The following is a 55,642-nucleotide window of genomic DNA, read 5'->3' as shown; positions in this document are numbered from 1 at the left end:
TCGCAGACAATATCGACCTGACCTTTCTCGCGCAGGAATTCAGATCTCTGGAAGCCTTGCGGCAGGCTTTCGCGGATCGTCTGCTCAATAACGCGCGGGCCAGAGAACGCAATCATGGCGCCCGGCTCAGCAATATGAACGTCGCCCAGCATCGCATAGGAGGCAGATACACCGCCGGAGGTCGGATCTGTCAGGACGACAACATAAGGAAGCTTTGCCTCGGCCAATTCATTGATGGCCAGGGTTGTGCGCGGCATCTGCATAAGGCTGAGCGTGCCTTCCTGCATGCGCGCGCCGCCGGATGCGGTACAGACGACAAAAGCGGCCTTGCGCGCCAGCGCCATCTGCGCGGCTGCGATAAAGCCTTCCCCGGCGGCCATGCCAAGAGACCCGCCCATGAAGGCGAAGTCCTGAACCAGGACGACTGTCGGCACACCGCCAACTTTGCCATAGGCCGCGACCATGCAGTCATCCTGCAACAGCGGAGATCCGCCCTGATCAGTTTCTTTCTTCTCACGCGCGGCAATCTTGGCCTTCGCCGCTTTCAGGCGCGATGGATAAGGCTTGTCGTCCTTGAATTTCAGTGGGTCATGCGGAACGGAAGGCAGCTCGATCGGCTCCCAGCGTTCATCATCAAAAAGGATGCGGAACCGTGTACGCGGGCTGATGCGCAGATGTGCGCCAGCAGGCGTGACATACCAGTTTTCCTCCAGATCGGTCTTGTAGACCAGCTCTCCGGAAATAGGACACTTCACCCACAGATCGTCGGGCGTATCCTTCTTCGCGAGCATGGTCTTCAGGCCCGGCGGGGTGACCTTGGTAATCCAGTTCATGCCTCAACCTCCTCGGCGGCATTCATTATTAGGGCTTGGCAACCTCTTTGATTGCCGAGCTTAACTCTTGCGCCAGAACGCCCATTCCCCGCGGCGCACTGGAAAAATCCCCTGATTCATGGGCCTTTTCAGCATGGTCCACGAAAGCGGAGCCTACGACAACCCCATCAGCGATTTTAGCCATTTCTGCAGCCTGTGCGCCAGATTTGACACCAAAGCCTACACAAACGGGCAATCCTGAAACGCGTTTGGCCATCTCAATGTTCCCAGAAATCGCTTTTGGATCAGCGCTTCCAGCCCCTGTAACTCCCGTCACAGCAACAAAATAGAGGAAACCACTCGCCCCTTCGGCAACTTTTGCCATGCGGGCTTCGTGGGTGGTCGGCGTCGCAAGACGGATGACCGACAGATCATGTTTTGCGTATTCTTCCCGCAGTTCGCCATCCTCTTCGGGCGGCAAATCGACCAGGATCGTGCCATCGATGCCCGCCTCGGCAGCCGCGCTGGCAAATTCGCCATAGCCCATGCGGAAAACAGGATTGGCATATCCCATCAGGATCAGCGGGGTGGTCTGATCTTCCTCACGGAAGCGCGCGGCCAGTTTCAGCGTGTCGCGTAATGTCGTGCCCTTGGCCAGCGAACGCAGGCCGGCTTTCTGGATGGACGCACCATCGGCCATGGGGTCTGTGAACGGGGCGCCAAGCTCAATGATGTCGGCGCCATTGTCGCGCAGAGCCTTCATCGCCTCAAAACTGGTTTCCAGGTCAGGGTCGCCTGCCATGATGTATGTCACCAAAGCGGCGCGGTTCTCGCCCTTGGCACGGGCGAAGGCATCAGAAATTCGGGAAGTAGGCATCAGGTGTCCGTATTCTCGTGAACCCACGCCTCATAAGGCGCATTCGCCTGAATGCAAGGCAAAGCCACCATTGCAGGCACATCATAAGGATGGTGTGTCAGGACCAGAGCTTCAACACGGTCCCAGTTCGCTTTGGGCGCTTTCAGCCAGAGAATGAACTCGAACGCCTGCTCCACCACACCTTTCCAGCGATAGGTGGAAGACACCGGCCCTTCCAGATTTGCGCAGGCTGCCAGCCGATGCTCAATCGCAGCATCGCCGATCTCTTCGGCCACACGGCGCGAGGGACAGGTAATGCGAATGAGAAGAAGGTCTGTCACATCAATCCCCCAGAGACTTCATTCAGGTGAAACACAGTGAGCATCTTACACCGTCTCAGTCCACCGCGTCATGGCAGACGATACAAATCTTGTTGCCGTCCGGATCACGGAAATACGCGCCGTAATAATTTGGATGATACAGCGGGCGCAAACCCGGCGCGCCTTCATCCTGTCCGCCCGCCTCCATGGCCAGGGCATGCACCGCATCTACTGTCGGCCGGTCCGGAGCCACAAAGGCAACCATCTGGCCGTTTCCAGGCTCATGTGGCGCGCCATTGACCGGGCGGGTCAGGGCAATCAATGGCCGGTCCATCGACGGGTCCTTCCACATGATGAAGGGGTCCGACCGCTCAAATGGCACACGAACATGACCCAGCGACTGCATGATCGGGTCATAAAACGCGACCGCACGGTCCAGGTCATTCGTTCCAAGCGTAATGTGGGAGATCATCTGCCCCTCCCCTTTTTCTGTTCGCGCAAGGGCGGCTGAGGGGCCACCCCCACAGCTTCTACATGTCTACACCGAGCGCCTTGGCGACAGAAAACACGTCCTTGTCGCCCCGGCCGCACATATTCAAAACGATCAAGCCATCAGGCCCCAACTCCTTGGCCACCTCGCCAACGCGCGCAATGGCGTGCGAGGGCTCAAGCGCCGGAATGATGCCTTCCAGACGGGTACAGAGCTGGAAGGCTTCAAGCGCCTCTTTGTCGGTGCAGGAGAGATATTCCGCCCGGCCTGAGTCACGCAGGAAGGCATGTTCCGGCCCGATGCCCGGATAGTCGAGCCCGGCAGAGATCGAATGCGCATCCACGATCTGCCCGTCATCCGTCTGCAGAAGATAAGTCTTGTTACCATGCAGGATACCCGGCTTGCCGCCATTCAGGGCGGCCGCATGTTCGCCGGTTTCAATGCCATGGCCCGCAGCCTCGACACCCAGCATACGCACCCCTTCATCTTCCAGGAAGGGATGGAACAGTCCGATTGCATTGGACCCGCCGCCGATACACGCCATCACGACGTCTGGCAGGCGGCCTTCGCGCTCAAGAATCTGAGCGCGCGCTTCCTTGCCGATGATGCTCTGGAAATCACGCACCAGCTCCGGATACGGATGAGGCCCCGCTGCCGTGCCAATGCAGTAGAAAGTGTCTTCCACATTCGTCACCCAGTCACGCAGGGCTTCGTTCATCGCATCCTTCAGCGTGCCGGTTCCGGAAGAGACAGGAACAATCTCGGCGCCCAGCAGGCGCATGCGGAAAACGTTCGGCTTTTGGCGTTCGACATCCGTCTCGCCCATGAACACGACGCATTTCAGGCCAAAGCGCGCGCAGATCGTTGCCGTTGCAACGCCGTGCTGGCCCGCGCCGGTCTCTGCAATAATGCGGGTCTTGCCCATACGCATGGCCAACAGAACCTGACCCAGGCAGTTATTGATCTTGTGCGCGCCGGTATGGTTCAGCTCGTCGCGCTTGAAGTAGATCTTCGCGCCGCCGAAATGTTCGGTCATGCGCTCGGCAAAATAAAGCGGGGATGGACGGCCGACATAATGGGTCCATAAATCGTCCATCTGCTCCTTGAAGGCTGGATCTTCCTTGGCCTTGCGGTACTCGGCCTCAAGCTCAAGGATGAGCGGCATCAGCGTTTCGGCCACATACCGACCGCCAAACTCTCCGAAACGGCCATTCACGTCCGGCCATTGGTCCCATGTATTCCGCAAATCCATTTGTCCTGCTTTCCTTGCAATCACGCGTGTGTACTTAGACCGAAGGGCTGGCCAAGGAAAGCGTAGCGGTGACACATGGCTGCGACACGTAAGATTTCTGCTACGCCTTGGCCGCCTCAATGAAGGCCTGCACCAGGGCGCGGTCCTTGAGCCCCTTCAGCCGCTCGACGCCTGAAGAAACATCAACAGCCGGCGCGCCTGTCAGCCGGATGGCTTCAGCCACGTTTTCGGCCGTCAGCCCGCCAGCCAGCAGCCAGGGCTTCGGCGCACTCCAGCCCTCCAGAAGCGTCCAGTCAAAAGCGAGGCCATGACCACCCGTGCGATCAGCGCCGTGTGGAGGTTTTGCATCAATGAGCAGGCGGTCTGCAGCCGTATACAGCGCGGCCCGCTCCAGATCCTCAGGCGCGGCAACTCCCAAGGCCTTCCACACCTCTACTCCCGTCGCTGCCTTGATCGCCGTCACACGCTCAGGCGTTTCAGACCCATGCAACTGCAAGGTGCGAATACCCAGAGCGACGATCCGCTGGATTTGAGCATCATCGGGGTCGACCAGAAGCGCGACGGGCACGGCGCGCCCTGCCTGCATCAGCAATGTCGCGGCCGCCGCCTCTGTCACGTGACGGGGACTTGCCTCAACGAAGACAAAGCCAATCCAGTCTGCCCCCTTCTGCGCAGCGAAGCGCACGAGGTCCGGATCGGTCAAGCCGCAAATCTTTACCTGGGTCATGGCAAGGGCGTTACGTCAGGCAGGGCCTGCCGGTCAATCGCCTATGGTTAAAGCCGGAGCCTATTTAAGGATGGCCGCAAAGAAAATCCGGCCGGAATCCTTTGGTGCGATTTCCTGGCTAAAGGTCCAGCGCATGTGCGTAATCTCTTCAGGAATTTCCAGGTGCGCCGGGGTGGCACTGTCAGACACAAGGCGCGCGCCCGAAATGTAGGTCTTGCCGCCATCGATCGAGAAATCCACAAAGGCCTCGTCATATTCCGCAACAGCGGAGTCTTCCAGAAGGCTGACATCTTCCGGGACTGGCAGCGTCAGAACGACATCTGTCGCAGGCTCTTCGCTGTCATTGATATAGGTCACCGAGTAGAAAAGCTGTTCGCCAGGTTTCACTTCGTCCGCAGGCAGCAATTCCATTTCGACGCCGCCTTCCTCGTCTTCGATGACGATGGCGCGTTCGAAGGTCTGCTCAACAACCAGATCCTGAGCGAGGGCCGGAAGTCCGATCATGAGGGTTCCGGCAAGAGAGGCGGCGACACGCTTCAGCATGGCAAAATCCTTGGCAAGGGCTTGATAGGTAGATGCCTAGAATTCACCTCATTCGTTAATATTAACTCAAAATCCGTAAAGTAATTGCACCGCTGAAATTGATTAATGACAGCCAAGAGCGCCCCCTAAGAGTCCTGACACCAACATCCGTCTGAACGTCAGATACGGCACAACAAATCCTTATACGGACTTACCACCTTCGGGCTGGAATACCGCCGCAAAAAAATACTGCCCAGAAGGCTGACAAGCCGCCCAAATGATATACCATACTTGCGACTTGTCAGTATGAGGTTTGCAATGTCCCTGAAAATCGCCGTTCTGGGAACGGGAGACTCCAATGTTCAAGAAACCAGCATTCCCGATGCCATACGAGACGTTGCGTCCTCAGACATAGAGCCGGTTCTGCTGCCGGTGCCAGGATCCGTGTTCCCTTCGACCCCGGCAGCGCGTGAAAAAGCCGTGCAAGCCTACCTTGCCGCCGGTATCGCCGCAGAAAAAGCGGGATATGATGCTGTGTATGTAAACACCGTCGGTGACTATGGGTTGGAAGAGTTGCGACAGAGCATCAAAATTCCGGTCGCAGGGTCGGGTAGCGCCGCCATTCGTGCCGCCACCTTGATAAGCCCGAAATATTCCATCGTCACACTCTGGCCCCCTGCGATGAAATTCATCTATGAGCACGTTCTCGGTGCCGCTGATGTCGAGAGAACCCCCAGGAAGATACACTTCATGTCGGAAGACAATGATCTGGCGACAATGGGTCAGGATGATAATCTCATAACCGGCATGCAGGCATGTCAGTATGTACCCATGCAAACTGTCAAAAAGGTTTGCCACGATGCGCTGAAAGATGACGGAGTGGACACAATCATGCTCGGCTGCACCTGCATGGCAGACATGAAGCCAATCCTTGAAAAGGATGGCCTGCCCGTGATCGAACCCATGCGCGAAGGGTACAAGATGGCCGAGGAACTGCTCAGGCTGTCCCTCTGAAAAGCGGGCGCTACAGCATAGTCCCGGTTTCCACATAACGCTGATGCCAGGACAGCGCTTCATTCAGCAAGGTCGGGGCGTGCTTGCCGAAGGAAGTCTGCCGGGCCCGCCGGTAATAATCCCGGATCGCATCCCGATAGGACGGGTGCACACAATTTTCGATGATCACATCAGCGCGCTGTTTCGGGCTGAGGCCGCGCAAATCCGCCAGCCCCTGCTCGGTCACGATTACCTGCACATCCTGGTTGATATGATCGACATGGGAGACTTTCGGCACAATGGCCGAAATCTTGCCCTGCTTTGCCGTGGAGGGTGTCATGAAGATTGAGACATAAGCGTTGCGCGCAAAATCTCCCGAGCCGCCGATACCGTTCTGGATGCGCGAGCCCATGATGTGAGTGGAGTTCACATTACCGAAAATGTCGGCTTCGATCATGCCGTTCATTGCAATACAGCCAAGCCGCCGGACAAGCTCCGGATGATTGGAAATCTCCTGCGGGCGCAGGATCAGCTTGTCGTGAAATTTCCTGGCATCACGGTTGAAGCGCAGGGCCGCCTCAGGGGAAAGCGAGAATGCCGTCGCAGACGCCATACGCAGCTTGCCCGCTTCCAAAAGGTCCAGCATGCCATCCTGAATAACTTCCGTGTACGCCGTCATGTCTCCGTAGGGCGCGTGCATCAGTCCGGTCAGGACCGCATTGGTAACGTTGCCCACGCCTGATTGCAGCGGCAGCAGGGAAGCTGGCAGGCGCCCGCTCTTCACCTCATGGGCAAAAAAGTCCAGCAAGTGCTTGGCAATGGCCGTCGCGACATCATCCGGTTCGGCAAAGGGCAAGTTGCGGTCAGGCGCCTCGGTTTCGACGATCGCGGCAATCTTGTCGGGATTTACGCGGAAATACTTCTCCCCGATCCGGTCATCCGGGCGCACAAGGGGAATGGGCTTTCGATTCGGCGGCAGGGCCGTGCCATAATAGATATCGTGCATCCCGTTGAGGGCTTCGCTCTGCCAGCGATTTACCTCAAGAATGATGGTCTCGGCCTGATCGAGCCATGTCTTGTTATTGCCAATCGAGGAGGACGGGATCAGCGCGCCGTCCTCGGCAATGCCGGACACTTCAACCACAGCGGTATCCAGCTTTCCCAAAAAGCCCTGCCAGGCCATCGGCGCGACCTGACTGAGATGCAGGTCAAAATAATTCATCTCGCCCGCATTGATCTTTTCGCGCGCAATAGGGTCTGAATTGTAGGGAAGGCGAAACTCAATACCATCTGCCTTGGCCAGGGCGCCGTCCAATTCAGGGCCTGTGGATGCGCCGCTCCAGATTTTCACCTTGAAGGGATTGCCGGCGGCATGCTCCGCTTCAATGCGCGCCGCGAGCGCCAGCGGAACGGATTTCGGATAGCCGGAACCGGTAAAACCACTCATCCCGATCGTGGTGCCATTGGTGATAAGGCTCGCCGCATCCTCGGCGCTCATGATGCGATCACGCAAGGCGAGATGCTGGATTCGGCTATTCGTCATGTTCAATTCCCTTGAAGCAGAGCATCAGGCCATACCGGCCAGCACACTATACCCCGTGTTATGCTAGAATTTTGAACCAAGCCTGAGAGCATGCCGGATGCACTTTGTCATGTGTTGGCAGATATGCGGGATTGCAGATCAGGCCAGCGCCCTCATGCGAGAGCGCGCCAAAATACCATGTCTGAAAGATCTGCTGGCGGTGAGACAGGGATTCGAACCCTGGAGACTATTGCTAGCCTACACACTTTCCAGGCGTGCGCCTTCGACCACTCGGCCACCTCACCGCGCTCAGCAGAATGGAGGCCAATAGCGGATGACCATGCAGATCGCAAGACCGTGATTGCCGTTCTGGGCAGCCAAACCCATATCAGCTGCAGAAAGGGAAACTGATATGCTGTTTTCAAAGAAACCCGCGCCCCTGCCGGATGCCCAGAGTGCCCTGCCCGGGCGCCCTTCCGCGATCCCTACGGCGAGCACTCATTATGTCTTCGGACGTGACCTTCAGGGCCCTGTGCCAGATGGTTATGAAGCCGCCGTCTTCGGGCTGGGCTGCTTCTGGGGCGCCGAGCGGAAGTTCTGGCAACAGGATGGCGTCTGGCTGACCCGTGTCGGCTATGCTGGCGGTATCACGCCCAACCCGACCTATGACGAAGTCTGCTCAGGCGGAACGGGCCATACGGAAATCGTGGAAGTCATCTTCAATCCGGAAGAGGTCAGCTTTGCAGAGCTGATGAAGCTGTTCCTGGAAAACCATGACCCGACCCAGGGCATGCGTCAAGGCAATGACATCGGCACCCAATACCGTTCTGCCATTTACACAACGTCTGACGCGCAATCCGAAACGGCCCGCGAGATGATTGCTGCCTATGAAAAGGCGCTCGCCTCATCCGGCCGTGCCGCAAAGATCACGACGGAAGTGAGGCCGGTGGACAAGGTGTATCTCGCCGAAGACTATCACCAGCAATATCTGGCGAAGAACCCGAATGGCTATTGCGGTATGGGCGGCACAGGCGTGTCCTGCCCGATCGGTCTGGGCGTCTCGTCCTGACGACTGTCTAGGCTCCGAAATTCACGGCAAAGCGCTTGCGCGTCTCCAGCATGTTCTTGGCCTTGGCCATCGTGTCGGAGACCGTTTGCGCGCGCTGAATCGTCGGATCCGCCTGCAGGGCCTCAATCACTTTTGACAGGTGGGAGATCGCATCTTCCACCTGTTTGCGGTCGAATTGCACCATGGACCGGGCAATGAGTGCACGGCCGATGTCCATATGAGACTGAACCACACGCCAGGAATCTCTATCGGTCTGCGGAGCCTGAAGATGGCCCTGGCGCAGGCGCAGCACCCTGTCGAGCGCGTCCAGGTCTCCGGCCTGCTCTGCCACGTGTACCCCCGTTGCGCAGAAATCCGCCTCCAGCCTGCGCAGCAAGACAGGCGACAGCGATGCGCAATCATCCAGCATTTCGCCGAGGGCTTCAGCGAGAAGCTTCATTTTCTCCGGCCGGAAGGATTGCGGATTTGCGAGGGCAGGCTGCAATTCCCGCGCGAGGAAATAGGCCGCGATCCGCGGCAACTGACCATCCAGATTCTTAATCCGTCCCGGCAGCGCCAGCGTGAAAGGCCGCGCTTCTTCTGCTCGCAAGCCGCCACCGCGACTTAGACCGTGGATCAGAAACCCTTCATCCCCGCGCCCGGTGCGCTCTGTCCAGAGGAACATGTCGGCCTGGGAGACAATCATGCGTCGACGGGCCCTGGCCAGCGCCCGCCCTTCCAGGCCGCCGGGTATGTGCGAGGTACGAAACAGCTTGAACGGAGCACCGAAATTGAATGCGCCCAAATGGTCCTGCAGTGCCGACATCAGCCACTTGCCCGCCTTGGCACCAGACAGTCCGCCTGGCGGCGCAAGCAGGATACGATAACCGGGGGATTTGTCCTTCGCGGCCCGGCGCAGGCCTGACTCCATCAGGGCCCGTCGCACGGTCTTGGCCAGCAATACAAACAGGATGACGACCACTGCAGCGATGATGAGCAACATCATCACAAAGCCGAACGCAGCCATCTCTCCTCCGGGCAGGACATGCTCCTGAACCCAGGTTTCTGCTGTATCAAACCATGCAAGCACAGGCATTCAGGGCGGACCTCCTGTCTATCCGTGCGATACGGTTCTTGCTTGATGCATGCAACTGATAAACGCTGTTCAGCTCGCCCCTCAGATGATTACACTCGCCTTTCAGGCAACAGTTCGGACAAGAAGGGCAGGAATGCCACAGGGCGAATTCATCACACGGTTTGCGCCCTCACCCACCGGGCATCTGCATCTCGGCCATGCGGCCTCGGCCTTTTGCGTGTGGGGCTTTGCACACGCTGCCGGGGGGCGCGTTCTGCTCCGTATGGAAGACATCGACCAGACGCGCTGCAAACCGGAATATGAAGCCTCAATACTGGAAGACCTGACCTGGCTGGGCCTGGAATGGAGCGGTCCCATCCGCCGCCAGTCAGAGCATTTTGAGGACTATGAAGCCTGTCTGGAAACCCTGCGGGAACGAGGCCTGATCTATCGCTGCTTCAAAACGCGCCGTGAGATCGCGGAAATTCTGGACGCAGAACCCGAATCTGAGATGACGGCCTATATAGGTGCTCAGCTCCCCGCCTCAGAAGAGGCCGAACGGCTTGAGCGCGGAGACGCCTTTGCGTGGCGGTTATCCCTGTCTGCCGCACGGGACACGCTCGGCTCTGCTTATGATGATCTCTCCTATACCGAGTTCGGCCCGGATGGCTTGCATGGCGTGAAAGCAGATCCTGCCCCGTTTGGGGATGTCGTGCTGGGTCGCAAGGAAACGCCGACCAGCTATCACCTCGCCTGCTGCCATGATGACGCCCTCCAGGGCATCACCCATATCATACGCGGCGAAGACATACGGGAGATGACATCCGTTCATACCCTGTTGCAGGCCCTGATGGAGTGGCCACAGCCCCTTTATCATTTTCATCCGCTCATCATGGGGCCGGACGGGAAGAAACTGTCAAAGCGGTTTGGAGACAGGGGATTGCGTGCATGGCGCGAAGACGGCAAGACGCCGACAGACATTCGCGCAATGACAGGCCTTTCATGACAAGCGTAGATATTTCACCACCCGCCCAGCGGGAATGGCTCGGTGTGCTCATGCTGATGGGCGGCGCCGTCGCGGTGGGCTTTGCGCCTATCGCGCTAAGGCTCGGCCTGGAAGATATGGGTCCGCAGGCGATTGCCTTCTGGCGTTATGTTTTTGCCCTGCCTGTCTTGTTGATCCTTGTTGTGGTGTTCGAGCGCAGAGCACCGGGCAAGCCCAATATATTTGCCATTCTGGCCGGTATCTGCTTCGCTCTCGACATCGGCTTCTGGCACTGGTCCCTCACCCTGACCAGCGTATCCAATGCAACCTTCATCGTGAATATTGGCAGCGTGTGCGTGGGCTTTCTGGCCTGGCTGTTCCTGAAGGAACGCCCCGCGCCGATCTGGTTCCTGGCCGTTGTCCTGGCAGTCGCCGGCGCTGCCGCGCTTTCGCTTGGCGGACAAGCAGACAAGGGCGCCTCCTTTGCGGGGGACCGTATCGCCATTATCGCAGCACTATGTGTCTCTGGCTATTTCCTGTGCTCAAAGCTCGCCCGGCGCAGCATGAACGGCCTGGAAACCCTGTTCTGGCTGACCCTTGTCGAGGCGCTCGTAGCCGCTGGCATGGTGATAGCCTTTGGCGAAAGCTTCATGCCGGAAGACCTTTCGGGCTTCAGAGTGCCGATGGTCCTCGGCATCTTCATTCACGTCATCGGCCAGGGCCTGATCATCACCGGGCTGGGCCGTGCGCCCACATCCGTCGCAGGCGTCATCATTCTGTTGCAGCCTGTCGTCGCGGCGGCCGTCTCATGGAAAATGTTCGGAGAAACACTGACGTCACTGCAGGCATCTGGCGGCCTGCTGATCCTGTTCGCCGTCTGGCTGGCCCAGCGCGGCCGTAAGCCACAAGCGGTGGACTGAACACCGGACGCAGCATTACTGTCACGAAATACGTCTATGCCCGCCGCAAAGCCATATTACTGGAGATATCCCATGCGCCGCATTGCCCTTTCCCTTGTATCATTGACCGCCCTGACCGTAGCTGGTTGCGTCGCCCCAGCGGAAACGGTGTCGGTCACAGAGACGCCGCAACCTGCCCCAACACTGCACCGCACTGGCGCGACGCCCGTTCAGGCCGAAGACGCCTATTTCCAGTCCGCCGCAGCCGCCGTTCAGAATAGAATCGCTACACGCGGCGTGAAGCCCGCCAAGAATGTCATCCTGTTTGTGGGCGATGGCATGAGCATTCCCACCATCACGGCCGCGCGCATCTATGCTGGCCAGAAACGTGGGCTCGACGGTGAATCCTACAGCCTGACCATGGAAACCCTGCCCTACATGGCGCTGTCCAAAACCTACAGCAACGATTATCAGGTCGCAGATTCCGCCTCCACTGCCACGGCCATGACCTCTGGCGTCAAGGTCAATTCCGGCACACTGGGCGTGCTGAAGGAAGCCACGCGCAGTAATTGCGCTAGCTCGATAGGCAACGGCACAGATTCCATTTTCGACCTCGCCGAGCGCGAAGGCCTGGCCACCGGTATCGTCTCCACAGCTCGCATCACGCATGCAACACCCGGTGCCACCTATTCGGAAACCCCGAACCGCGACTGGGAATCCGACGCAGACCTCAGAGGCGGCGATGCAGGTGACTGCAAGGACATTGCCCGCCAGCTAATCGAATGGCCCGAAGGCGATGGGTTCGAAGTCGCTATGGGCGGCGGGCGCTCAGCCTTCCTGACCGAGGCCGAAGCTGACCCGGAAAACGAAGGCAAGATGGGCAGCCGCAAGGATGGCCGCGACCTGACCGCCGAATGGGTCGCCAAGGGCCCTGACCATGTCTACATCACCGATGAGGCCGGTTTCGCCGCCACAGATTTCACCTCGGATGTGAAAGTCCTCGGTCTGTTCGAACGCTCGCACATGCAGTTCGAGATGGACCGCGCCAAAGATACGGCCGGAGAGCCTTCCCTGGTTGATCTTACCAAGGCGGCCATCACACGCCTGTCGCAGAATCCGGACGGCTTTGTTCTGTTGGTTGAAGGCGGCCGCATCGACCATGCCCACCATGGCGTGAATGCCGCCCGTGCCCTCGACGAGACCGATGAGTTTGACCAGGCCATCAAGACGGCGATGGACATGACCAACAATGACGACACGCTGATCATTGTCACCGCCGACCACAGCCACACGATGACCATTTCCGGCTACCCCCAGCGGGGCAACCCGATCCTCGGCAAGGTCAATACCGGCCTCGACGACGACCATATGATGGCGCAGGACGGCAAGCCCTACACAACCCTGTCTTATGCCAGCGGAATGACCGCCTGCCGTATGGTCGAAGGTGAGCCGGACTGTACCCGTGAAGATCTCACCGATGTCGATACGACAGCCCCGAACTTCCAACAGCCTTCACTCGTGTTCATGGGCTCAGAAACCCATGGCGGCGACGATGTCGCCATCTTCGCGACCGGCCCCGGCTCAGAACTTGTTTCCGGTGTGATGGAGCAAAACGAGATCTTCCACGTTATGGGAAGAGCCTCCGGACTTGTTGCGGGCCCGGAACCTGAGGCGGAATAAGGACACGGCAAGGTTTGGTAAAATTTACCTACAGGGAAGATGGACCGGTCACCGGCTTTGTTTATGTGGCCAACAGCAAGCGGGATGACCGGTTCCGCACTGCCCGCCCGGGTGACATTATCCGCAATCCCGAACCTGAACCGCCCTATATCGTCGTCAGCCACAATACGGATGATATCATCCTGTCAGACTGGCCGGGAACCTTGTGGACCGCAGAAGTTATAGACGCCAACGCACCGCAGGAAGATGAAGGTGACTTTACCCGCGCGACCGCTGTCAGGCTTGTCGAACGGCTTCCGGCGCACACTCTGTTCGGTCCGAATGGTGAAGCGGTCGCCTGGGTGGCCGACCGGGCCAGCGGCCTCACCTATCAGGAGGCTGACCTTCTGGCCGAACACCGCGCTCCCGGCGCAGCTAGCGCCTATGCCAAGGCCTGGCTGAACTGGGAAGGGCTGACCCCCTCCAGCCGGGAGTATACCGAGTGGGAAGGCATCATTTCGATTGGCAGCGAAGGCCCCTTCTCTCCTGTCGGCCGAGGGTTGCGAACAGTCTTCGGCGCTGTTGTTGCGCAGGCTTGGCGCATTCAAGGCGATGATGCGATGTATGCCGAGGGTGGCCCCGAAGAAGACCCGGACCTTCACCTTGTGGAGCCCTGGGCAAGCGCGGCCCTCTGCCTGGTCGAGATCACCATGGCCCTTGGAGCGCCGGGCCTGCTCAATGCGGAAGATCGAAAGCTTCTGACAGACCCTTGGCGCACCCTGACAAGCCCCAGCCTCTCGTAGCGAGAGGACTCGCCAATCGCACCATTCTCGGCAATGCTTCCGGCATAAAATATAAAACCGGAGGAACCCCATGAAAGCTGCCGTGATGCGCGCGCCCAATGCGCCCCTGTCGATCGAAGACGTCACCATTTCCAAACCAGGACCTAGAGAAGTGCTGGTCCGCCTGAAGGCTGTCGGCGTCTGCCACTCCGATGTTCACTTCTGGGATGGAAACTTTCCCGCCGAATTGCCAGTCATCCTGGGCCATGAAAGCGCTGGGATCGTGGAAGAGGTCGGCTCCATGGTTTCAGCCGTGAAGCCGGGTGACCACGTCATCTCAATCCTCTCGCCCTTTTGCGGCACATGCGAATATTGCCTGTCCGGCCACATGTCTGTCTGTCACACCGTGAACGGAGAGAAATTCCAGCGTCCGCCGACAGAAGCCCCAAGGCTTTCCATCAAGGGAGAGAAAGTCGGCCAGTTCCTGAACCTTTCCTCCTTTGCCGAACAGATCCTGGTACACGAGAACGCCTTGTGCGCGATCGACAAGGACATGCCTATGGACCGCGCCTGCCTGATCGGCTGCGGCGTGGTGACGGGCGTCGGCTCGGTTTTCCATTCAGCAAAAGTGGAGCCCGGCTCAACCGTGGCCGTCCTTGGGTGCGGCGGCGTGGGACTGGCGGCCATCAACGGCGCCGCCATTGCCGGGGCGAGCCGGATCATTGCCGTGGATCTGTCAGACGAGAAACTGCAAATGGCCGTCCGCTTCGGCGCGACCGATACAGTGAACCCGGGCAAGGTTGATGCGATTGAAGCGGTGAAAGAGCTCACCAAGGGCGGCGTTCATTATGCCTTTGAGTGTGTCGGCCTAAAGCAGACCGCCGAACAGGCCTACCACATGCTCCGTCCACGGGGCGTTGCGACAATCGTCGGCATGATCACACCCGGCGTGAACATCGAAGTACCGGGTATCGAACTTCTGGTGACAGAGAAACGTCTTCAAGGCGCTGTGATGGGATCGAACCGTTTCCGCATAGACTTCCCGCGCTTCATCGAACTCTACAAGCAGGGCAAGCTGCACCTGGATGATTTGATCTCCGACCGGATCGGGCTCGATGGCATTACCGGCGCACTGCAGAACCTGAAAGACAATAAAGGCACAGTCGCCCGCCAGGTTGTGGTGTTTGACTAGACACAAGAACCGGTCCTTTCTGCAATGTCAGACAAGGACCGGACCTTATGGCAGGCAAACGCGACAAGAAGAAAAGAGAAGTCTTTGACGCCCTCTATCAGTCTGCCCTGAATCTATTCGACAACAAGGGATACGATGCGGTCACAGTATATGAAATTACTCAAGAAGCCGGCGTTGCGAAGGGCACCTTCTTTAACCACTTCCCCGCCAAGGCAGATATCCTGGCCGAATGGTACAGACGCCTAATAGCCGATGTCATGGCCGCATCGCCCGCAGATGATAAACGCCCCCTGGCAGAAGCGACACTTGAATTAGCGCGCCGAACAATCGGCCTGACTTCGTCGTCACCACAGCTTTGGCAAGCCACGACGCAACTTTCCCCCGTGACATTATCCATTCAGGCTGTAGAGGCCGAGAATGACCGAGCCGTACGCGATCATTATATTTCTCTTGCAAAACAGGCTGTCTCCAGAGGAGACCTGCCGCCCGATACTGACGTGAATGCACTCGGAGATCTCTACCTGACTTTGTTTACGGGTACGGTCCGCCAATGCGTTGTCACGGGCCGGCAGAATGAAATTATGTCTGACCTGAAAACGCGATTTGTGGCCCTTGCCGACATGGCTGCCCGCAGGGGATTGCCCTGAAGAAGAAACCGCAATAAAAATGACCATGGTCATTTTTGGAAATCCCATGCGCACATCTCTTGTCTTCTCAAGTCTCTTCTTTGCCCTTACTGCCTGCACACAGGTCTCGCTTGCGCCGCCAGAGCCTGAGAGACATCTGATCATGCATAATGAGACCGTGCTGCCAGCAGCGCTCGGTATATGGCGTTCGCAGGAATCCGGCTGGATACTTCAGATTACACCTGACGGCATCACGCGCTGGCAGGATACTCCGGCAGCCTGCTATCCCACCCGGCAGGACGGCCCAACCATGATGGGACAGATTGAATACAAATACTTCACCCCTCTGGATGCCGACACAGCCAAGTTTGAATATCTACCCTCGGATGGACACGCCCTATTCAGCAGACTGGAGCGCATGCCGGATCGCTGTACTGATGCACAGATCACAGACCCAGCCGCCCTGTTCGAAATTTTCGCCTCAGCCTTCCAGCAGCACTACGCCTTCTTTGATGTACGCGGGGTCGACTGGTCGGAAATAACATCCAAATCGCGCAAACAGATCACCCCTGACATGAGTGAAGAGGATCTCCTCAATCTCTTCGCAAACATGCTGAAGCCACTTCAGGATTCCCACACAAAACTGATCGCAACAATTGATGGCACGCCGCACCGAATTCAATTCGGGCTGGGCGAAACCCTGCCAAAAGTGCGCAAAAGCATAGGAGAATCTCCTTGGCTGGTTGGTATACTGGATAATCTTATGGCCTGGCTGGACAAAGGCGCCGTTCAGACCGGCAACGAGCGGTTCATCCACGGCACAATCAATGGACATATTGGATACATCCAAATCTTCACCATGGGTGGCTTTACGACCGGGCATGAGGCTGGAACACCAGAATGGGAAAATGACGAGATCATTGCTTTGCACAATCTGTTTGATGAGGCCTTCGCCAATTTTGGCGACACGGATGCCCTGATCCTGGATTTATCCAACAATCGAGGCGGCTATGATGCAATCACACGCGCAATTGCCAGCCGCTTCCTGGATGCCCCCCTTGAGGCCTATTCCGTGCGTACGGACTGGAACGAAGATCCTCTTATCACCTATACAATTGCTCCTTACAGTGATGGCCTGGTTTATACAAAGCCGGTCTATGTCATCACCAGTGATGTCACGGTATCCGGTGGCGAGATTACCACAATGATGTTGCAACAATTACCTCATGTAACGCTTGCAGGTCAGAGGACCCGCGGGGCCTTCTCCACTCCACTTGCCAAGCCGCTGCCAAATGGCTGGTACCTTGAACTATCGAACGAGATTTTTTCGTCTAACGACGGCACAGTTTATGAGGGTCGGGGCATCGAACCCGAGATAACCCTACCCCTGTTTGCCGAGAATCCGCCTATTGAGAGCCACCTTACATCACTGAAACAACTCGTCTCGTGCATAGAGGACGAGACTTGCTGAAGGACCGGGAGCAAGCAAGCGTTGCTCCCGAATAAAAATGCTCAGAACCAGGTGCGGATGCCTACGACCCAGTAGGCTTGGCCTGTTTCATCGCCTGAGGCCTCTATATAATCCGCCGTTTGCCCCAGGGCGCTGTGATATTCCCAGCCGACATAGGGGGCAAATTCCCGTCTGATCTCATAGCGAAGGCGTAGGCCTGCCTGCACATTTGTAAAGCCCGCCCCGGTTTCAAGCTCCGGAATATCCTGAGCGGACATGGCCAGCTCGACACGCGGCTGCAGGATCAGGCGCTGGGTCAAGAGAAGCTCATATTCCGCCTCAAAGTCCGCCGTCAAATCACCTTCGTCGCTGAGATAGAGGGCGCCGTCCACTTCGAACCAGTAAGGCGCAAGCCCCTGAAAGCCGAGCACGGCATGCGCACGGCCTTCAGGCTCAAAATCGTACCGTGCGCCCGCTTGCAGATCAAAATAGGGCGAGACCGCATGCGACCAGAGCAATTGGGCCTCCGCCTCTTCAAAGGCACCCTCCTCGAAGGCATACTCCCCTTCCGTCTTCAAATAGAGCCTGTTGATGTCATCGCCATACCAGGCTGAACCATCCCACACACCGATCTCTTCATCGTCAGACATCTGCACTTCGGCGCGGTTGAGCATCACCCTACCAAAGGCCTGATCACCATTGTGATGCAGGACATGCGCTCGAGCAGCCGCCATTTCTGCCGGATCGAAATAGGCATCTGCCTGAGACCAAGGCGCGCTCTCGGAATGATCTTCATGTCCGGAATGCTCCTGTGCGTATACGGAGGACACGCCTAGCGCCATGATCCAGAGGGCAAGAATAACCGGCCTCATTGGTCGCCCTCCATCTTCATGTCATGTCCCATGCCGGAATGGTTCATTTTGGAATGATCCATAGTCTTATGATCCTGCATTGAAGCGGCATCATCCGATGGCAAAACGGAAACCACCTGCATCATGCCTGCATGCATGTGATAAAGAAGGTGGCAGTGGAAGGCCCAATCTCCGACATGATCTGCCGACACATCAAAGGAGACTTTCTCGGCCGGCTTTACGATCACCGTATGCTTGCGCGGAGAGTAATCTCCGCCGCCATTGACGAGATCAAAGAACATGCCGTGCAGATGGATTGGATGTGGCATCATCGTGGAATTGACAAGGCTGACCCTTAGACGTTCGCCCTCATGAAAGATGATAGGCTCTTTCACTTCAGAAAACTTCACCCCATCGAACGACCACATGTAACGTTCCATGTTCGAGGTCAGATGAATCTCAATCTCCCGTTCGGGTGCACGCAGGTCCGGGTTCCGATCCAGACTGCGCAACTGGGAGTACCGCATCACCCGGTGCCCGACATTTTCCAGACCGAGACCTGGCTCATCCAGACGGCTGATCGGCATCATATTGACCTTTGTCACACCAGGCCCTCGCTTCACAGGGCGAGCCTCTATAGGCCAGCCGTCTGACGCCGCCATATCTCCCATGTCATGCCCCGGCATGCCGTGTGCAGAATGGTTCATTTTGGAGTGATCTGCTTTTTCCCTCGTCAGGGCACTTTCTGTTCTCACCTCATGAGTGATATCGCTATGCCCCATGGCCGAATGATCCATGCCCATATCCTTCATGGTTAGTGTCGGCACAGGCCTGAGAGCCGGGGCTTCAGCACGCATCCCGGCTTGCGGCCCAAATGTCGCCACGGCCTGACCGGATCGATCAATACTCTCGGCCACGAAAGCATAGGCCCGGTCTTCCGGCGGAGAGATGATCACATCATATGTCTCAGCAACGCCCATCTGGAATTCATCCACTTCCAGCGGCTGCACATTCAGGCCATCTGCGGCCACAATCGTCATCGGCAGATCCGGCAAGCGCACATTGAAGATGGTCATGGCCGAGGCGTTGATAATCCGCAAGCGGACGCGCTCTCCCTTGCGGAAGACACCGTTCCAATTGTCCTTGGTCGAATGGCCGTTGATCAGGAAGTGGTAGGTTGATCCGGTCACGTCCGCTATGTCACGCGGAGACATACGCATCGCGCCCCACATCGCCCGGTCAGACCATGCCGCACCAAATCCGCTCTCCCTGGCATCAGCCAGAAAGTCAGGCAGGGTCCGCTGCTGGAAATTGTACGTGTCGCTAGACTTTTTCAGCTTGGCGAAGATCCGCTCTGCCCGCTCAAAGCTCCAGTCCGACAACACCAAAACATATTCCCGTTCATACGCAACCGGATCTACGCCGTTCGGGTCGATGATGATCGGCCCATAATGGCCTTCCTGTTCCTGCAGACCGGAATGAGAGTGATACCAATAGGTGCCGGACTGCGGCACGGCATATTTATAAGTGAAGGTTTCCCCTGGGCGGATGCCGGGAAACGTCACGCCCGGCACGCCATCCATCTGGAACGGCACGAGCAGGCCATGCCAGTGGATGGATGTATCGACATCCAGCGTGTTCTTGACGTTCAGGGTAATCTCGTCGCCTTCGCGAAAGCGGATCAGTGGCGCGGGCAGCGTACCGTTCACGCCGGTCGCTTCACCTACCCTGCCATCAATGCGCACGGGAAACGTCCCGACCGTCAGGTCGAACTCCGTCTCCGTATGAGGATGAAGACCATGATTCCCATCACTGGCACTTCGGGCCCAGGCTGGCAGCAACGTCCCCAGGCCACTGAGCAGGCCGGACGCGGCCGACGCGTACATGAATTGTCGTCTGTTCAACATGTTTGAAAATCCAGAGAATTAAGTGTGCTGCACAAGGCAGCTTTCCAGCAGGCAAAGCCTCACCGGATGCGCACAAACCAGCGCATCTCACTCAATTCAGAAGACGGATTTTCAAGCTGACGGGGGTAATGTTTGGCGGGTCAGGCATCTGCCTGGGCGGTCCGCGCGCCTCAAGACGATAGGCTTTCTGGGATACCAGGCCTGGGGGCACCGGCATCACGACCCTTGTGGTTGGCCCCTGCACGCCCTTGGTACTGAAATCCGCGGCCTTTGCCAGAAAGGGCGTATCCGGATGGCACTCCGCCTTTGGCATATCCGAAGGCGCAGACGCCATGTCGTCACAATGGCCCGCAGACGCCGCCGGCACGTCCATGGCGGCATGCGCAGCGCTGGTGCCGTGGCGCGAGTGGTCGGTACAGGCACACATCGCCTGCTGCGATCCCAGGAAAATGGCCACCATGACCAGAAACAGATTACGCAGTGCCAACACCATTCCCTAGCCTTTCCTTGGGATGATACCTAGGACAGCCAAAGGCCATGGGCAATATACCGAGGGTGCGCGCTGTGCCTCTAAGGCTGCTCGTCCTCGAGCGTGCCATCAAAGAATGACCTGAAATCAGAGGTCAGCGCTTCCAGCGACGGCTCATGAAGATACATCATGTGACCGCCTTGATAATATGTCATGGCCACATTGTCGGCCGGAATACCGTGACGGGCGAAAGTCATCTCCGCATCAAAGAAGGGAGTCACAAGATCATAGACACCATTCGCCACCCAGACTTTCAGGTCTGAATTGCGGCGCATGGCCGTCGCCAGCTTGCGGGCCACATTATAATACTCCGGCTCCAAACCTGCGTTATCTTCAGTGCCGGTAAAATTCCAGCCCTCGGCCACCTCCCCGCTGGAAACGATATAGGGCCGGTCCATCTCCACATTCAGTGCGTCAGTCAGATATTGATTGAACAGAGCCGAATAGGCCGAACTGACACTGTAGCTTGCCGCGTCACCTGACGGACGGTCAGCTGCATCGTCTGCTTCATCGCCTGTATATCTCGCATCAAGCCGCCCGAGTGCCACGCCCTCATCGCGCAAGAGTTCCTTGGTGAAGCGCGGCGTCAGGATACGCAGATCCGAATGCTCGATATACTCCGGCGAAAGGCCGGTGAAATAGGCCAGGCGATCGCGGATATGCGCGCGTTCCTCAGCGCTGAGCCGCGTACCCCTCAACAAGGCAGGCGCATACTCATCCTGCGCGAAGGCCCGTGCCTGAGTCAGGAAATCAGCCTGGCTGATGCCGGCCCCCGCCTTGCCATGATACTGCGCAGTCGCAGCCATGCTCGGCAGATAGGTGACATAGGAATAGAAATTGTCGTGAACGGGTGTGGAGCCTTCATAGTCAAGCGCCTGTGAGATCAGCATCAGGCCATTGAAGGCGATGTCCACATCCCCCGTCGTCATTTCATAGACGAGATAAGCTGCGCGAGTTGTCCCGAAGCTTTCGCCGGTAATGTATTTTTTCGCATTCCAGCGTTTGTGGTCCGTCAACCAGATGCGCATGAATTCGGACAAGGACGCAGCGTCCCCTTGTTCAGACCAGTAAGTCTTGCCCTCACCTTTCCCGATCACCCGGCTGAACCCCGTGCCGATGGGGTCGATGAACACAAGGTCGGTCTCATCCAGTAATGAGAAGGGATTGTCGACAAGGCGGTACGGCGCCGCGCCATCGTCTGCGTCCGCGGCGCTCGGAACGACAACGCGCTTGGGGCCCAACAAGCCCATATGCAGCCAGATGGAAGCAGAGCCTGGCCCACCATTGAACACGAAGGTGACCGGACGGTCACTGCCTGCTTTTTCCTTGATGTAGGAATAGGTGAAGAGGCTCGCCTCAGGCTCACCGCTGTCGCCTTTGAGATATGTCTCGCCAGCTTCAACCCGATAGGCAACGCGCTGCCCGTTGAATGTGCCTGTATGCGTGCTCGTGAAAAGAACAGGGTCCGGAATGGGCTTTGCTGCCTCTTCCGTCTCGGTCTTCGCCGTATCTGTTTCCGCAAAAGCCGGGGCAGCCACCGCGACCAGCAGCGCCATTATCCATCCACGCATGTCACACCTCTTTTCTAGAAGGTGACATCACACGGAATTTCCTTTCACGGCAAGGCCTTGCCTATGCTCTCAACAGCTCGTTCACGCCGGTCTTGGAGCGCGTCTGGGCATCCACCGTTTTCACGATCACGGCGCAAGCGAGGCTCGGTCCGCCATTCTTGTCCGGCAGCGTGCCCGGCACGACGACGGAGTAAGGCGGTATCTTGCCATAGGTGATCTCGCCCGTCTGGCGGTTCACGATCTTGGTGGACTGGGTGATGAACACGCCCATTGCGATGACAGAGCCTTCGCCCACAACCACGCCCTCAACCACTTCAGACCGCGCGCCGATGAAGCAATTGTCTTCAATGATGGTCGGGTTCGCTTGAAGCGGTTCCAGAACGCCGCCAATGCCAGTGCCTGCAGAGATATGGCAGTTCGCACCAACCTGCGCGCAGGAGCCGACAGAGGCCCATGTATCAATCATCGTGCCTTCGCCAACATAAGCACCAATGTTCACATAGGACGGCATCAATACAGCGTTCTTCGCGATATAGGCGCCGCGGCGCACGGCGCAGGGCGGCACGGCGCGGAAGCCGGCAGTCTCGAAGTCAGATGTACCCCAGCCCTGGAATTTGGAGGGCACTTTGTCCCACCAATTCCCGCCGCCCGGCACGCCGGAAATCATGCCATTGGCGTTCAGGCGGAAAGACAGCAGCACGGCCTTCTTCAGCCATTGATGCACTTCCCAGCTGCCATCGCCATTCGGGCTCGCAACGCGGGCTTCACCGGAATCGAGAAGGTCAATGGCGGCCTCGACTGCATCGCGCACGTCACCGCGTGTTTCAGTGGTCAGCGTATCGCGGGTTTCCCACGCCTGTTCGATGGAGGCGGCAAGGGCTTCTGTCATTTTTTTCTCCGGGGGCCGTTTAGTCCAAGGTTTCAATTGCCGCCTCAAGAAAGGCAGCAAGGTCGCCTGTGACATAGTCTATGTGGTCTGGCCCGTCATCCCCCAACAGGTCATCCAGATTGGCCGGACGGGCCTCGATCGGCTCATGGCTCCAATCCTTTTCGGAATGCACCAGTACCGTTGTGAAGCCCATGTCCTTGGCTGGCAGCAGATTGCGGGCAAGATCTTCAAAGAAGACAGCCCGTCCCGGCTTGATGTCATGCAGCGCGACAAAACGGTCATAGGACGCCTGATTGGGCTTGGGTGTATAGCCCGCATCCTCGATGCCATAGCTGCTATCGAACAGATGAGACAGGCCCATCTTGTCCACCACACGCTCAGCATGGCGGCGCGATCCGTTCGTGTAGACAAATTTGCGCCCGGGCAGGGCTGTCAGCGCATCGCGCAATATTGGCAGGTCCGGCAGGGGCGACAGGTCTATCTCGTGCACAAAGTGAAGAAACTCCGCCGGGTCGATCTTGTGGACCTTCATCAGCCCCGACAGGGTCGTACCATAGGTCGCATAATAATGTTTCTGCAGTTTTCGCGCCTCAACTGGCGGAAGATCCAGCAACCGCGAGACGAAATCCGTCATCCGCGTATCAATCTCGGCAAAGAGGTCGCATTCTGCCGGATAGAGTGTGTTGTCGAGATCGAATACCCAGTCCCTGACATGGCCGAAGCTGCCAAATGGCGCGATATGGACGCCCGCCTTGGAAGAGATCATTGGGTTCCCGCCTTGGCAAAATCACGCTCGAAGAATTCAAACACCAGGCGGCGGTCTACCGGTTCCGGCGTGCGTTCAAACAGGGCCGTTCGATAGGCTGAGGCCTCGCAATCATCGCGGCCGACAATGGCGAATTTCGCCCGGCCAACGCAGAAGGCATCAGAGGCTTTCGCCAGCGTCCGCGTGCGGGTGCCGTCTTCCATCTCGCCATAGACATAATATTCCGTGCTCCGCAGACCCCGATCGATGGCGCGCGCGCAGCCGCCTGCTTCCAGCATCCACCAGCCGCGGCTTTCCCAGCCTTCGGTCCCGCGCCGGGCAATGGCGCTCCAGATGCGCTTGTCCGTCCGGTTGCACAGCGTAAAGCCGACATTGCGGCCAGCATCCTTGGCGACCTGTTCCAGAAAATCGATCAGGTCTGAGTCTGACGTATCTGCCGGCAGATTGTTTTTCTTCAGGAAGTCTCCAATCGCCGAGCGCGTCTTGTAGCCGATATGGCCATCAATCGCGCCGGAGAAGACATTGGCTTCTTCCAGAAGGCGCTGAACCCCGGCTGTGCGGGCCTTCTCCAGATCATAATTGTCGATCTCGGTGAAGCTTGTGCTCCAGCGTGTGCGATTGGTGATCTGAACGGGGCGGAAACCGCGCGGCTCCAGGCCCATGGCAGTACAATTGGGCGGGCTTTCCAGAGAGAAGCCACCGGTCGGGTCCACGCACAATTCCGTCTCACCGCGCCATTCGCGCACACCGCCGCGATGGGCGCTGGATGTGCGGCCATATAGAAAGTGATATTTCGGCTCCAGCGGACCTTTCAGGGCCAGCTGGCATGAGCCCGGCTGCAGTTTGATCCAGCCATCGACATTGATGCTGCCACCAACCGGACGACCGACGGCGGCTTCGATGATGTAGCTTGTCTTGTTGCAGAGTTTCCAGCCATCGCCCTCCTGCGCCTGCGCAATGGCTGGCAAGGCCAGACTGGCCGCAAGAAAGACAAGACCTTTAAGAAATGAGCGTACCTGCGCCATGTTCGGTAAATAGCTCCATGAGCAAGGCGTGCGGCGCACGCCCATCGAGGATGACTGCCGCCCCGACCCCATGTTTTACAGATTGGGCCGCAGTTTCAAGCTTCGGTATCATACCACCTGCAGCTGTACCGTCTGAAATCAGCCCCGGAATGTCATCGACGGCGATATCGCGCAGCAGGTTTTTCTGCTTGTCCATCACCCCGGCAACATCCGTCAGCAGGAACAGGCGACTTGCGCCAAGGGCTGCCGCCAGCGCGCCTGCCGCCGTGTCGGCATTCACATTATAGCGGTGGCCATCAGGCCCGGCGCCGACCGGGGCAACAACCGGAATAAGCTGGGAATCGGATTTCAGCAGGGCATCAATAACACTTGTATCGACAGCGCTCGGCTCACCGACAAAGCCAAGATCCAGAACCTGCTCGATATGACTATCCGGGTCGCGTTCTGTCTTCTTGGCCTTCTCGGCCTGGATCAGATTGCCATCCGAGCCGGACAGGCCAACCGCCTTGCCCCCTGCCTGGTTGATGGCGCGGACAATGGATTTGTTGATCGGGCCGGACAGCACCATTTCGACCACTTCCATGGTCGCTTCATCTGTGACCCGCAGACCGCCCTTGAATTCGGACACAATGCCCAACCGGTCCAGCAACTTGCCGATCTGGGGGCCGCCGCCATGCACGATAACGGGATTGATGCCCAAGGTCTTCAACAGCACCACATCACGCGCAAAGATCGCTGCCAGGCTCTCATCCACCATGGCGTGGCCGCCATATTTCACGACAATCGTCTTCCCGGCATAACGCTGGATATAGGGCAGCGCCTCCGAAAGCGTGCGGGCGGTGAACTGGGCGGGGGAAATCTGGTCTGTCATGCGCGCCCCTTTAGCGTGGTTTTTCCGCCTCGGTAAGGGGTGAGAATTTTTACTGCATTGCGAAACCGCCAGACCTATGCTGCGTTATGCGCTGATCACGATGCCGCAGGCGTCGCTATTATTGGACAATTGCCCCTCCCCCCAACAGATACGGTTATTCGCATGGCTCAAAGCAGACGCAATGTGGTGGTCATTGGTCTAGGCACTTTCGGTATGGCCGTCGCGCGGGAATTGACCCGCATGGGCGACCGCGTACTGGGCGTAGACGTCAAAGAGGCGGAAGTCGCCTCCATCGCAGACGAAATCGACTCCGCCCTGGTCGCAGATGCCGCGGACATGAAGGCCGTCCGAGAGATCGGCCTGGAAGCCTATGATGCAGTGGTCATATCCATCGGCGAGAACATGCAATCCAGCATCCTGGCATCGATGAACATTCTTGAGGCGGGCTGCACCGATGTCTGGGTCAAGGCGCAGAATGATACGCACAAGACCATCCTGGAGCGGATCGGCATTCAGAATGTTGTCCTACCGGAGGCCAATGAGGGCCTCCACCTGGCACAACTGGTCCACAATCCACGCATGCGAAATTATCTCTGCCTGTGGGATGAAGTTTTCCTGGCCGAAATTCGCGTACCTTCCCGCTTCAGCACGCGCGGCTTCTCTCCACAGCGCTTGAAGGAAAAATATGCCCTCTCCTGCCTGGGCGTGATCCGCGACAAACAGGTTTTTCCCATTGAAGACGGCGAACAGAATCTGGGGGAAGATGACCGGCTCATCCTGTTTGGGAACCGCGCCGACATTCGCCGCTTCGCAGACGGATCCGACGCTTGAGCCTGAAAGACCGCCTTTCCACGCTGCCGACCCCCGCCCTTCTGGCGCTGATCTATCTCAGCTGGATTCTCCTTGGCATGCTCGCGCTGAAGCTGCCATTCTCCACCACGACCGACATCACCTGGTCAGACGCGCTGTTCACGGCAACATCTGCTGTCACCGTGACCGGGCTGGCTGTCGTCGATACCGGCGCGGACTTCACCCATTTCGGGCAAGGTGTCCTAATGGTGCTGATTCAGCTCGGCGGCATGGGCATGATGACCTTCGCAGTCGTGGTCCTGTCTTCCATGGGCATGCAGATCGGCTTGGCCCAGAGACAATTCCTGCGGGAAGAAATGGGCCTGCGCTCGATTGGCGGCCTCCTGGAACTTGCCTCCTTCATCTTCCGCTTTGTCCTGATCTGCGAAATTGCCGGCGCCATCCTGCTATGTTTTGAATTCGTGCCCCAGTTCGGCTGGAAGCAAGGCATCTGGCAGGCAGTCTTTCATTCCATCTCGGCCTTCAACAATGCCGGGTTCTCGCTTTTTCCAGACAGTTTGATGGGCTATGTCGGCTCTCCCACCGTCATCTATACGACCTCGATTCAGTTCATTATCGGCGGCCTGGGCTTTGCCGTGATCTCGGACCTTGTTGTCTCAAAGCGTATCAGCCAGCTGTCGCTGCATACAAGGCTGATGCTGGTCGGCACTTTTGGTCTGATCCTGTTTGGCATGTTGTCCTATGCCGCTCTAGAATGGAGCAATCCGCGCACCCTGGCGGGCCTTCATTCGCTGCCGGAAAAACTGAATGCCATCTGGTTTGAGGCCGTCACGCCCAGAACGGCTGGCTTCAACTCCATGGACACAAGCGCCATGCGCCACGACACAACACTGATAACCATCGTACTGATGGTGATTGGCGGCGGCAGCACGTCAACGGCTGGCGGCATTAAGGTCACCACCGCTTTCGTGCTCCTCCTCGCCACTTTCGCCTTCTTCCGCAGCAGCGGCAGAATGCGCGCCTTCGGCTATTCCATCGGTCTTGCCGAAGGCCTGAAAGTGATGGCTCTGCTGACGATCAGCGTGTTCACGATCTTTGCCGGCATGTTCATCATCACCGCGACACACGAACTGGACTTCATGGACGTGATGTTCGAAGTGTGCTCGGCCTTTGGCACCGTCGGCCTCAGCCGAGGCATTACCGGAGACCTTAACGAGGTCGGCCGCGCGGTGATCTGCTTGATCATGTTCCTGGGCCGGATCGGACCGCTAACGCTGGGCTTCTTCCTGGCGACCAAGACGCAGCCACGTGTGAAGTATCCCGAAGGCTCGGTCTTCCTCGGTTAAGCAGCCGCCTGCATATCCAGACTCATGAACACACTATGGGGATCCTCCACATAGGTTCCAAATGGCGGGCAATACGTGAAGCCATAGGCTTCATAAAGTTTGCGAGCCGGAATGAACCCATCCATTGAGCCCGTCTCCAGATACAGCGCCGCGTAACCGCGTGCACGGGCCTCAGCCAGAATATGCTCCAGCATCACGCGGCCATGACCCTTTCCGCGCAAATCCTGCCGCGTATGCATGGATTTGATCTCGCCAGCTCCGTCCGCCAGATCCTTCAACGCGCCGCACCCGACAAGCGCCTCATCCTGCCACATCGACCAGAACGTTACCTCTGGCACTTTCAGGCCCTGCAGAGGCAGGAAATGGCAACTCCCCGGCGGGCTGAGCGACAGCATGAGGTCCGCATGCGAGGTCAACAGCTCCGCCACTTCAGGGCCGCTCAAATCATCAATCCGGATCTCCAGAGACATACCGCTCTCCTATTGCCTCGCGGCGGATAGTGCTCACCCAGCCCTCAAGGTCAATATCGAGAGGAAAAGGTACAAGGCGACAAGACTGACTTTGCCCAGTAGGCTGGCAGAAAGATATAATACCGGGGGAAATGCACATGTTGAAACGCATACTGGCCGCACTGGGTGTCCTGCTCGCAGCGTTTCTGATCGGGGGCGGAGTTTACCTCTGGCACCCCCTGCCCGAAAATCCGGATGCCGGAACTCTGGCTGCTGCCGCCGCAGACTATGATGCTCAGATCCTCCGTGACAGCTGGGGCGTTCCACATGTGCGCGGGGCGCGCGACGCAGACGCAGCGTTTGGCATAGCCTATGCCCATGCCGAGGATGATTATGAGACGATCCAGGAAGTGGTCGCAGCCACGCGCGGTGTCATGGCCAGTTATCGTGGCAAGGATGCCGCGCCGGTCGATTACATGGTCCGTCTGCTGGGCGTGTGGGATACGATCGAAGCGCGTTATGACAGCGACGTTCCGGAAGAGACCAAAGCCATTGCGGAGGCTTATGCCGCGGGGCTGAACCTGTACGCTGCTGAGCATCCCGGCACGACCTGGCAGGGCCTCGCGCCATTTACAGCGCAGGATGTCGTCGCGGGCTTCATCTTCAAGACACCCTTTTTCTACGGCCTTGATGGCACATTGATGGAGTTGTTTGGAGAAGACTACACGCAAACCATCGCGCTTGATCCGGAGGGAGAAGACCGCAAGGCCTTCCTGATGGCGCCCAAGCGCATGTCTGAGCGCGGATCGAATGCCTTTGCCGTCTCGCCACAGCGATCAGGTGACGACGTCACGCGGCTCCTCATCAACTCTCATCAGCCCCTGACGGGTCCGGTGGCGTGGTATGAGGCGCACATGGCATCAGAGGAAGGTCTCGACATGACAGGCGGTCTGTTTCCCGGCACACCGCTGATCCTGCACGGCTTCAATGCGCATTTGGGCTGGGCCAACACGGTGAGTGCGCAGGACCTGTCGGACGTCTATGTGCTGACACGCAATCCGGATAATCCTCACCAGTACAAGCTTGACGGCGAGTGGACCGATTTCGAAGAAACCCCCGTCACACTCATGGTCCGCCTTGCCGGTCCTTTCGCGCTACCCGTCAAGCGTAAGGTCCTACGCTCTGCCCATGGTCCGGTGATTGAGGCCAAGCACGGCACCTATGCCCTGCGCTATGCCGGCATGGGAGAGATCCGTCAGCTGGAGCAATATTACCGCCTGAACAAGGCGGCCTCTCTGGAAGACTTTCTGTCCGCAATGTCGATGAACGCCCTGCCTTCCATCAATTATATCTATGCAGACGAAGCCGGAAACATCGCCTTCATTCACAATGGCCAATATCCTGATCGGAATGACGCATGGGACTGGTCTGCGGATATGCCAGGCGACCGGTCTGACCTGATCTGGCAAGATTATCGCGACTGGGATGCTGTACCGAAGCTGATCAACCCCATGTCCGGCTTTGTCTTCAACGCCAACAACCAGCCCTTCAGCGCAACAGATGGACCAGACAATCTGCAGCCAGAAGACTTCCCGCAAAGTATGGGCCTGCAGACCAATCAGACCAATCGCGCTTTGCGCGTCATCGAACAGACAGATGGCGCCACCCCGATCGGAGAGGCTGAACTGCTGCGTATCAAATTCGACAACGCCTATGCAGACGGCTCAGAAACACAGGAAATTGTCGCCGAAATCCTGGCCATGGACTGGAGCGAGGATGCCGAAATGCAAGCCGCCGCCCAGCATCTTGCCGCGTGGGACTTCAGGACAGACGCCGCAAACCGGCATGCCGCGCTCGGCGTTTTGACCGTCCTGCGAGAAATCACGGCGCGTTACACAGGAGAGGCTGCGCCACCCCGGGAGCAAGCCTTCCGCGAAGCCGTTCGCTGGCTGACGGATCATCATGGCGGCGTTGATTTGGAATGGGGCGAGGTAAACCGCCTCGTGCGCGGCGGGGTAGACCTGCCTCTAAGTGGTGCGCCGGACACGTTACGCGCTGTCTATCCAGCAGGCATTCGCGAAGACGGCGAATTACACATGAGTGCCGGCGACAGTTGGATCGCACTCGTCGAGTGGGACAGAGACGGCACACAAACTGCGCGGGTGATCCATAATTTCGGAAGCGCCACGCTGGACAGTGCATCACCGCATTATGCTGATCAGGCGCCTCTGTTCGCAGCCGAAGGCTGGCGCACAGCGTTGACAGACTGGGATGCCATCGAAGCGAATGCGGAACGCATATACCGTCCGGGGAAAGATTAGATCAGGCTGGCCACTTCGGCGCGCAGCTCCGGAATGCCCCACCCTTTTTCGGATGAGGTCATCCGCACGAGAGGATGCGCCGCGCCATGCTTTTTCAGCTTGGCTTCAATGCCGGCAGCGATGGCGTCAGCCTCGGACTTTTTCAGCTTGTCGACCTTGGTCAGCACAATCTGGTAAGTGACGGCAGAGGTATCGAGCATTTTCATGACGTCCTCATCCGTATCCATCAGACCTCGGCGCGCATCGACCAGCAGGAAGACCCGGCGCAGGCTCGGCCGCCCGCGAAGATAGGAACGCGTCAGCTTCATCCAGCTTTCGGCCTGGGAACGACTGACCTTGGCATAGCCAAAGCCCGGCAGGTCAACCAGGTAAAGCTGGCCTTCTCCGAGATCGAAATAGTTGAGTTCGCGCGTCCGCCCCGGCTCGGCTGAAGAGCGCGCCAGCTTGGCCCGGTTTGTCAGGGCATTGATCAGCGAAGACTTGCCGACATTGGACCGGCCCGCAAAGCAGACTTCGGTCCGGTCCGCGGGCGGAAGACCTTTCAGGTCCACCACGCCTTTGACGAACTCGACCGGCCCGGCAAACAGCACACGGCCGACTTCGAGCGCCTCTTCACTGAAGCCGTCACCGTTTTCCATCTGCCTAATCCGCCGTTTTCTTCTTGCCGCCCATCAGGCCTTTCAGGAATTTGCCGATCTCGGTCTCAACCCCGTTACGCCGCATGATGAAATATTGCTGCGCGAAGGAAAGCAGGTTCGACCACACCCAGTACATGACCAGGCCTGCGGCAAAGCCGCCAAAGACAAACATGAACACCAGCGGCATCGCCTGAATGATGCGGCGTTGCGTCGGGTCTGGCGGCGGCGGGCTCAGCGTCTGGATCGCCGCCATGGTGACGCCGTACAGGATCGGCAGGATACCGATGCCAATGACGATACCAACGAACGGAATGGATTTCAGATCAGCGGCAGACCACCACGGGATCAGACCGAACAGATTACCAATCGCGGTTGGATCGGGCGCCGACAGGTCTTTCAGGAACAGGAAGGGCGTGTGGCGCATCTCGATCGTCACATACAGCGTCTTGTAGAGTGCATAGAAGATCGGGATGGTGAACAGGATCGGCAGACAGCCCCCAATCGGGTTCGCGCCTTCCTGCTTGTACAGCTTCATGATTTCCTGCTGCTGGCGCTGCGGGTCCGCCTTGAAGCGCTCGCGGATGTCCTTCATCGGCTCCTGCAGCTTCTTCATCTTCGCCATGGATTTGTAGCTCTGATTGTAGAGCGGAACGAGCGGCAGCTTGACCAGAACCGTAAAGGCAAGGATCGCCCAGCCGAACGAGCCCACAATGCCGGACAGCCATTCCAGCGCATAGAAGAAAGGCTTGGTCAGGAAGAACGCCCAGCCCCAGTCAATCGCATCCACCATACGCGGAATGCCAAGATCATTCTGGTAATGCTGCAGCACTTCAAAGCGCTTCGCGCCCGCATACACACTATTGGAAACCGTCTCGCTGGCACCGGGTGCTAGCGTCAGAGACGCCGTCTCCGTGCGCAACTCCAGCCCGGCTCCGCGGGAGAGCTTGCGCTTGTCGACCATGCCGGCAAAGAAACGGTCCTGCTCAGGCACCAGCGCGCCCAGCCAGTACTTGTCTGACAGGCCCCACCAGCCACCCTGGTCGGACGGGAAAGTGCCCTCTTTCGTCTCGCCCTTGATTTCTTTCATCTGGAACAGCGGCTTGTACTTCTTCATCCGCAATTCATCGTTCACCACGCCCATAAGGCCGACATGAGCAATACCGGTTTGCTTGCCAGCGCCAGGATCGGTGACATCCAGGAAGCCTTTCCAGTCACCATGGCGCTCAATAGAACCGACCGGGCGCAGCTCACGCGGCGCGCCGGATGTATTGGTCACCGTATCGGTGAAGGTGAACATGTAATCGTCATCAACCGAAATCTCGCGGTCGATGGTCAGGCCATCCGTTTCAAGACGCAGTGTGATCGGGGTTGAGGTCGTCAACGTGCCCTCTCCAACCTGTTTCCAGGGAGAGTTGCGGCCCGCCACCAATGTAGAGCCGTCAGCCCAATACCAAGAGGCGAAATAGCCATATTCGCTGTTCTCAGGACGGAACAGGCGGACTTCTTCAAGTTTTTCGACCGTCAGAAAGTACTTTTTCAGGCTGAGGTCATCAATGCGGGAACCGGACAGGCGGATTGTGCCATCGACAGAGTCCCCATTGAAGGCAACCCGGGCATCCTCCTGAATGGCTTCTTCAACCGGCTTGATCTGTGCAACAGCCGGCACGCTGGAATCTGCGGTCGTTGCGGTCTGCTGTTCGGCCTGCTCAACCGCCTGCTGCGCCTCGAATTTCTGCTGCGCGGGCTTCATGATAAAGTTCTGATAGGCAAACACGAACACGATCATCGCAACGATGGCGATCAGGAAATTGCGCTGGTCTTCTTTTTCCATCTGCGGATCCCGGAAAATCTATATCAGCCCGACCGACTCGGCGGTGGGGGTTTTTAATCAGCGGCGAGGCTTATCAGCGCACTTTCCATATCGTCAAGCAAACGTGCCCAGCCAATCTCAGGCGTCTCCATACGTGCAATGAAGACATAATCCCACCCCGCTTTCCCATGCTGCGGCAAGAGAACACGCGCGGCTTCACGCAACCGGCGCTTGGCCCTGTTGCGGATAACGGCATTTCCGATCTTCTTGGTGGCGGTAAACCCGGCGCCAATGTGATGGCCGGGGGCCTCTCCCCGCCTGGGGCGCGCCTGGATTACAAGGGCCTTGCGCCGCTCTAATTTTCCGTGACGCACATAAAGAAATTGAGGCCGCACGCGAAGACGGGCGACCTCAATCTCGGAAGTGTGCATTTCGCTGGTCATGGCCTGGCATCCGTCCTTCAGTCAGACGGGGGCGGCCCCGCTCTTAAGCGGACAGCGACTTGCGGCCTTTGGCGCGGCGGCGCGCCAGCACCTTACGGCCATTTTTGGTCGACATGCGGTCGCGGAAGCCATGGGTGCGCTTGCGGCGAAGGTTGCTCGGCTGGAATGTGCGTTTCATCGGTCTGCTCTGAAAGCTAAGTATCTCGGAAAGAGGGGCCAATACAGGCATGAATGGCCAAGGTCAAGCCATCGGGGCATAACAAGACAGCACTTTCCTGAGCGCCCCATGCGGCAGACTCTTTACACGAGACAAGAGTCTCGCGCACTCTGTGAATGTGGGCGGGCGCAAAATTTTCGAAGAGGTCACATGCGGTTTCAGCGCTCTGCCGTTCTTTGCCTTCTGGCCCTGCTTGCCATACCGGCAGCGGCCATCTCCCAGACCATGGATTATGACCGTCTTGACGCCCGGCTGACCCGCCTGGCCGCAGACGAGGACATGGTCGGCCTATCGGTCGCCGTGATTGAGGATGGCCGTATCGCCTTCGCCAAGGGCTATGGCGTCACCGAAATCGGGGGCGAGCCGGTCACCGATGACACGGTGTTCCGCTGGGCCTCTCTCTCCAAAGGCGTGGCCGCGACAGAAATTGCCATTCTCGCCAGCCAGGCCCGTCTCAACATCACCGACACGGTCGGCAGCTTCAAGACCAGCCTGCGCCTGCCCGGCGGCGGGGAACAACGCGCGACCCTGGAAGATGTCCTGTCGCATCGTCTCGGCATTCTGCCGAACGCCTATGATACGCGTCTGGAAGATGGCTGGGACCCGGCCAAGATCCGCGAAAGCCTGAAATCCCTGAAGCCTGTCTGCGCAATTGGCGAGTGTCATACCTACCAGAATGTCGCCTATGACAGCATCGCCGAAGTGGTCGAGGATGTCACAGAGTCAAAATATGCTGACGCGGTGCAGCGCTCCGTCTTCGTTCCGCTTGGCATGGCAACCGCCAGTATCGGCCGCAGCGGCCTGCAGAACTCCCCCTCCTGGGCCCGCCCCTACTCCAAGCGTGGCCGCACCGCGGGACGCCCTAAGGAGAAAATCGTCAATGACAATTATTACCGCATACCGGCCGCGGGCGGCGTCAATGGCTCGATCCGGGATCTCGCACTCTATGCCCGTGCGCATATGGGCCTGGTCCCCGACGTCCTGGGCGAGACAGCGCTCGACTTGCTGCAAACCCCGCGCATCTATACCCGGCGCGAGCAGGCACGCATGTCCAGCCGCTATAGAGGCACCGTGCGCGACGCCCGTTACGGGCTTGGCTGGCGCATTTACAAATATGGCGAAGCAGGCAACCGCGTTGTTGGCCATCGCGGCGCCGTTGAAGGATACCGCTCTTTCATCCTGTTCGATCCTGACCGCGATACGGGCGTTGTCATCCTGTGGAACTCCAGCTCCCGCCAGCCGAACGGCATCGGCTTTGAGGTGATGGACATGGCCTATGGCCTGCCCTTCCATGACTGGATGGAACTCGACACCTCCCAAGCAGCCGCCGGGCACTGAGGCCCATCTCCCCCGGACGTCAGGGAAACGCACGCAGACGTGAACGGATTTTTCCGTGCGTCAGGCTATGCGTCTGCGGCATTCGCCCCATACTAGACACTTCATGCCCCATTCGATCCTGACCTTCGTGAAAGCCCTGCTGATAGGCTGCGTCCTGACGCTTGCCATCAGCCTGCCTGCTTCTGCGCAACATGCCCAGTGGACCCGCCTTCTGTCTGACTATGTCCACCCGGGAGACGATGGCGTGAACCGCGTCGATTATGCCGCCCTGAAGGCCAATCAGGCCGACCGCGCTGAGCTGGATGTCTATATTGCCAGCTTTGCCGACATGGACCTGTCTGGCCGCGATGACGATACATTCGCCGCCTGGGCCAATCTCTATAATGCCGTAACCGTGCGCTACATTGTGCAGAAATATGCGCTCGGCTCGATCCGGGACGGTTATGTATTCGGCGGCCCCTGGAAGAAGATCAAGGTCACAGCAGACGGGAAAGAGATCTCCCTTGATGGCATTGAGCACGATGTACTGCGTCCGCGCTTTGGCGACCCGCGCGTGCACTACGCCATCAATTGCGCCGCCTGGTCTTGCCCGAACCTGCAGCCCGTCGCCTGGAAGGGCGATACGCTGGACCGGGACCTGGATGCCGCGGCCCGCGCCTATATCAACCATCCCCGCGGTGTCAGTGTCGGCCCCAGAGGCCTGACCGTCTCAACCATTTATGACTGGTTCAAAGACGATTTCGGCGGATCAAAACCCGCCGTGATCCAGCACCTGCTGAAATATGCAGAGCCAGACCTGGCTGAAGCCATCCGCAAGACACCGCGTATCCGGGGCTATGAATATGACTGGTCCCTCAATGATTTTTCCCATGAGACACCACAATGAGTGAGACATCCACGACATCCCGGCCGATCTGGCTGCGCCTGTGGCCGCTTTATCTGATCGCTGCTGGCCTGATTGCGGCATGGGCGCTCAGCCTGTTTGACTATCTGTCCCTGGAAACCTTGCGCCAGCAGCAGGCCACGCTGCGGGCCTTTGTCGATGACCATCTTGTCCTCGCCATTGCGGCCTTTGTCGGTATCTATGCCCTGACGACCCTCTTCATGATGCCCGGCGCCCTTTGGGTGACGATTGCGGGCGGCTTTCTGTTCGGCCTGGTCGGCGGATCGCTTGCCACGATTGCCGGGGCAACCCTGGGGGCCAGCCTGCTTTTCCTGGCCGCAAGAACTTCGCTGGGCGCTTCCTTGCGCAAGATGGCAGGCGGCTATGCAGAGAAAGTCCGCACAGAATTTCAGGACAGCCCGCTGGCCTATATGTTTGCCATGCGCTTTGTGCCGGCCATGCCCTTTGCTGTCGCCAATGTCTTGCCGGCCATTCTGGGTGCGAAATTCCGTGACTATGTGATCACCACTGCGCTCGGCATTGTGCCCGGCGTGGTCGCCTATACCTGGGTTGGGGCAGGCCTTGGCGCCACCTTTGCGCGGGGCGAAGACCCGGATCTTGCATCTGTGTTTCGGAACCTTTTGCCCGCTGCGCTCGCTTTGGTGGTCGTCTCCCTGCTCCCCGTAGCCTGGAAAAAACTGTTTCCCCGCAAGGCGGGCAAGATTGAGGAAGCTTCCTGATGCAAACCCTGAACGTTGACCTGGCCGTGATTGGAGCAGGCTCTGCAGGCCTGTCCGCCGCCGCAGGCGCCGCCCAGTTCGGCCTGTCTGTTGTCCTTTACGAAAAGGGAAAGATGGGCGGGGACTGCCTGAATTATGGCTGCGTCCCGTCCAAGGCCCTGCTCAGCGCAGCAAAAGCCGCTGCCTCCGTCCGTGAGGCAGAGAAGTACGGCATTTCTGCAGGCGCCCCGCAAACAGACTGGCAGAAGGTCAAGGCGCACATCCAGTCAGCCATCGAGACCATTGCCCCGGTCGACAGCCAGGAGCGCTTCGAAGGGCTCGGCGTCACCGTCATCCGTGAGACAGCACGCTTTGAAGATTCCAAAACCCTGGTCTCGGACTCAACGCGCACCGTCGCCCGCCGTATCGTCGTCGCCACAGGGTCGCGCGCTTTTGTGCCCCCCATCGAGGGCCTCAGCGAAGTCCCCTATCTGACCAATGAGACCATTTTCGACCTGCCTGAGCTGCCAGAACATCTCATCATTCTGGGCGCAGGGCCCATCGGTATGGAAATGGCGCAGGCCTTCACCCGTCTTGGCAGCAAAGTTACGGTCGTGGAGAAGGAACTCGCCCTCGGCCGGGCAGACCCTGACCATGCCGCGATCGCCATCGACACGCTGAAGGAAGAAGGCGTCACGCTGCTGGAGGGGCACAAGGCCGTGCATGTGACTGGCCAGGGCAAAAGCATTCATGTTCGCACGGAACGCCAGGACGGATCGCAAACCTCGGTCATTGAAGGCAGCCATTTGCTGGTAGCCCTGGGCCGCCGCGCGGTTCTGGATGGCCTCGCCCTGGACAAGGGCAATGTCGATCACGACGAGACAAGCATCCAGGTCGGAGACAATTTGCGGTCCAAGTCGAATGGCCGCGTCTGGGCGCTGGGCGATGTCGCGGGCCGGGAACAATTCACCCATGTCGCGGGCTGGCATGCTTCGGTCTTCAGCCGCCGTGCCTTCTTCAAGCAATTCACCAAAGCGAACAGCCTGCCCATTCCGGCCGTCACTTATACATCCCCCGAAGTCGCACAGCTGGGCATGACAGAAGCCGAAGCGACAGAGTGCTACGGTGAAGAGTCTGTTTCTGCGCCGAGCTTCCCGTTTAGTGAGAACGACCGCGCCATTGCCGAAGGCAAGACGCTGGGCGAAGCCAAGCTGATCTTGCGCAAGGGCAAGCTGCTCGGCGCGTCAATTGTTGGTGAAGGAGCTGGCGATATCCTGCAACTGGTCTCCGTTGCCATGTCGAACGGGCTGGATGTGAAGGATCTGACCAATTTCATCTCCCCCTACCCGACACGGGCAGAAGTGGTGAAACGGGCGGCAAATGCGCACTTCACAGATGTTCTATTCGGAAAGAACGCAAAGCGCCTCGTCGGCTTGCTCCAACGCATCCCCTAGGCTACTTCAAGCGCGTGACCGAAACGCCTGACGCGCCCGTACCTCAGACTGCTGAAACCCGCGCCACGGCGCGATGGTTCAACAGCCTGTCGTTTCGCCTTTTTGCGCTCACCGTGGTCGCCATCCTGATCGTCGAGGCGTTCATTTTCGTGCCGAGCGCATCCGGCTATCGTATGGCCTGGCTGAATGAACGCGTGCAGGCCGCCCGTATTGCCGCGCTCGCCTTGGACGCCGCACCGGAGCGCTCTGTGTCCGAAGAACTCTCCCAGCAATTGCTGGAAAATGCCGAAGTGCTCGCCGTCGCAGAAACAGAAGACGACATGCGGTTTCAGCTGCTCTCCTCCAACATGCCCATGGAAGGCGAGATGCATGCTGAAGATCTGCGCGACACCAGCGCGCTAAGCCGTGTCCTGGATGTGATCGGCGCCTTCTTCGCGCCAGACGACCGCATTCTCGTCGTTACCGCCATCGGGTCAGAGCCAGACCGGGTGATCGAAGTGGTCGTCCCGCAAGCGCCGATGAAGGCCGGACTCTATGCCTATGCCCGCCGGATTGCGGGCCTTGCCCTGCTCATCGCGATGGTTGCCGCCTCCATCATCTACGTTCTGCTCCACCTCCTTGTCGTGCGCCCCATGCAGCGCGTCACCCTCAGCGTGGAACAGTTCCGCCAGGATCCAGGTGGCTGGACCAAACGTCTGCCGCCGACGCGCCGGAGTGATGAGATAGGCCGGGCACAGAACGCCCTGTCTGACATGGAAGGCGCTGTGGCCGACAGTTTCCGCCAGCGCGCCCATCTTGCTGAGCTCGGTATGGCCGTCGCCAAGATCAACCATGATTTGCGCAACTCCCTTGCCTCCGCGCAGCTTGTCTCGGACACGCTGGCGCGATCTGAAGACATCCGTGTACAGAAGGCTGCACCGCGCCTTGAGCGCGCCTTGACCCGCGCGATCACTCTGGCAACTGAAACGCTCGATTATGGCAAGGCGATGCCACAGCCAGCTGAGCCGGATACGATATACCTGAAACAAGCGATCGACGAGGCCGCCGACGAGGCGCTCGCGGCGTGGCCGTCTGTCGAACTTATAAACAATGTCCACATGCTGGACCAGGTGACCGCAGACCCTGATCACCTTCACAGGATCGCGGCAAACCTTATCCGCAATGCGGCTGAAGCAATGGCCGCAGCAGGCTCCGACCCTTCCCGAATTTTCGTCAGCTCAGAGAATAATCAGATCGAGTTCGTGGACACCGGCCCGGGCCTGCCTCAGAAAGCCGCCGACAATCTGTTCACCCCTTTTGCTGGCACAGCGCGCCAGACAGGTACAGGGCTCGGGCTCGTGATCGCACGGGAATTGGCCGAAGCCATGGGCGGTGAACTGGAACTGGCCTCTACGGGGCCTGAAGGATCTGTTTTCCGGTTGACCCTTCCGCCCAGGGCCTGACATTTTATCGTCATTATCCCGTGCTTTGGGAACCAAATCCCCTACACACGCATTAGTCCACCAGTAAGCTGGATGGACCCTATGACCCCCGAGATGATTGTTTCTGCTTGTGTTTCTGCCGGCGCGGCCTCGATTGCCGGCCTTGCCGTCATTCTGCAACCTGCACTGCCTGGACCAGACGTTAAAGCCGTCGATTATTTTCAGGAAGCGGACTATACGATCTTTGATCATGACTTTGACCTGAAAGGCCGCAACTGCGAAGTCGGCATTCAGAAGAAAGGCATCTGCCTGGCAGACTCGCCTGTCGAAGACAGGATTGTGCCTGGCATGATTCTGCCAACACAAATGCCGGCGACCTCCGCAGAATTTGCCATTATCCTCGAAGCGCCGCTGAAGAAAGCGGAACTTCAAACCGTGCGGTTTGGCCATCGCCTGGCACTGCTGAATCCAGAGACACGCGAAGTTGTCGATGTCATGGACCTCGACGCGCGCTCCTTTGCCGAAGCGCAGGATCTGAACCGCGAGAAGGCCGACATTGTAGACGCTGACGACCAGACCACCTGATCCGAACTTCAAAAACCTTCCAGCCATAAAAAAGCCAGCCCGAAGGCTGGCTTTAATTTTGCTCGGAAGAAACCGATTAGTCCAACTCGTCTTGAACGTCGTCGGCAGCATCATCTACTTCTTCACCCAGCTCTTCTGCAGGGCCATCATTGCTGTCGCAGGCCGCAAGACCAAAAGCGCCAAGACCAAGCAGGATTGCAATAATCGGTTTTTTCATATCCAAAGCTCCTTTTCATCTGCCTCCGGAATGAAGGCGTCCACTTGCCAACGCACAATTGCCGAGACGGTTCCGTCAAACTTATGCCTGTCCACACTCCCTATACGCCGCCTTCAGACCCGCTTGTCTTTCTCCATGTGGATGAATGGCTGATTGTGGCCGACAAGCCGGCAGGCCTTCTATCTGTGCCCGGACGCGGCCCCGAAAAGGCCGATTGCGCCCGCAGCCGCGCGGATGAAGCCTATCCTGGCGCCCTGACGGTTCACCGCCTGGACATGGCAACCAGCGGCCTGCTGCTGTTCGCCCGCACTGCTGACATCCAGCGCGCGCTCTCAAAAGCCTTCGAACAGGGAGAGGTCGCAAAGACCTATCTGGCCGATGTCTGGATGGCACCTGAGGAAGCGAACGGGCTGATTGACCTGCCTCTCATCACAGACTGGCCCAACCGGCCCATGCAGAAGGTGGATCATGAAATTGGCAAACCCAGCCAGACACGGTTTGAGATCATTGACCGCCACGCTGCCGCCTCCCGCGTGAAGCTTATCCCGCTGACCGGTCGGTCTCACCAGCTGCGTGTGCACATGGCAGAGCTTGGCCACCCCATTCTGGGAGACCAGCTCTATGCCCATGATCTCGCGCGCAACATGGTGACGCGCCTGCATCTCCACGCCAGCGAACTGGGCTTTCGTCATCCGGTGACGGGCGAGGACGTCCAGTTCGTGGCCCCCTGCCCCTTCGAAACGGCTTGACCCCGCTGCCACTTCATATTATCGTTTTTCGATAATTACGGAGTTGCCCATGCTACGCGCCGAAATCGTTCGTCTGTCCATGCACCATGTCGACATCAAGATCATCATGGAGGATCGCATGCACGTCCTGCAGTGGCGACGTAACCTGCTATGGGATGAGGTTCTGCTTGATGGGAAGCGTCAGGCCTCCAGCCATGGGTTATGGGGACGTGAGAAAGTCTACGGACTGGTCTTCGGCCGTGACGAGGAAGGCCGCGGCGGCGAACAGGTCATGCTGCTGCTGGACACCGGCGCCCATAATGACTGGTCGCTTGGCGACACTCATGTGCGCGGCGTTCGCCTTGAAGCGCGCGATGGCCCACTCGTTTCCTATGGGTCTCTGGACCCCAAGGCCCTTGAAAAGCCAGCCACCTTTGCCGACTGGATGAAAAAGACAATGGGCATGGAATGGGGCGGCCAATCAGATAGCCGCCCGAATTAAGGTTTGAATATCTCTTGAATTTATGAGGCGCGCTGGTCCGAATTGACCGGCACCAGACGCACGGTCGCCTTGCGGTTCAGCGGCTCGGCATAGCCATTCGCGGCATAGGCGCGGGCCTCGCCCTTCGGCTCAATCCCGATATGGCCTGCCGTAATGTTGCGGGCTTTCAGGCCTTCGACCACGGCTTGGGCGCGCTCATCCGACACTTTGCGGTTCAAATCCACAGGGCCTGCGGCATCGCTATCGCCGGTCACTTCGATACGGGCATAGCGGCAATCGCTCAGATCATCGGCAACAGCGTCCAGAACAGCATCGGCCTGATCGCCGAGGCGGGTCACACCGCGCTCAAAATAGATCGTGAATTCTTCCGTCGTGCAGGCCTTTGGTGCCGGGGCGTAAGTGAGGGGCTCCTGCGGCGGGGCGGGCAGCTCTGCATGGGCTGCCATTGTTGCAGTTACAGCAGAGGCCAGTGTCAGGCTCAGAATTTTCATGGCGAGCTCCTTTGGGGTCAGCTATCCCTTGGAAAACGCCATTTGCCCCCACCGGTTCCCTATAATCTTTTCTTCGTGCGCCCTTCATGGGCCCGGGCAGAGGCTGGATCGGCCGGCCAGTCATGCTTGGGATAGCGCCCGCGCATGTCCTTTGCCATGTCGAGATAGCCCGCCCCCCAGAACTGTCCAAGGTCCTGTGTCGTGGCGACCGGCTTCATGCCCGGGGACAGCATTTCCACGGTCACAGGTACGCGGCCTGCCGCCAGTTTGAGATGCTCACTCAGCCCATAAAAGGCTTGCGCGCGGGCAGAGACGAGCGGCGCGCGATCATCCAGATAATCCACCCGCGCCGTCTGGCCAGACGGCAGTTCCAGGTTCAGCGGGGCATCCCGGCGCAACGCTTCCTGCACCTGCCAATCAAGACTTGTCACCAGCGCCTCTCGCACCGCATGCGGCGGCGGCACGCTGGCGCCCTGACGCTTCAACAGGGGCAAGAGCCAGTCTTTCGCGCTCTCTACCAGGCCCTCCAGGCTCATGCCTCCAGCCTCGATACAGCCTGCGGTTTCCAGCATGCCGATACGGGCCAAGGTTTCCTGCACGACATCATCCGCGCCAATGGCGGGGAAGCCTTCTTCGCGAATGGCGTCCAGCATCGCCGCCGCACAGATTGCCGGCTTCGGCTTGGGCAGCGGCGCCTCGGACAGGACAATCGCCCCCAGCGCTTTCACCCGCCGCGCCGTAAATTTGCCGGTCCTGGGGTCAAAGCTCGCCCGGTCTTCAGAGACGACGCCGCCAATCTCAAGCGCGACAGCCTCATCAATCGGCATGGCCAGGGAAATCCGCGCCTCTTTCGCCGCGCCGCCCAGATCCGCAATCACCAGCCAGTCTTGCTTTGCCAGCGCATCCGTCTCCGGCAACATCGCGGCCCGTCCGGACGCCATCAGATAGCTGCCCGCACTGCCCGGCCGCTTGCGCGCGATCTGGTCCGGCCAGGCCCGCGCCAGCAATTTCGCCATGTCCCCGCCGGGATCAGCGCCGTTGCCCCAGCTTTTGGCTTGCGCCTTCAGGCTCCGCGCCCGGGGAGAGCCATCCTTGCGAAAGCCCGCCAGCCGATCTCTCAAATCCGGCGAGCTGCCGCCCATGCCCCGTTCCCCGGCCAAGGCTGCAATCTCGGCTGCCAGCGCCCGTTCTGCGGGCGACGGCGCACTCGCGACCAGCGCCCCAAGGCGCGGCGGCAGGGGCAAACACGCCATTTCTGTTCCCAAAGGCGTAAGACTTCCCTGCGCATCCAGCGCCCCCAGCGTCACCAGCAAATCCTGCGCGGACTTCAGGCGTCCCGCCGGGGGCTGATCCATCCAGATTAGGCGCCCAGCATCCCGCTCGCCCCATTCGGCCAGTGTCAGCACAAGGCCGGACAGGTCACTCTTCAGGATTTCCGGCACAGGCGCTGGCATCAGGCCCCGCGTCGCGGCCTCATCCCACAGCCGATAGCATACGCCCGGCGACAGGCGCCCTGCCCGGCCCCGGCGTTGATCGACCGAGGCACGGGACGCCTTCACCGTGGAGAGCCGCGTGCCAAGTCCGCCTGCAGCATCCTCCGCCACGCGCGACAATCCGGAATCGATGACGATGCGCACGCCCTCAATGGTCAGGGCGCTTTCAGCAATGTCCGTGGCGAGCACCACTTTGCGCGTGCCTTCCGGGGCGGGAGAGACAGCCGCATCCTGCTCTGCCGGGGTCAATGCCCCGAAGAGGGGCACGACACGTACACTTTCCGGAGCGCCGTCCAGCTGGTCTGCCGTGCGCAGGATTTCCCTTGCCCCAGGCAGGAAAGCCAGAATGGATCCGTCTTCCTCCTTCAGGGCCTTCCGTATGGCTACGGGCATCCGGTCTTCGATCCGCTCGCGGTCCTGAGACCGGCCCAGATAGCGCGTTTCGACCGGATATTGCCGGCCTTCACTCTCGATCACCGGACACGCAAGCACTCTGGATACGCTTTCCGTATCGAGTGTGGCGGACATGATCAGAATACGCAGATCTTCGCGCAGCGCTCCCTGCGCTTCCATCGCCAGCGTGAGTCCCAAATCCGAATTCAGGCGGCGCTCATGGAATTCGTCAAAGATCACCGCCCCGACGCCGCTCAATTCAGGATCAGACAGGATGCGCCGTGTGAACAGGCCATCCGTGATGACCTCAACGCGCGTTTCGCTGGAAACTTTCCGGTCCACCCGCGTGGTCAGACCCACTGTCTGGCCCAGTTTCTCTCCCAGCGAGGTCGCCATTTGCTGCGCAGCCATCCGCGCCGCGATCCGCCGAGGCTCCAGCATGATGATGCGGCCCTCAATGACCGGGGGCTCTCCCAGCAGACCCGCCAGGGCCAGGGGCACGCGTGTCGTCTTGCCCGCGCCGGGCGGCGCAGCCAGTACGAGGCGCGTGTGGTCCGCCATGACTGACCGGATTTCGGCCAGAACATCATCAATCGGAAGGGAAGAGAGACCAGTTCTCACGCTAAGCCTGATAGGCGTTTCGACCCGTAGCTGGCAAGCTGCAGTAAGTTCAGACTCGCAATTGCCATTACGTACAGTGCGCCGTACCGTCGCGCGCAACCAACGGGGCAGGAGCTTTCTCAATGAAATGGTGGTTCGGAATTGATCTCTGGCAGCGTGTGATCGCGGGCTTGGTATTGGGGGCCCTGGTGGGCCTCGGCCTGCGATACGGCATGGGCGCCGAAGCGGCAGGAGATGCCGTCAGGACCTGGGCCAAGCCATTTGGCGACGCCTTCATCAGCCTGATCAAGATGCTGGTTGTTCCACTGATCTTCACCACGCTGCTGTCCGGCGTGCTGGCGATGGGAGACCCGAAAAAACTCGGCAGTCTCGGGGGCCGTGCCCTGATGATGTATATGGGCACAACGCTCGTCGCCGTCAGCTTCGGTCTCCTGATGGGAACAATCATCCAGCCCGGCGCCGGTTTTGACCTGTCCATTGCCTCTGCCGCAGACATTGCAGAGGCCAAGGCCCGCCTGGATGCCAATCCGCAACCCGGCAGTGTCGGCGAGCAATTGATGCACACCTTGCTCTCCATCATCCCGACCAACCCGGTTGCCGCATTGGCCAATGGGGACGTGCTTCAGATCATCTTCTTCTCCATCATGCTCGGCATAGGCATTCTGATGTGCGGGGAAGCCGGCAAGCCGCTGGCCAATGTCATCAACAGCGCGGCCGAAGCCGTCATGAAGCTGACCTTGATTGTCATGGAAACCGCGCCTTTCGGTGTGTTTGCGCTGATGGCCTGGGTGTTGGGTGAGCGCGGGCTCGATATTCTCATCTTCCTCGGCAAGCTGACACTGACGCACTACATTGCCTGCGGCCTGCACATTCTGATCACCTATGGCCTGATCATTCGCGGGGGTTTGCGCCTTCCATTGCTGCCCTTCTTCCGCGGCGCAGTGGATGCCCAGGCCCTGGCCTTCTCGACTTCGTCTTCCAATGCCACGCTTCCGATGACGATTGCCTGCGCCACGAAGAACCTCGGCATCGGCAAGCCGGTCGCCTCTTCGGTCCTGCCACTCGGCGCAACCATCAACATGGACGGTACGGCGCTGTATCAGGGCGTCATCGCCCTCTTCGCCGCGCAGGCCATGGGCACCCCGATGACCATCAGCATGTATGTCACCATCATCCTGATGGCGACGCTGGTCTCCATCGGCACAGCCGGCATTCCGTCCGTCAGCCTGTTCCTGGCCGCCACCACGCTCAGCGTGATCGGGGCCACACCGGAACAGATCGTCGTCGTGATCGCCGTGCTCTTCCCGTTCGACCGTATCCTCGACATGATGCGCACCGTCACCAATGTGACCGGAGATCTCACCGTCGCCACGGCCGTCGCAAAGTGGGAAGGCGAGTTCGACGAGGAAATCTACCGCGCAAGAGACCCGGTCTGACCCGCTACAAATTTCTGGAACTTCAGGCCTGTCGGGGCATTGTGACGCCATGACAGGCCTGAAACCCTACGCTGCGGTCGCAGCCCTCTCCCTTATCATTATTACAGCGCTCGCCCTGGGCGTGCAGGATGTCTGGGGTCTGGATCATCTTGACCGAATGATCACGGATCAAATTGCAGATTTGCGCACACCGCTCCTGAACGAGGTGATGCTGGTCATTACCGCGCTGGGAGATTCCCGCTTTCTGATTCTGGTCAGCATCGTGACAATTGGCGCCTTGCTGATCGCCCGCGCCTGGAAGGAAGCGGGCATATTTGCGGGCGCGTTCCTCCTCACACCGCTCATCGTGAAGCTGATCAAGTCCACTGTCGCACGTCCTCGCCCGACCGTGGACCTTTATGGCGGCGTGGAATCCTTCAGCTTTCCCAGCGGCCATGCCACCAATTCCGCCCTGATCTATGGCGCGCTGGCCCTGCTCTCCATGGCTGTGTTCAAGCGCCTTCCGGGCCGCCTGCTGGCCGTCGCCTTTGCGAGCCTGGCTATCATGATCGCCCTGTCGCGGATCTATCTTGGCGCCCATTGGCCAAGTGACACGTTGGCAGGCCTCGCGCTTGCGGCCCTGATGCTGACCGCCATTGCCGCGCTGACCGAGGGCGACCGCCTGCCAGATGCGGCGCGACATGTGCCTGTCGCGCTGATGATCGTGACGCTGGCCTTCCCGCTATACCTCTTCATCGCGCTGCCCCATGCACGGGAGCTATATACAGCCCTGCAGGCGCAATAGACCTCGCCCGCCTCGCCCAATCACGCTAAGCGGGTCGCCATGCTGACCCGGCGCAAGATCCTCTCCCTCGCAACGCCCGTGATCCTCGCGCAGGCGGCAACCGCGACGACCGGAGTTGTCGACACCGCCATTATGGGCCGCTTTGGCGACAAGTCAGACCTCGCCGCCGTGGCCATCGCCGCCGTCGCCTTCAGCTTCATCTATTGGGGCTTTGGCTTCCTGCGCATGTCGACCACCGGTCTGACTGCGCAGGCGAATGGCGGCGGAGACATCGCGGAATCGCGCGCCATTCTGTTACGCGCCCTCCTGATGGGTGCCGGCATCGGCGCGGTGCTGTTCCTGGTGTCCCCTCTCCTGAGGCTCGGCATCTTCGCGGCCTTTCATGGCACAGAGACGGTCGAGACACTGGCGGGTGGATATTTCAATGCCCGCATCTGGGGCGCGCCGGCCTATCTGATGGGGCTCGCCGTCACCGGCTGGATGCTTGGCACCGGCAAGACCGGCCAGATGCTGGCCTTCCAGATCGTGATGAACGGCGTCAATGCCGGGCTCGATACCTGGTTCGTCGCAAAACTTGACTGGGGCCCTGCCGGAATCGGAGCTGGCACAGCCATTGCCGAATGGGTCGCGCTGGTCTTCGGCCTGATCCTTGTCGCTCCGGCCTTTCGCGGCCATGCCCGCCTGCTGGACCGCGACAGGCTGACCGCGCTGCTGGCCGCCAATCGCGACATCATGATCCGGACACTGGCGCTGCTGCTGTGCTTTGCCTGGTTCGTGCGCTCCGGCACGATGATCTCCACCGCCATCACCGCAGGCAATGAAGTTCTCCTGCAATTCATCACCGTCGCCGCCTTCGTGCTGGACGGGTTTGCCTTTGTTGCAGAGAAGGAAGCCGGGGAAGCGTATGGCGCGCGCGATGGCAAGCGACTCTCCCGTGCCATGCGCCTGACAACGGAATTCGCCCTGCTCTCCGGCGCGGCTATCTCCCTTGCCTACTGGCTGGGCGGCGGCTGGGTCATCGACATTTTCATCCGCGATCCGGAGGCCCGGGCCGCTGCGCTCGCCTATCTGCCATGGTGCGCCGCCGTGCCCCTCTTGGGCATTGCAGCCTGGCAGCTGGACGGGCTGTTCCTCGGCACAACGCAAGGCCGCGCCCTGCGCAATGCCGGCATCCTGTCTGCCGCTCTCTATATCTGCGCAGACCTGATGCTGCGTCCAGCAATGGGCAATGCCGGCGTCTGGACCGCCTTCCTGTTGATGTACCTGTTCCGGGCTGCGGCGCTCGGGCTTTACGTGCCGGGCCTGTTCAGAGGTCTTTCCCGACCGCCTCGGCCAGCGTCGTAAACCCATCTGCCTGCAACAGGCTGACCAGGTCCTGATTGATCCGCTCGGCCAGTTCGGGGCCTTCATATACCAGCGCTGAATAAAGCTGCACGGCATGCGCGCCAGCCTTGATCTTGCGATAGGCATCTTCGCCGCTGGCAATCCCGCCCGCGCCGATCAGATCAAACTCGCCGCCCAATTCCCGCGCGAAGGCCTTCAAAACCTCCGTAGACGGCTCCATCAGTGGCGCGCCAGAGAGGCCGCCTGTCTCGCCCTTGTCGGCGCTGCGCAGGCTTTCCGGACGGGCCAGCGTCGTGTTGGAGACAATCAGACCTGACAGCCAGGCCCCTGCCCCGCGCACAACGCCGCAAATATCCTTGATTGCCTGCGGGTCCAGGTCCGGTGCCACTTTCAGGAATACAGGCTTGCCCGCGCGCTCTGCCTGCCCGCACGCCGTCAACAGCGCCTCAAGGGAAGCCTTGTCCTGCAGGCCGCGCAAGCCGGGCGTATTGGGAGAAGAGATATTGATCGTGATATAGTCCGCATGGGGCGCAACGGCTTCGACACCCTCAACATAGTCGGCAATCCGGTCATCGCTTTCCTTATTGGCGCCGACATTCGCGCCAATCGGCACTTCGCCCTGATAGGTTTCCAAATTACCGACGAAATAATCTAGGCCCTCATTGTTGAAGCCCATCCGGTTTATCACTGCGCGGTCTTCACTGAGGCGAAACAGGCGCGGCTTCGGGTTTCCCGGCTGCGGTCTGGGCGTCACCGTTCCGCACTCAACAAAGCCAAAGCCATATTTGGCCATCGCCGCCGGCACATCACAATTCTTGTCAAAGCCGGCCGCCAGCCCGACCGGGCCAGACAAGGCAAGCCCGGACTTCGGCAGCTTCACCGCCAGTGTCGGGTGCGTCGCGGGCGGCCGCATGGGCACCCCAATCCGTGCCTTCAGCAGACGGATGGTTGCTGTATGCGCCAGCTCCGGCGGCAGCATCTTGATGGCGGCAACGCCAAGATCAGTCAGGCTCATTTAAGTCAAATCCCTCGGCATGATGGGGGCCCCGTCTTCTGCCAGGGCCAGACGCCAGACGGCATCCGCCTTTGAAATACGCAAGAAAGCATAGAGATGCGGGAACATTTGTCCCCCCCGGCTGTTTTCCCATTTCAGGGGCGGAAGGCGATCCACCGGGAACCTTACCAGGCGCACATCCTTCTGGCCCGAAAAGTATAGTCGCGCCGTTTCCGCAACTTGCGCAGCGGTTGAGAGATGCACATAGCCGTCATCCCGGTCCAGCGGCACATTGGTCGCCCCGGTCTGTTCGGCATCACGCCATTGCTCATCCGTCAGCAATTTGAAGACATGTGTGTCGTCCATGACCTGCGTTTCAGCAGGCTTTGACGCCAGGCGCAATCCGTGTTGACCTCATATTCTGCAGGGGGATGAAAATGGCTGGCAGCGCCGAAACACCTGAGCACCATCATTTGCGGCTTCCGACGGGCCGCACGATCGGAGAGGAAATCGCCGGTTTCAACCGCTTCTCCCGCCTGATGGATTCCCGCTTCAAAATCGCCGGTGTCCCGGTCGGGCTGGACGCTGTTATCGGGGTTGTGCCGGTTGCGGGGGATGCTGTCACCGGGGCCATGGGCCTCTACGCGCTTGGCACAGCCGCGCGCCTGAAACTGCCCATCACCGCGCACATTCAGATTATCTGGAATCTCGTCGCAGATGCGGCCATTGGCGCCGTGCCGCTGGCGGGGGATGTCTTCGACGTCTTTTTCCGCTCCCACCGCAAGAATTTTCGCGTCGTGGAAAAGCACCTCATCAAACGCGCCCGCAAGCACGAGGCCGAACTGGCCAAAGCCTCAAACGTCTGAGCCGGGCCGGTCTGTCGCGCGGGAGATCAGCCAGTCGCCCTTGCCGGATTCGCAGGCCGCAAACCGTCCGCGCTCCACGCCCGGAATGGCATAGGCAATATCGCGGCACGTTACCGGCACCTGTTCTGCCGCCGTCTCGACTGAGCGCTGCACGGCATCATACTGGCTGACACTATAGCTGACCGTGCGGATCACCGGACGATTCACATTGCGGGTCAGCGTTTCTTCCATGAAGATCTCTACCTGGCGGCCATCCGGCGTCACCAGAATGGAACGGCTGCCATCCTGTGCGCCGTTCACCAGTTCAAGGAAATCTGCGCGCAGCGGGCTTAGCGCCTCTTCGGTAAAGGTCACATCAGACGCGGCCTGCACGCGGCGGACAATGAAATCCTCAACCTGTTGAGATGTTTGCTCCACCGGCGCAACCGCGCCCACCGGGCGGTCAAAGGCGCGGACCCCAGCCGTCGTCGCCGTCAGGATCTTTGGCGCGCTGCGCTGTGTCGGCGTGGCGGCTGCCAGCTGCAATGGGTTGGCAGGCTTCAGAGAGGCCGGGTTCGGCACAGCGCCGGTATAGGCAGCAAAAGTGATCGCAGCCCGGCGGCTCTGCTCCGGCATCGGCGCAGGCGCCATTACCTGAATGGAGGCAGGCTTCAGCGATGCAGGCTGCGGCATATCCGTGATGCCAATTGCCGACACCAGCCGCGCATCTTCCTCTGGCGCAGCAGAGACCTTTGTTATCTCGGGCGCAGCAGGTTCCGGCTGTACCGCAAAGCCAGCCTGACGGCGCAATTGTTCCTGAATGGCCTGTTTCGCGGCAATGTCCGCGCGGCGCATCGCGTCCAGCTCGGCTGCGCGACGGGCATCCAGCTGCGCCAGGCGGCGCGTCTCGGCTTCGGCTTCGGCCAGACGGCGCGCTTCCAGTTCTTCCAGACGCAGCGCTTTGGCTTCCGCTTCGGCCACACGCCGGGCTTCCAGTTCCGCCTGACGCAGGGCCTCGGCCTCTGCCACGCGGCGGGCCTCCAGCTCAGCGAGGCGTTTCTTTTCGGCGGCCTGTTCGGCCAGACGTGCCTCGCGGGCGGACTGGGCCAGGCTCTGTTCCTCGGCCAGACGCGCGGCTTCTGCATCGGCAATCGCAGCGGCGGCGCGGCGTTCAGCCTCTTGGGCGGCTCTCGTCTCAGCCTCGACCCGGGCGGCCTCAGCCTCTTCCTGACGCACGGCAATCTCTGTGGCGAGGCGCTTGTAATCAAACCATGGCTGGCTCTCGGCGCCTACCGGCTGTGATGCCGCCGCCAGAGCCAGGGCAGACGTTTGCCCCGCCGGCGTCGGTGCCGCGTCCTGCTGCGCCAGCTTCAAATCATCGCCACCTGTCTCGCCTGATCCTGCATCGCTGGGATCATCCTCATGCAGCGCCGATTCCGCTGCCATGACCGACAGACCCGCCAGGCCCAGCACAGCCAGACCAGCAAATGCCAGTTGCGATACATCGCCCAGACGCGTGCGCACACCGCCCTCATCATCGTCATGCCCACCGCCGGACAGGCCCGCCTTGCCCTTCCCGGCCAGCGGCAATGCGCCCGCCGAGACGGAACTCAGCGGCGTCCGCTTCAGCACCATGTCCGGCACTCTCGGCAGCGCGAAGGTCATCTTCAGCGGCGCGCGCTCTGTCTGTACGGCGCAGGGCGGCTGCACCGGGCTGACGGCACGTGGCGCGCGGGTAACGCGGCCATCTTTCAGCGCCGGATAGCGAATGCCCGAATCAATGGCGAGGGTCGACTGGGGCCGCGTCGCCTTGCGGGCCTCAAGGCGCTCACGGAAGCTGCCGCGCACATCGGTCTCGGCCTTTTGCCGCACGGCCTTTTCAGGGCGGGATGCCCCGTCAGACCTGCGCACTCCGCCCCGAAGCATGGGAGTCGTTTCATGACCTTCTGTCAGTCTTGTCTCGAACATCTCAAAACCCCTCCGGCGGTTACCTTTGCCTATCTGGCATCAGGCTTAATGCCCCTACCTTTCATATTAACTAATTAACCAGGCCAAAACCATCCCCTTGATCCCAGAGCGACGCTTGTCAGCACGTCATTTGGACCTTATGGCAACAGCCGTTGCGCGCGTGCACAAGAAAGGTACAGCTTCATGGCCAAGACAGGTTCCGCCCCGAAAAAAGTCGTCCTCGCTTATTCCGGGGGGCTCGACACATCGATCATCCTGAAATGGCTGCAGACAGAGTTCGGCGCGGAAGTCGTGACCTTCACGGCAGACCTCGGCCAGGGCGAGGAACTGGGGCCCGCACGCGAAAAAGCGCTCGCCGCTGGCGTGAAGCCGGAAAACATCTTCATCGAGGATGTGCGCGAAGACTTTGTGCGCGATTATGTCTTCCCGATGTTCCGCGCCAATGCCGTCTATGAGGGCGTCTACCTGCTCGGCACCTCCATCGCCCGGCCGCTGATCGCCAAGCGCCAGATCGAGATCGCAGACATGGTCGGCGCCGACGCCGTCTGCCATGGCGCGACCGGCAAGGGCAACGACCAGGTCCGCTTCGAGCTCGGCTATTACGGCCTGAACCCGGACATCAAGGTCATCGCCCCATGGCGCGACTGGGATTTCAAATCCCGGACAGACCTTCTGAAATTCGCCGAATCCCACGGCATCGAGATCGCGAAAGACAAGCGCGGCGAGGCCCCCTTCTCCGTCGACGCAAACCTGCTGCACTCCTCCTCCGAGGGCAAAGTGCTGGAAGACCCGGCCGAGCCCGCTCCGGAATTCGTTCATATGCGGACGATCAGCCCGGAAGATGCACCGGACGAGGCGGAAATCATCACCATCGGGTTCGAGCGCGGCGATGCCTGCTCCATCAATGGCGAAGAAATGAGCCCCGCCACGCTGCTCACCGCCCTCAACGCATACGGCAAGAAGCACGGCATCGGCCGGCTGGACCTGTTGGAAAACCGCTTCGTGGGCATGAAGTCCCGCGGCATCTATGAGACGCCCGGCGGCACGATCCTGCTGGTCGCCCACCGCGGCATCGAACAGGCCACGCTCGACCGCGGCGCCGCGCACCTGAAAGACGAGCTGATGCCGAAATATGCAGAGCTTATCTATAATGGCTTCTGGTGGAGCCCGGAGCGCGAAATGCTGCAGGCCGCCATCGACCATTCCCAGCGTTATGTCTCCGGCGAAGTGAAGCTCAAGCTCTACAAGGGCCAGGCCTATCTGATCGGCCGCTCCAGCCCCTATTCTCTGTACCGGGAAGACATCGTCACCTTCGAAGACGACCACGGCGCCTACGACCAGAAGGACGCCGAAGGCTTCATCCGCCTGAACGCGTTGCGGCTCAAGCTGCTGGCGGGACGCGACCGGAAGTTCGGGAAGAACTAGCTTGGAAGGTGGAATGCCAGAAGATGCCCAAATTCTGAATGAGATTGTCCGTCTCTTGGGATCAATTCCTGAGAAGGCGACATTCCGGCACGACAATTCAGTCAATCATGAGTGGTTAGGCTCCGTTCTCTTCATTGTCGGGAAATCTGGAGACATAAGCCTTGCCGCAGAAGCACGAACGATCATCTCCGGCCTTCAAGGCCCTCAAGTTGCAACTCGCGACCCTAGAGCACGCCTGGTGATATTGCTTCAACAGCTCAAGCGTGAATACGAGTTCAAGCTCGGATACTATATCCCTCGCAACTACGTTGAGATGACGGACGAGCAGCTGGAAGTTCTCAGCGCTGCCAAGGAAGATCTTAAGTCTTCAGTTAATTCAGATAACGAATTAAGTGAAGATGACCGCACAATCGCGCTACACGAAATTGCCATGTTTGAAGCCTCCTTGGGGGCGGGACGCTTCTCTTCTGACCTAATTTCGAGATTCGTGAACGGCTTTTTAAAAGGCGCAATTATCCTGTCCGGCGGCGTAATGCTAAAACAAGCTGCATCTCGGATGGCTGACGAAATTTTGAACGCTATGGGCTGGGCCGCGTCTTAAGGTGCAAGGCGCTTTCGACAGAAATTCTCATAAATCTTGAGCAAGTGTAGGGTGGGTTGAGCGGAGCGATACCCTCCCTCCAGACTCCCGCCACGAACCGCCCTTCCGAACGCGCTCATGCTGAGCGAAGTCGAAGCACGGGCGCGGGTGCGCTGCGGATTAGCGCTTTGCCGCATCATCCTTCGACTTCGCTCAGGATGAGTCCGGGAAGAGGATCAGGGATGCGTCCGATCTTTATTTGGGTTTGTCAGGGTCTTGTGGCTTACCCGGATGGGTCAGTTTGTAGAAACGGCCCTTCTCCGGAATGGGCGGAGCCGTGCGGGATTTCGACAAGGATTTCAGGCTGTCCCAGTCCCCGCGTATAAAGGCTTCCTTCTTGGCGCGGGTCCAGCCCTTCATCTGCCGTTCGAAATTCACCATCTCTGTCGGGTCCGAAAATTCCCCGCACCAGACCAGCTCCACAGGCCTGCGAGAATAAGTGAACGCCTTTGGGTTCAAGCCCTCATTGTGCTCCCAGACGCGGGCGTCCACATCGTCTCCGCGATGTGAGCCGACATAGTATTTTCCGTCCGCACATTGCAGAAGATAAACCCAGAACCGCATCACACCACCCTAGCGCTCATCCTGAGCGAAGTCGAAGGATCGTGCGCGTGCGGGGAAGCTTTCGGGTCTAGGCCCGTTCATCCTTCGACTTCGCTCAAGATGAGACCGGTATAGGCTGCACCCCTGCACCCCAGCCTTGCCATCCCCTGGCCCATGCCCCACATCGCGCGGATGCGTATTCGTCCCTACACCCCCGCTGATCTTGCCGCCCTTTATGCCATCAATCAGGCCGGCACGCCCGGTGTGGGGCATGAGGATACGCCAGAGGGGCTGAAACGCTGGTTTGATGTCGGCACCTGTCTGGTGGCCGAGGATGAGGCCGGCCAGCCGCTCGGCTTCATCAATTTGATCGAGCCTGGCACGATGGCCTATGCCAGCGACAATCTCCGCTGGTTTGAGCGCTGGATGGAACAGGAGCAGGCGAGCCTGCTCTATGTGGACCGCATCGCCGTGGCAGAGGCTGCGCGCGGCCTGCGCATCGGCCAGCGCCTGTATGAGGCGGCCTTCGGTCTGGCCAAGGGGCGGGACTGGATCGGCGCCGAAGTGAATACGGACCCGGACAATCCGCTCTCCCACAAATTCCATGCCCGCATGGGCTTCTCCCGTGTCGGCGAGAAACGCTACAAACCCGATTACGCCGTCGCCTATTACACCCGCAAACCCTGAGGCGCAGGCCGAGGGCCAGAGCCACAGGACCGAAACTTCGGCGGACACAGCCCCATCCTCTCCCCCACCAATACCTGCGTAGGTATCTGCCGGGATGTGAGAGGACATCCTTCCGCCCCCAACCCAATCCGTCTGATACGCCCCCAAGCCATACTTCAGGTCTGCTCACACGGGGGCCGGATCAGGTACCGTTCTGGTCGTGGGGGCAGGGTCAGGATGGTGCTGGGGGGAGAGACGGTCTCGCCAGCGCCTAGGCAGGTCAGGCCAGGGTGAGCCGGTGAAAGCCGGTTGGGCTGGTGAGGATCAGAAATCGTGCCAGTGGCACGATTTCCCGAAACAGGCCCGGAGCGTAAGCGCAGGGCATGGTGCCTGTAAAGCGCGGGCCTATCGCTTGCGCTCAAGGCCTGCTGCGGGGCGAACGCAATGCGTTCGCTTGATCCCTCCGCAGGGCGGTAACGCTCCATTCCGTAGCCTTTAT

The 55,642-nt window shown here is 59.4% G+C and carries 57 protein-coding genes and 1 tRNA gene (1 of these 58 cut by a window edge); 27 read left to right on the top strand and 31 right to left on the bottom strand.

The genetic code is table 11. The annotated features are described in order from the left end of the window. From HY29_RS03975 to HY29_RS03945, 7 genes are all read right to left on the bottom strand, one after another. Positions 1–833 carry the 5' portion of an acetyl-CoA carboxylase carboxyltransferase subunit beta gene (locus HY29_RS03975; RefSeq protein ID WP_051601114.1) on the bottom strand. 148 nt of this gene lie to the left of the window's left edge, so the window shows 833 of its 981 coding nt (coding positions 1–833); the start codon lies at positions 831–833; the stop codon falls past the left edge of the window. Between the two features lie 28 nt (positions 834–861). Then, the gene (trpA, locus tag HY29_RS03970) at positions 862–1,689 is read right to left on the bottom strand and encodes a tryptophan synthase subunit alpha (RefSeq protein WP_034792688.1); all 828 of its coding nucleotides are present in this window, start codon (positions 1,687–1,689) and stop codon (positions 862–864) included. Further along, positions 1,689–2,009 carry a divalent-cation tolerance protein CutA gene (gene cutA, locus HY29_RS03965; protein ID WP_034792685.1) on the bottom strand — a complete coding sequence of 107 codons (321 nt, stop codon included), beginning with the start codon at positions 2,007–2,009 and terminating at the stop codon, positions 1,689–1,691. Before cutA ends, trpA begins: the two co-directional genes overlap by 1 nt. A gap of 55 nt (positions 2,010–2,064) precedes the next feature. Then, the gene (locus HY29_RS03960) at positions 2,065–2,460 is read right to left on the bottom strand and encodes a VOC family protein (protein WP_034792682.1); all 396 of its coding nucleotides are present in this window, start codon (positions 2,458–2,460) and stop codon (positions 2,065–2,067) included. 58 nt (positions 2,461–2,518) lie between these two features. Continuing rightward, positions 2,519–3,730, bottom strand: a complete 1,212-nt coding sequence (gene trpB, locus HY29_RS03955) for a tryptophan synthase subunit beta (protein WP_034792679.1) — start codon at positions 3,728–3,730, stop codon at positions 2,519–2,521. Positions 3,731–3,830: 100 nt separating this feature from the next. After that, complete coding sequence (locus HY29_RS03950) at positions 3,831–4,457, bottom strand: phosphoribosylanthranilate isomerase (protein WP_034792676.1); 627 nt, start codon at positions 4,455–4,457, stop codon at positions 3,831–3,833. A 60-nt stretch (positions 4,458–4,517) separates the two neighbouring features. Next, the gene (locus HY29_RS03945) at positions 4,518–5,000 is read right to left on the bottom strand and encodes a hypothetical protein (RefSeq protein ID WP_034792673.1); all 483 of its coding nucleotides are present in this window, start codon (positions 4,998–5,000) and stop codon (positions 4,518–4,520) included. 297 nt (positions 5,001–5,297) lie between these two features. Between HY29_RS03945 and HY29_RS03940 the strand changes: the two genes are divergently transcribed. Further along, positions 5,298–5,993, top strand: coding sequence for an aspartate/glutamate racemase family protein (locus HY29_RS03940; RefSeq protein ID WP_034792670.1), 696 nt, complete (start codon positions 5,298–5,300; stop codon positions 5,991–5,993). Positions 5,994–6,003: 10 nt separating this feature from the next. Here the strand turns inward: HY29_RS03940 and HY29_RS03935 are convergent, their stop codons facing one another. Further along, positions 6,004–7,515 carry an acetyl-CoA hydrolase/transferase family protein gene (locus HY29_RS03935; RefSeq protein WP_034792667.1) on the bottom strand — a complete coding sequence of 504 codons (1,512 nt, stop codon included), beginning with the start codon at positions 7,513–7,515 and terminating at the stop codon, positions 6,004–6,006. 194 nt (positions 7,516–7,709) lie between these two features. Further along, a tRNA-Ser gene (locus HY29_RS03930) sits at positions 7,710–7,799 on the bottom strand. 107 nt (positions 7,800–7,906) lie between these two features. Here HY29_RS03930 and msrA point away from each other — a divergent pair. Next, entirely contained in the window at positions 7,907–8,563 is a 657-nt protein-coding gene (gene msrA, locus HY29_RS03925) for a peptide-methionine (S)-S-oxide reductase MsrA (RefSeq protein ID WP_034792665.1), read from the top strand. A 7-nt stretch (positions 8,564–8,570) separates the two neighbouring features. On the opposite strand, the gene HY29_RS03920 is transcribed toward msrA, so the two are convergent. Continuing rightward, positions 8,571–9,638: a hypothetical protein gene (locus HY29_RS03920; RefSeq protein WP_034792663.1), complete on the bottom strand. Its 1,068-nt coding sequence runs from the start codon at positions 9,636–9,638 to the stop codon at positions 8,571–8,573. A 133-nt stretch (positions 9,639–9,771) separates the two neighbouring features. Here HY29_RS03920 and gluQRS point away from each other — a divergent pair, with 133 nt between their 5' ends. The 7 genes from gluQRS (at position 9,772) to HY29_RS18260 (ending at position 17,231) form a co-directional block, all read left to right on the top strand. Continuing rightward, positions 9,772–10,623, top strand: a complete 852-nt coding sequence (gluQRS, locus tag HY29_RS03915) for a tRNA glutamyl-Q(34) synthetase GluQRS (protein WP_034792661.1) — start codon at positions 9,772–9,774, stop codon at positions 10,621–10,623. Next, entirely contained in the window at positions 10,620–11,522 is a 903-nt protein-coding gene (locus HY29_RS03910) for a DMT family transporter (RefSeq protein WP_034792658.1), read from the top strand. The genes gluQRS and HY29_RS03910 overlap by 4 nt, the downstream gene beginning before the upstream one ends. Positions 11,523–11,594: 72 nt before the next feature. Next, a complete protein-coding gene (locus tag HY29_RS03905; protein ID WP_034792657.1) occupies positions 11,595–13,181 on the top strand; it encodes an alkaline phosphatase in 1,587 nt (528 codons plus the stop codon). A gap of 14 nt (positions 13,182–13,195) precedes the next feature. Further along, the gene (locus tag HY29_RS03900) at positions 13,196–13,963 is read left to right on the top strand and encodes a hypothetical protein (protein WP_034792654.1); all 768 of its coding nucleotides are present in this window, start codon (positions 13,196–13,198) and stop codon (positions 13,961–13,963) included. 70 nt (positions 13,964–14,033) lie between these two features. Beyond that, the gene (locus tag HY29_RS03895; RefSeq protein WP_034792651.1) at positions 14,034–15,134 is read left to right on the top strand and encodes a Zn-dependent alcohol dehydrogenase; all 1,101 of its coding nucleotides are present in this window, start codon (positions 14,034–14,036) and stop codon (positions 15,132–15,134) included. Positions 15,135–15,181: 47 nt separating this feature from the next. Next, entirely contained in the window at positions 15,182–15,781 is a 600-nt protein-coding gene (locus tag HY29_RS18265; RefSeq protein WP_051601113.1) for a TetR/AcrR family transcriptional regulator, read from the top strand. Between the two features lie 46 nt (positions 15,782–15,827). Next, on the top strand, positions 15,828–17,231 hold the full coding sequence (locus tag HY29_RS18260; RefSeq protein ID WP_162176670.1) for a S41 family peptidase: 1,404 nt from the start codon (positions 15,828–15,830) through the stop codon (positions 17,229–17,231). A 41-nt stretch (positions 17,232–17,272) separates the two neighbouring features. Here the strand turns inward: HY29_RS18260 and HY29_RS03880 are convergent, their stop codons facing one another. From HY29_RS03880 to argB, 8 genes are all read right to left on the bottom strand, one after another. Then, a complete protein-coding gene (locus tag HY29_RS03880) occupies positions 17,273–18,082 on the bottom strand; it encodes a copper resistance protein B (RefSeq protein WP_034792649.1) in 810 nt (269 codons plus the stop codon). Then, positions 18,079–19,968, bottom strand: a complete 1,890-nt coding sequence (locus tag HY29_RS03875) for a copper resistance system multicopper oxidase (protein ID WP_034792647.1) — start codon at positions 19,966–19,968, stop codon at positions 18,079–18,081. The genes HY29_RS03880 and HY29_RS03875 overlap by 4 nt, the downstream gene beginning before the upstream one ends. A gap of 91 nt (positions 19,969–20,059) precedes the next feature. Next, a complete protein-coding gene (locus tag HY29_RS03870) occupies positions 20,060–20,461 on the bottom strand; it encodes a hypothetical protein (RefSeq protein WP_034792644.1) in 402 nt (133 codons plus the stop codon). A 77-nt stretch (positions 20,462–20,538) separates the two neighbouring features. Further along, positions 20,539–22,068 (bottom strand): S10 family peptidase, encoded by a 1,530-nt coding sequence (locus HY29_RS03865; RefSeq protein WP_034792639.1) that lies wholly within the window; start codon positions 22,066–22,068, stop codon positions 20,539–20,541. A 61-nt stretch (positions 22,069–22,129) separates the two neighbouring features. Then, positions 22,130–22,957 (bottom strand): 2,3,4,5-tetrahydropyridine-2,6-dicarboxylate N-succinyltransferase, encoded by an 828-nt coding sequence (dapD, locus tag HY29_RS03860; RefSeq protein ID WP_034792636.1) that lies wholly within the window; start codon positions 22,955–22,957, stop codon positions 22,130–22,132. 19 nt (positions 22,958–22,976) lie between these two features. Continuing rightward, positions 22,977–23,723: a pyrimidine 5'-nucleotidase gene (locus HY29_RS03855; protein ID WP_051601111.1), complete on the bottom strand. Its 747-nt coding sequence runs from the start codon at positions 23,721–23,723 to the stop codon at positions 22,977–22,979. Continuing rightward, positions 23,720–24,748, bottom strand: coding sequence for a DUF1036 domain-containing protein (locus HY29_RS03850; protein WP_034792633.1), 1,029 nt, complete (start codon positions 24,746–24,748; stop codon positions 23,720–23,722). The genes HY29_RS03855 and HY29_RS03850 overlap by 4 nt, the downstream gene beginning before the upstream one ends. Further along, complete coding sequence (argB, locus tag HY29_RS03845) at positions 24,723–25,619, bottom strand: acetylglutamate kinase (RefSeq protein ID WP_034792630.1); 897 nt, start codon at positions 25,617–25,619, stop codon at positions 24,723–24,725. Before argB ends, HY29_RS03850 begins: the two co-directional genes overlap by 26 nt. A gap of 162 nt (positions 25,620–25,781) precedes the next feature. Here argB and HY29_RS03840 point away from each other — a divergent pair, with 162 nt between their 5' ends. Then, positions 25,782–26,450 (top strand): potassium channel family protein, encoded by a 669-nt coding sequence (locus HY29_RS03840; protein ID WP_034792626.1) that lies wholly within the window; start codon positions 25,782–25,784, stop codon positions 26,448–26,450. Continuing rightward, positions 26,447–27,775: a TrkH family potassium uptake protein gene (locus HY29_RS03835; protein ID WP_206741920.1), complete on the top strand. Its 1,329-nt coding sequence runs from the start codon at positions 26,447–26,449 to the stop codon at positions 27,773–27,775. Before HY29_RS03840 ends, HY29_RS03835 begins: the two co-directional genes overlap by 4 nt. Here HY29_RS03835 and HY29_RS03830 read toward each other — a convergent pair. Continuing rightward, the gene (locus HY29_RS03830; RefSeq protein WP_081811215.1) at positions 27,772–28,245 is read right to left on the bottom strand and encodes a GNAT family N-acetyltransferase; all 474 of its coding nucleotides are present in this window, start codon (positions 28,243–28,245) and stop codon (positions 27,772–27,774) included. The genes HY29_RS03835 and HY29_RS03830 overlap by 4 nt on opposite strands. A 137-nt stretch (positions 28,246–28,382) precedes the next feature. Here HY29_RS03830 and HY29_RS03825 point away from each other — a divergent pair, with 137 nt between their 5' ends. Beyond that, positions 28,383–30,545, top strand: a complete 2,163-nt coding sequence (locus HY29_RS03825) for an acylase (protein WP_241765127.1) — start codon at positions 28,383–28,385, stop codon at positions 30,543–30,545. Here the strand turns inward: HY29_RS03825 and yihA are convergent. From yihA to rpmH, 4 genes are read right to left on the bottom strand one after another with little or no spacing between them, the layout of a single operon-like run. After that, positions 30,542–31,183 (bottom strand): ribosome biogenesis GTP-binding protein YihA/YsxC, encoded by a 642-nt coding sequence (gene yihA / locus HY29_RS03820; protein ID WP_034792622.1) that lies wholly within the window; start codon positions 31,181–31,183, stop codon positions 30,542–30,544. The genes HY29_RS03825 and yihA overlap by 4 nt on opposite strands. A 4-nt stretch (positions 31,184–31,187) precedes the next feature. Next, positions 31,188–33,014: a membrane protein insertase YidC gene (gene yidC / locus HY29_RS03815; RefSeq protein WP_034792621.1), complete on the bottom strand. Its 1,827-nt coding sequence runs from the start codon at positions 33,012–33,014 to the stop codon at positions 31,188–31,190. A gap of 53 nt (positions 33,015–33,067) precedes the next feature. Beyond that, positions 33,068–33,436 carry a ribonuclease P protein component gene (gene rnpA / locus HY29_RS03810; protein ID WP_034792619.1) on the bottom strand — a complete coding sequence of 123 codons (369 nt, stop codon included), beginning with the start codon at positions 33,434–33,436 and terminating at the stop codon, positions 33,068–33,070. Between the two features lie 43 nt (positions 33,437–33,479). After that, positions 33,480–33,614 (bottom strand): 50S ribosomal protein L34, encoded by a 135-nt coding sequence (rpmH, locus tag HY29_RS03805; protein WP_034792616.1) that lies wholly within the window; start codon positions 33,612–33,614, stop codon positions 33,480–33,482. Between the two features lie 189 nt (positions 33,615–33,803). Here rpmH and HY29_RS03800 point away from each other — a divergent pair, with 189 nt between their 5' ends. From HY29_RS03800 to HY29_RS03775, 6 genes are all read left to right on the top strand, one after another. Beyond that, entirely contained in the window at positions 33,804–34,991 is a 1,188-nt protein-coding gene (locus HY29_RS03800) for a serine hydrolase domain-containing protein (RefSeq protein ID WP_034792613.1), read from the top strand. Between the two features lie 103 nt (positions 34,992–35,094). Further along, positions 35,095–35,877: a DUF547 domain-containing protein gene (locus HY29_RS03795; protein ID WP_034792610.1), complete on the top strand. Its 783-nt coding sequence runs from the start codon at positions 35,095–35,097 to the stop codon at positions 35,875–35,877. Beyond that, on the top strand, positions 35,874–36,614 hold the full coding sequence (locus tag HY29_RS03790) for a TVP38/TMEM64 family protein (protein WP_034792607.1): 741 nt from the start codon (positions 35,874–35,876) through the stop codon (positions 36,612–36,614). The genes HY29_RS03795 and HY29_RS03790 overlap by 4 nt, the downstream gene beginning before the upstream one ends. Beyond that, the gene (locus tag HY29_RS03785) at positions 36,614–38,047 is read left to right on the top strand and encodes a dihydrolipoyl dehydrogenase family protein (protein ID WP_034792604.1); all 1,434 of its coding nucleotides are present in this window, start codon (positions 36,614–36,616) and stop codon (positions 38,045–38,047) included. Before HY29_RS03790 ends, HY29_RS03785 begins: the two co-directional genes overlap by 1 nt. 14 nt (positions 38,048–38,061) lie before the next feature. Further along, positions 38,062–39,489 carry a sensor histidine kinase gene (locus tag HY29_RS03780; protein WP_241765126.1) on the top strand — a complete coding sequence of 476 codons (1,428 nt, stop codon included), beginning with the start codon at positions 38,062–38,064 and terminating at the stop codon, positions 39,487–39,489. An 81-nt stretch (positions 39,490–39,570) separates the two neighbouring features. Further along, a complete protein-coding gene (locus HY29_RS03775; RefSeq protein ID WP_034792589.1) occupies positions 39,571–40,053 on the top strand; it encodes a hypothetical protein in 483 nt (160 codons plus the stop codon). Positions 40,054–40,129: 76 nt separating this feature from the next. On the opposite strand, the gene HY29_RS19510 is transcribed toward HY29_RS03775, so the two are convergent. Further along, positions 40,130–40,270 (bottom strand): hypothetical protein, encoded by a 141-nt coding sequence (locus tag HY29_RS19510; RefSeq protein ID WP_199285817.1) that lies wholly within the window; start codon positions 40,268–40,270, stop codon positions 40,130–40,132. 83 nt (positions 40,271–40,353) lie between these two features. On the opposite strand from HY29_RS19510, the gene HY29_RS03770 reads away from it, so the two are divergent. Beyond that, complete coding sequence (locus HY29_RS03770; RefSeq protein ID WP_034792586.1) at positions 40,354–41,019, top strand: pseudouridine synthase; 666 nt, start codon at positions 40,354–40,356, stop codon at positions 41,017–41,019. Between the two features lie 49 nt (positions 41,020–41,068). After that, positions 41,069–41,500, top strand: coding sequence for a hypothetical protein (locus HY29_RS03765; protein WP_034792583.1), 432 nt, complete (start codon positions 41,069–41,071; stop codon positions 41,498–41,500). Positions 41,501–41,520: 20 nt separating this feature from the next. Here HY29_RS03765 and HY29_RS18255 read toward each other — a convergent pair whose 3' ends face one another. Together HY29_RS18255 and hrpB are read right to left on the bottom strand one after the other, a co-directional pair. Beyond that, complete coding sequence (locus HY29_RS18255; RefSeq protein WP_051601109.1) at positions 41,521–41,991, bottom strand: OmpA family protein; 471 nt, start codon at positions 41,989–41,991, stop codon at positions 41,521–41,523. Between the two features lie 59 nt (positions 41,992–42,050). Next, positions 42,051–44,498 carry an ATP-dependent helicase HrpB gene (hrpB, locus tag HY29_RS03755; RefSeq protein ID WP_034792580.1) on the bottom strand — a complete coding sequence of 816 codons (2,448 nt, stop codon included), beginning with the start codon at positions 44,496–44,498 and terminating at the stop codon, positions 42,051–42,053. A 122-nt stretch (positions 44,499–44,620) separates the two neighbouring features. Here hrpB and HY29_RS03750 point away from each other — a divergent pair, with 122 nt between their 5' ends. Genes HY29_RS03750 through HY29_RS03740 form a run of 3 tightly spaced genes read left to right on the top strand, consistent with a single transcriptional unit; the run spans position 44,621 to position 48,062 of the window. After that, a complete protein-coding gene (locus tag HY29_RS03750; protein ID WP_034792577.1) occupies positions 44,621–45,934 on the top strand; it encodes a dicarboxylate/amino acid:cation symporter in 1,314 nt (437 codons plus the stop codon). A gap of 49 nt (positions 45,935–45,983) precedes the next feature. Next, complete coding sequence (locus HY29_RS03745) at positions 45,984–46,718, top strand: phosphatase PAP2 family protein (protein WP_051601108.1); 735 nt, start codon at positions 45,984–45,986, stop codon at positions 46,716–46,718. A gap of 39 nt (positions 46,719–46,757) precedes the next feature. Beyond that, the gene (locus HY29_RS03740) at positions 46,758–48,062 is read left to right on the top strand and encodes an MATE family efflux transporter (protein WP_034792572.1); all 1,305 of its coding nucleotides are present in this window, start codon (positions 46,758–46,760) and stop codon (positions 48,060–48,062) included. Here the strand turns inward: HY29_RS03740 and HY29_RS03735 are convergent. Together HY29_RS03735 and HY29_RS03730 are read right to left on the bottom strand one after the other, a co-directional pair. Then, complete coding sequence (locus HY29_RS03735) at positions 48,025–49,077, bottom strand: quinone-dependent dihydroorotate dehydrogenase (RefSeq protein WP_034792569.1); 1,053 nt, start codon at positions 49,075–49,077, stop codon at positions 48,025–48,027. The two genes, HY29_RS03740 and HY29_RS03735, sit on opposite strands and share 38 nt — an antisense overlap. Beyond that, a complete protein-coding gene (locus HY29_RS03730; RefSeq protein ID WP_034792843.1) occupies positions 49,078–49,422 on the bottom strand; it encodes a DUF952 domain-containing protein in 345 nt (114 codons plus the stop codon). Between the two features lie 71 nt (positions 49,423–49,493). On the opposite strand from HY29_RS03730, the gene HY29_RS03725 reads away from it, so the two are divergent. Continuing rightward, complete coding sequence (locus tag HY29_RS03725; RefSeq protein WP_051601107.1) at positions 49,494–49,922, top strand: DUF4112 domain-containing protein; 429 nt, start codon at positions 49,494–49,496, stop codon at positions 49,920–49,922. Here the strand turns inward: HY29_RS03725 and HY29_RS18250 are convergent. Next, positions 49,911–51,869 carry a hypothetical protein gene (locus tag HY29_RS18250; protein ID WP_051601106.1) on the bottom strand — a complete coding sequence of 653 codons (1,959 nt, stop codon included), beginning with the start codon at positions 51,867–51,869 and terminating at the stop codon, positions 49,911–49,913. The genes HY29_RS03725 and HY29_RS18250 overlap by 12 nt on opposite strands. Positions 51,870–52,052: 183 nt before the next feature. On the opposite strand from HY29_RS18250, the gene HY29_RS03715 reads away from it, so the two are divergent. After that, positions 52,053–53,294, top strand: a complete 1,242-nt coding sequence (locus tag HY29_RS03715; protein ID WP_034792565.1) for an argininosuccinate synthase — start codon at positions 52,053–52,055, stop codon at positions 53,292–53,294. Positions 53,295–53,307: 13 nt separating this feature from the next. Next, a complete protein-coding gene (locus HY29_RS03710; protein WP_034792562.1) occupies positions 53,308–53,895 on the top strand; it encodes a hypothetical protein in 588 nt (195 codons plus the stop codon). A 234-nt stretch (positions 53,896–54,129) separates the two neighbouring features. Here the strand turns inward: HY29_RS03710 and HY29_RS03705 are convergent, their stop codons facing one another. Next, positions 54,130–54,498 carry a GIY-YIG nuclease family protein gene (locus HY29_RS03705; RefSeq protein WP_081811214.1) on the bottom strand — a complete coding sequence of 123 codons (369 nt, stop codon included), beginning with the start codon at positions 54,496–54,498 and terminating at the stop codon, positions 54,130–54,132. Positions 54,499–54,651: 153 nt separating this feature from the next. Between HY29_RS03705 and HY29_RS03700 the strand changes: the two genes are divergently transcribed. Beyond that, positions 54,652–55,164 (top strand): GNAT family N-acetyltransferase, encoded by a 513-nt coding sequence (locus HY29_RS03700; RefSeq protein WP_051601105.1) that lies wholly within the window; start codon positions 54,652–54,654, stop codon positions 55,162–55,164. 155 nt (positions 55,165–55,319) lie between these two features. Here HY29_RS03700 and HY29_RS19565 read toward each other — a convergent pair. Further along, positions 55,320–55,642: hypothetical protein (locus HY29_RS19565; RefSeq protein WP_206741919.1), on the bottom strand; the 323-nt coding region annotated here is incomplete at its 5' end.

The sequence above is a fragment of the Hyphomonas beringensis genome (genome assembly GCF_000682755.1).
GTDB lineage: Bacteria > Pseudomonadota > Alphaproteobacteria > Caulobacterales > Hyphomonadaceae > Hyphomonas > Hyphomonas beringensis.
The sequence above is the reverse complement of the archived record's forward strand: the minus strand, read 5'-3'. Positions and strand labels throughout refer to the sequence as shown.

What these genes read in the sequence shown, in the direction of transcription:
- trpA (WP_034792688.1), bottom strand. Translation starts at nt 1,689, where the DNA reads ATGCCTACTTCCCGAATTTCTGATGCCTTCGCCCGTGCCAAGGGCGAG.
- HY29_RS03960 (WP_034792682.1), bottom strand. Translation starts at nt 2,460, where the DNA reads ATGATCTCCCACATTACGCTTGGAACGAATGACCTGGACCGTGCGGTC.
- trpB (WP_034792679.1), bottom strand. Translation starts at nt 3,730, where the DNA reads ATGGATTTGCGGAATACATGGGACCAATGGCCGGACGTGAATGGCCGT.
- HY29_RS03950 (WP_034792676.1), bottom strand. Translation starts at nt 4,457, where the DNA reads ATGACCCAGGTAAAGATTTGCGGCTTGACCGATCCGGACCTCGTGCGC.
- HY29_RS03945 (WP_034792673.1), bottom strand. Translation starts at nt 5,000, where the DNA reads ATGCTGAAGCGTGTCGCCGCCTCTCTTGCCGGAACCCTCATGATCGGA.
- HY29_RS03940 (WP_034792670.1), top strand. Translation starts at nt 5,298, where the DNA reads ATGTCCCTGAAAATCGCCGTTCTGGGAACGGGAGACTCCAATGTTCAA.
- HY29_RS03935 (WP_034792667.1), bottom strand. Translation starts at nt 7,515, where the DNA reads ATGACGAATAGCCGAATCCAGCATCTCGCCTTGCGTGATCGCATCATG.
- msrA (WP_034792665.1), top strand. Translation starts at nt 7,907, where the DNA reads ATGCTGTTTTCAAAGAAACCCGCGCCCCTGCCGGATGCCCAGAGTGCC.
- HY29_RS03920 (WP_034792663.1), bottom strand. Translation starts at nt 9,638, where the DNA reads ATGCCTGTGCTTGCATGGTTTGATACAGCAGAAACCTGGGTTCAGGAG.
- gluQRS (WP_034792661.1), top strand. Translation starts at nt 9,772, where the DNA reads ATGCCACAGGGCGAATTCATCACACGGTTTGCGCCCTCACCCACCGGG.
- HY29_RS03910 (WP_034792658.1), top strand. Translation starts at nt 10,620, where the DNA reads ATGACAAGCGTAGATATTTCACCACCCGCCCAGCGGGAATGGCTCGGT.
- HY29_RS03905 (WP_034792657.1), top strand. Translation starts at nt 11,595, where the DNA reads ATGCGCCGCATTGCCCTTTCCCTTGTATCATTGACCGCCCTGACCGTA.
- HY29_RS03895 (WP_034792651.1), top strand. Translation starts at nt 14,034, where the DNA reads ATGAAAGCTGCCGTGATGCGCGCGCCCAATGCGCCCCTGTCGATCGAA.
- HY29_RS18265 (WP_051601113.1), top strand. Translation starts at nt 15,182, where the DNA reads ATGGCAGGCAAACGCGACAAGAAGAAAAGAGAAGTCTTTGACGCCCTC.
- HY29_RS18260 (WP_162176670.1), top strand. Translation starts at nt 15,828, where the DNA reads ATGCGCACATCTCTTGTCTTCTCAAGTCTCTTCTTTGCCCTTACTGCC.
- HY29_RS03880 (WP_034792649.1), bottom strand. Translation starts at nt 18,082, where the DNA reads ATGAGGCCGGTTATTCTTGCCCTCTGGATCATGGCGCTAGGCGTGTCC.
- HY29_RS03875 (WP_034792647.1), bottom strand. Translation starts at nt 19,968, where the DNA reads ATGTTGAACAGACGACAATTCATGTACGCGTCGGCCGCGTCCGGCCTG.
- HY29_RS03870 (WP_034792644.1), bottom strand. Translation starts at nt 20,461, where the DNA reads ATGGTGTTGGCACTGCGTAATCTGTTTCTGGTCATGGTGGCCATTTTC.
- HY29_RS03865 (WP_034792639.1), bottom strand. Translation starts at nt 22,068, where the DNA reads ATGCGTGGATGGATAATGGCGCTGCTGGTCGCGGTGGCTGCCCCGGCT.
- dapD (WP_034792636.1), bottom strand. Translation starts at nt 22,957, where the DNA reads ATGACAGAAGCCCTTGCCGCCTCCATCGAACAGGCGTGGGAAACCCGC.
- HY29_RS03855 (WP_051601111.1), bottom strand. Translation starts at nt 23,723, where the DNA reads ATGATCTCTTCCAAGGCGGGCGTCCATATCGCGCCATTTGGCAGCTTC.
- HY29_RS03850 (WP_034792633.1), bottom strand. Translation starts at nt 24,748, where the DNA reads ATGGCGCAGGTACGCTCATTTCTTAAAGGTCTTGTCTTTCTTGCGGCC.
- argB (WP_034792630.1), bottom strand. Translation starts at nt 25,619, where the DNA reads ATGACAGACCAGATTTCCCCCGCCCAGTTCACCGCCCGCACGCTTTCG.
- HY29_RS03840 (WP_034792626.1), top strand. Translation starts at nt 25,782, where the DNA reads ATGGCTCAAAGCAGACGCAATGTGGTGGTCATTGGTCTAGGCACTTTC.
- HY29_RS03830 (WP_081811215.1), bottom strand. Translation starts at nt 28,245, where the DNA reads ATGTCTCTGGAGATCCGGATTGATGATTTGAGCGGCCCTGAAGTGGCG.
- HY29_RS03825 (WP_241765127.1), top strand. Translation starts at nt 28,383, where the DNA reads ATGTTGAAACGCATACTGGCCGCACTGGGTGTCCTGCTCGCAGCGTTT.
- yihA (WP_034792622.1), bottom strand. Translation starts at nt 31,183, where the DNA reads ATGGAAAACGGTGACGGCTTCAGTGAAGAGGCGCTCGAAGTCGGCCGT.
- yidC (WP_034792621.1), bottom strand. Translation starts at nt 33,014, where the DNA reads ATGGAAAAAGAAGACCAGCGCAATTTCCTGATCGCCATCGTTGCGATG.
- rnpA (WP_034792619.1), bottom strand. Translation starts at nt 33,436, where the DNA reads ATGACCAGCGAAATGCACACTTCCGAGATTGAGGTCGCCCGTCTTCGC.
- rpmH (WP_034792616.1), bottom strand. Translation starts at nt 33,614, where the DNA reads ATGAAACGCACATTCCAGCCGAGCAACCTTCGCCGCAAGCGCACCCAT.
- HY29_RS03800 (WP_034792613.1), top strand. Translation starts at nt 33,804, where the DNA reads ATGCGGTTTCAGCGCTCTGCCGTTCTTTGCCTTCTGGCCCTGCTTGCC.
- HY29_RS03795 (WP_034792610.1), top strand. Translation starts at nt 35,095, where the DNA reads ATGCCCCATTCGATCCTGACCTTCGTGAAAGCCCTGCTGATAGGCTGC.
- HY29_RS03790 (WP_034792607.1), top strand. Translation starts at nt 35,874, where the DNA reads ATGAGTGAGACATCCACGACATCCCGGCCGATCTGGCTGCGCCTGTGG.
- HY29_RS03785 (WP_034792604.1), top strand. Translation starts at nt 36,614, where the DNA reads ATGCAAACCCTGAACGTTGACCTGGCCGTGATTGGAGCAGGCTCTGCA.
- HY29_RS03775 (WP_034792589.1), top strand. Translation starts at nt 39,571, where the DNA reads ATGACCCCCGAGATGATTGTTTCTGCTTGTGTTTCTGCCGGCGCGGCC.
- HY29_RS19510 (WP_199285817.1), bottom strand. Translation starts at nt 40,270, where the DNA reads ATGAAAAAACCGATTATTGCAATCCTGCTTGGTCTTGGCGCTTTTGGT.
- HY29_RS03770 (WP_034792586.1), top strand. Translation starts at nt 40,354, where the DNA reads ATGCCTGTCCACACTCCCTATACGCCGCCTTCAGACCCGCTTGTCTTT.
- HY29_RS03765 (WP_034792583.1), top strand. Translation starts at nt 41,069, where the DNA reads ATGCTACGCGCCGAAATCGTTCGTCTGTCCATGCACCATGTCGACATC.
- HY29_RS18255 (WP_051601109.1), bottom strand. Translation starts at nt 41,991, where the DNA reads ATGAAAATTCTGAGCCTGACACTGGCCTCTGCTGTAACTGCAACAATG.
- HY29_RS03750 (WP_034792577.1), top strand. Translation starts at nt 44,621, where the DNA reads ATGAAATGGTGGTTCGGAATTGATCTCTGGCAGCGTGTGATCGCGGGC.
- HY29_RS03745 (WP_051601108.1), top strand. Translation starts at nt 45,984, where the DNA reads ATGACAGGCCTGAAACCCTACGCTGCGGTCGCAGCCCTCTCCCTTATC.
- HY29_RS03740 (WP_034792572.1), top strand. Translation starts at nt 46,758, where the DNA reads ATGCTGACCCGGCGCAAGATCCTCTCCCTCGCAACGCCCGTGATCCTC.
- HY29_RS03735 (WP_034792569.1), bottom strand. Translation starts at nt 49,077, where the DNA reads ATGAGCCTGACTGATCTTGGCGTTGCCGCCATCAAGATGCTGCCGCCG.
- HY29_RS03730 (WP_034792843.1), bottom strand. Translation starts at nt 49,422, where the DNA reads ATGGACGACACACATGTCTTCAAATTGCTGACGGATGAGCAATGGCGT.
- HY29_RS03725 (WP_051601107.1), top strand. Translation starts at nt 49,494, where the DNA reads ATGGCTGGCAGCGCCGAAACACCTGAGCACCATCATTTGCGGCTTCCG.
- HY29_RS18250 (WP_051601106.1), bottom strand. Translation starts at nt 51,869, where the DNA reads ATGTTCGAGACAAGACTGACAGAAGGTCATGAAACGACTCCCATGCTT.
- HY29_RS03715 (WP_034792565.1), top strand. Translation starts at nt 52,053, where the DNA reads ATGGCCAAGACAGGTTCCGCCCCGAAAAAAGTCGTCCTCGCTTATTCC.
- HY29_RS03710 (WP_034792562.1), top strand. Translation starts at nt 53,308, where the DNA reads ATGCCAGAAGATGCCCAAATTCTGAATGAGATTGTCCGTCTCTTGGGA.
- HY29_RS03705 (WP_081811214.1), bottom strand. Translation starts at nt 54,498, where the DNA reads ATGCGGTTCTGGGTTTATCTTCTGCAATGTGCGGACGGAAAATACTAT.
- HY29_RS03700 (WP_051601105.1), top strand. Translation starts at nt 54,652, where the DNA reads ATGCCCCACATCGCGCGGATGCGTATTCGTCCCTACACCCCCGCTGAT.